Here is a 57,671-nt window from a genome sequence, read left to right as displayed (position 1 = left end):
ATTGAGAGTGTCTTGTTCATAGCTTTGTTTTTTAATTTTTTTGAGTGATTTGGTTTACTGAATTTGTTAATTCATTCCAGGTATTTTGAAGTTCATCTAAAAACAGCTTACCTTTTTCTGTGATTTGGTAGTACTTTCTTGGTGGTCCTCCTGTAGATTCTTCCCATCTGTAAGAAAGAAATTCACCATTTTTTAACCTTGTTAAAAGAGGGTAGAGTGTTCCTTCTACTACATCCAGTTTTCCTTTTTTTAGTTCATCTATAAGGTCGGAAACATACATTTCACGATGATTGATGAGACTTAAAATACAGAATTCCAGAATTCCTTTTCGCATTTGCGCTTTGGTATTTTCAGTATTCATCTTTAATAAGTTTTGTTAATTAGTTACGCTGTAAAATTGATTTTGCTTCCTAGCTAGTTGAACCTATTTCAATTTTACATTACAAAGATATGTAATTAAAATGGTATTATGCAATACAAAGTAGTGGATATTTTATAACTGTTTATTTAACTAATTGATAATCAGTTTAATTATTTTTTTATGTTTGTCTTGATAAAATGAAAATTAACAAGAGAAAAGTTTTTTAACCCCAGTTTTTTATCATTTGGGATAGAATAGGTTTGAAATCAAAGCCTTATTTTTGTAGTATTATTTAATTGAATTTTTAATTAAATATATTTTCACTTAAAAAATACATATCTGATGAATTCTAAGTTTTTACTACCATTCTTTCTTTTTGGAGGTTTTGTGTTGGGGCAAAATCACTTTGAATTGAATGAAGCTTCAAAAAATTATAATGTTAAAATTGATGTTCAGAACTGTGATAAAGAAGAATGTAGGGGGAAAGGAAAAATTGAACTTTTTGATAAACGCACCCATAAAAAATTTCAGACTTTGATTTCTGATGATTTGAATTTTTATTTAGATAAAAATCAAATGCCAACTGCCAATATCATACAATTGTATAATGAGCAAAGTCCGTTAATTTTTGAGGATTTCAATTTTGACGGAACAGAAGATGTCGCTGTGAGAAACGGTAATCAAAGCAGTTATGCTGGTCCTTCTTATGATGTGTATGTTTATAATATTACTAAGAAACAATTGGTTTTGAGTGAAGAGCTAACCAATCTTGCTTATGAAAATTTAGGAATGTTTCATACAGATGCCGAGCGTAAAAGATTGACGACTTTTTCAAAATCTGGTTGTTGCTGGCATCTTACGACAGAATATACTGTGATTCCGAATAAGGGATTGGTGAAGGTGTATGAAGAAGAAGAGGATGCGACAGGTGGAGAAAGGGTGAAAGTGACTACAAAAGAATTTATAGATGATAAATGGATAACAAGAATCAAAGATTATCCTATTAATGAATATTATAAGTAGTAAAATGAAGATACAAAAGGAAATTGATTTCATTTTGGCAGTTGATGCTCTGAAAAATGTACAAAGGAGAAATTATAATGCAGATGATTCACGAAGAGAAAATACTGCCGAACATTCTTGGCAGATTATTATTTTAGCACAGATACTTTTTCCATATGCAAAAAATAGAGATGAAATCGATTTGTTGAGAGTAATTAGAATGCTTTCTATACATGATTTGGTTGAAATTGAAGCAGGAGACACCTTCTTGTTTGATGAAAAGGCAATGGTAGGGAAGTTTGAAAGGGAAAAAATATCAGCTCAAAATATTTTTGGAATATTAGAAGAACCTTTACGTTCAGAATTTTTTAATCTTTGGATTGAATTTGAAGAGGAAAAAACGCCTGATGCAATTTTTGCCTGTGCAATAGATAGAATCATGCCTTTTATTTTGAACTCTCATACTTCTGCAAAGAGTTGGACGGAAGCAGGAGTTACTGAAAAGCAAATCAGAAATATGCTCGAAAATGCTATCGGTAGAGCATCTGATGAAATGGGAGAAGCTTTTGAATTGTTATTGAATAAAAGTTTGGAAACTGAAAAAGTTTTGAAATAAAAAGAGGTTTCGGCGGGCCAGGCCCGCCGAAACTTTTTGAGATTTATAATATTTGAATTGGTTTTTTAGATTCATCAATTGCTACAAAAGTGAAATCACCCACAATTGCTCTTTCTCGTTCATAAGAATACATTTGCTCGGTATAGATTTCTACATTCACTTTCATACTTGTCTTTCCTACATAAGTGACTTTTCCGATAAGTTCTACGATAGTTCCTGCAGCAATGGGTTTTTTAAAATCAATTTTGTCACTACTTACAGTTACGACTCTTTTTCTTGAAAATCGGGTTGCGGTAATGAATGCTACTTCATCCATTAATTGCATAGCTGTACCTCCGAAAAGGGTGTCGTAATGATTGGTTGTATTAGGAAAAACCGCTTTAAAAATTTTAGTTTGAGATGCTTCAATTCTTTCTTCTGTAGTCATATTTCATTATTAATTAAAGCGAAATGAAATAGTATCAAAACAGCAGAATAAAAGCAGAAAGTCTTGAAAATTTCTGAAAATATTCATGAGGTCAACCAACTTCAAATCGCGAAAGTTTTTTGTTTTAGAAAAAGGTAGGTCTCCTGACTTGTAACATCTTTTATCTCCTTCCCATGCCTTGCACAGTGGATTTATGATAAAGACTTTGGTTACTTACAGTTGCGCGACAGTTCGTGATTTTCACACGATTCCCTTTTAATCTGTAACTAAACAGAACCAATTTCAAAAAAAGCTATTTGCTTTTCTGGTGACAAAAATAAGAATAAAAAATTAACTATTGAGGATTGTTGTAAATAATTTGACTGATAACTTTTCCTTTGTTGATGCTCCAAAGTGTTGTATATCTATTTTCACCCGAACCATTAGTCATGTATAGGAAAATATGGTCTGCATCAAGAGAAGTAACACCAATGTTTTCAAAATCCATGGTTGGCTGGAACATATTTTTAATAGCATCTCTCACAAAAACAGAACCTCTTCCGGGTTGCTGAATTCTGATAGATTTAATCTCAGTTAAACCTTCAGGTAATTCTTTGCCAACACCCCAAGATTTTACTTTATCGATTTTTGTAATGTTCCCATTTTCATCTTTTTCCTGTTTTTTTAGATGAGCGTATGATGGATAGACATCAATGATAACTTTAGTTCTTTGGTTGGTAGGTGTTTTAGGATTGGTGTTGTCTGTAAAAATTAAAGATTTTCCGTTTTTAGATTTTGAAGGGGTAAATTGAGGTAATTGGTCTATAAAAGCAACACGTCCTTTGTTTACCATTCCTTCCTTATTCAGACTGTCATATCTTATGAAAGGTTTTTCGATTTCTGGTTTTTCAGGGTATTTAATCCAAATCCATTCTGTTTCTCCAGGAGCGGGTTTTACATAAACGAAAACATCCCCCGTTTTCATACGGATTTTATCAACGATTTTTCTATAATCATCTTTATGAACACGTACCATTGCATAGCCTTCCTCAGCTTTTACTACTCCAAAAGGAACTTTACTTTGCCCTTTTGCAAAAGCTAAAGAAAATACACTGAAAACTGAGATATAAAATGCCTTGTTTACGGAAATCATCATGAAATTATTTTGATAGCTCAAATATATAAATTAAATGCTTTTCGGAAGATAGTTAAATTGCTGCAATTCTTTTAAATCTTTAATTTTTCTGATATGGGTGTTGGAAAGAAGATAAATATCCGTTGAAATGTCCAAAATATCTTGATAATTATGGTCTGAAATGATAAATCCTTTTTCTTTTGATTTTTCTAAAATTATTGCCTTCGTTTTTTCAATCAATTTTGGAGAAAGGCTATGGAAAGGCTCATCTAATAAAACAAATTTAGAATCAGAATAACTCAAAAGCAACACTTCTAAAAAACGTTTCTCCCCTTCGGAAAGACTTCTCGATGTTTGATTTAAGAATGGTTTAATCAAATCTGAGTTAAAAAGTTCTTTACTATTTTCTTTGTTGCAAAACAGTTCGATTAAGTTTTTAATCTTAGTATTTTTGGGTAAAAAAGAATGTTGAGGTAAATAAGTGATGTTCCCTTTTCTGTCAAACTGATTTTTTAGAATTTTTTGGTCAATTTTAATGAATTGAAAATCTGCTTTTATTGTTCCGAAAATGATTTGCATTAAAGTTGACTTTCCTTCACCATTTCTTCCCAATATGCCTGTAATTTTTCCTGTTTCACATGATAAATAAATATCTTGCAAAACTTTCTTTGAACCGTAAGATTTTGTGATGCTATCAATATGTAATTTGCTCATAAAAATCTTGTGATGAAGTTTACAATTAGACTGATGGAAAAGGTTAAAATCCAAAGAAATAACCTCGAAAATCCAAAGTTTGCATAAAAAATATATTCATTTTTTAATCTCAATTCATAGATGAAATAATGGAGCAAAGGAAATAGTAAAAGAAAACACAAACCAAAACTTTTCAGTGTTAATCCTGACATTGCTGCTATGATTAAAGAAAATAAAACTGCCGGAATAAGCAGTTTTATATAGAAAATGAATAATATTTTAATGCTTTTAATCATTTTTAGATTCTTTCCAACTCATCAGCGTTAATGGTCGTTTTAAATGTTCCGTAGTTCACGATAACTTTGTTTTTGGAGATTTTTTCAATTGTTCCAACACTTGTACTTCCTGAAATACGAACCCGTTGCCCAACTTTCATCCAAAGAGAGCGTTCTTCTTTACGTTTTTCTTCCAGTTTTTCGTTGGTTTCTGTAATTTTTTCAATTACTTCTTCCTTTTTCAGCTGTTGAGTGATTTTTCTTTTGATAACCTGCAAACGTTTGCTTTCATCTTTATCTGCTCCAATTTTTCTGAACTTTTCCTGCTCCAAAATTTTCACAAAATCTCTTACCACATCTTTTCTGGATTTTCCTTTTACATAACTGTCAATAAAGGCTTCAATCTTATTCCCGAATTGCAATTTTCGGTGTTCTTCTTCATATAATTTTTGGAAATTGAATAATTTTTGCTGAAGTTGCTCATTTAGTTTCTGAAGGTTGTCGCGCTTGTCCTCAACCGATTCTTTTCTTTCAACAAGGTCGGATTTTAGCTTTTCAACTTCGTATTTTTCCTGTTGAAGTTTTACAATGGTTTTGTCAAGATTTACAATGTCATGCTCCACTTTTTTCTTTGCAGAATGAATGATAAATCTTGGGATTTTATTCTTTTCCGCAACCTCAAAAGTAAATGAACTTCCCGCTTGTCCGACTTCCAATTTATACATTGGTTCTAGCGTCTCTTCATTGAAAAGCATTGCTGCATTTTGCGCATTGGGAAGTTGTTCAACCACTAATTTGATGTTAGTATAATGCGTAGTAATAATGGCAAAACTCTTTTTATCGTAGAAAAACTCCAAAAAACTTTCAGCTAAAGCTCCTCCCAATTCAGGGTCAGAACCCGTTCCGAATTCATCAATAAGCAATAATGTTTCTGAATCTGCCTCACGAATGATTCCGGACATTTTCTTTAACCTTGATGAATAGGTTGAAAGGTGATTTTCGATGGATTGATTGTCGCCAATATCTGTCATGATTTTATCGAAGAAAAACATTTCAGATTTTGGATGAACTGGAACTAAGATTCCGCTTTGAATCATCAATTGAAGTAATCCGACAGTTTTCAGCGTGATAGATTTTCCTCCTGCATTCGGACCTGAAATACAGATAATTCTGTTGTGATCTGTTAAAGTCAGGGTTTGAGGAAAAATAGTTTTGTTTTCAGCTTTATTTCTTAAAAAAAGTAAAGGGTGAAAAGCATCTTTTAGTCTTAATGTTTTATGACGGTTGATTTTCGGTAAAACTCCATTTATTAATTCAGCAAATTTGGCTTTTGCTCTTGTTAAATCAAGGTCGAAAATGTACTTCTGATATCTCCAAAGCTGAGGTTGGAATTCTGCTAATTCAGCAGTTAGTTTTCTCAGGATTTTATCAATTTCCTTTTTCTCTTCTTCTTCGCTTTCTTTGAGTTTAAAATAATGTTTAATAACACTATCCGGCTGAATATAGGTGATAGAACCTGTTTTTGAAAGTCCTAAAACTCTTCCCGGAACTCTCTTTTTGAAACCTGATTTTACGGCTAAAACTCTTTGGTCATCAATTATCGTTTCACGGATATCATCTAAGAAATCACTTTGTCCGTAATTGAATAAAGCCCGGTTGAAATTTTCTTGAATTGCTTTTTTCGCAACCTGAATTTCAGCCCTCAAATCTTTTAAAATAGGGGAGGCTTCACTTTTTACTTCGCCAAAACGATTGAAAACCTTGTCTACTTTATCAATAATTTCTTTTTTGAATTCCAAAACAGAAGTATCTTCCAATAAAGTCGGGAAGGTTTCCGGCATGGTTGGGAAGAACTTTTGAAGTTTTCCTATTTGTTCTGTTAAGGTTTTTATTTTAATGAATGCTGTGTTTTCAAGGCGATAATTTTCAATCAGCATTAATTTTAATTCACTTTCAATATCTTCATATTCATCAAAAGGAATTGCATTTGAACTTTCAAAACTCGATAAATATTCTGAAGTTTTTTTCAAAGAAAGTTCTGCCTCGTCAATTTCCATAGGACGAAGTTGAAGGATTTTTTCTCTCGTTTTCGGAGAATAAGCAAAAGGAGAAATTTCCGCGAGCAATTGCGGAAATTCTAATTCGTTTAAATCTTCTTTATTTATATACACATTGCAAATTTAGTGAGAAAATGTGAATGTCATTTGAAAATGCATTTGTTTACATTTTATTTTACTACAAAAGCCTAAAAAGAAAATAAAACTATTGGAAATTTTGTAGTTCAGTTTTATTAGATTTGAAATATGAAATTGGAAACTGAACGATTAGTATTGAAGGAAATCAACGAAAGTCATGTTGATGATATTTTACGGATTAGAAGTAATGAAATCGTCAATCAATATGTAAAAAGAAATTCACCAAAAACCAATTACGATGCGCTTGAATTTATTTTAAATATAAAAAGACGGACGCAAAATAACGAAATTGTTTTCTGGGGAATTTCTCATAAAAATCAAACTAATATAATAGGGACAATCTGCCTTTGGAATTTTTCACAAGATAGAAAAACCGCAGAGGTAGGTTATGAATTATTACCTGATTATCATAGAAAGGGGATTATGTCTGAAGCTCTGAAAGCTGTTTTAAATTATGGGTTTAATATATTGTATCTACAGGAAGTTTTTGCCTTTACCAATAAGTTTAATGAAAATTCAAAAAGTCTTCTTCTAAAAAATCATTTTGTTTTGGAAGGGGGTAGAGCTGATGAAGTTTTTCCTGATAATCTTGTTTTTAGTTTGAAAAGAATAATTAAACAATAATAACAATATTTTTTTCCTGAATTTTACAAATTAGCAGAAAGTGCAAATTCTAGGTTGAGGTCATCTTTCACAACAATCATCCCGCCCATTTTCTTTGGGGTTTTGATGTTGAAATCACTGAATTTTACTGTTCTTTTTCCTATAAGTTTTCCGTTTTCCAGACAGAATGCAACGTTGTATGTTTTGCTTTTGTCTATCATTTTTACTTCTATTTTAGCATTGTAAACTGTGTCGTTTTTATCGATAGAAAGAAATTTTATATTCAGGTATGGATATTTTTCTGCTAATAATGTTTTTTGAAAGTCAGATGTCATTATTTTGTTTTTGCAGTCGAAATCTTCAACTTTCAATGCTAAACTTGGTAATTGTTTTTCGGCAATAATATGAGTTCCTATAGTAGATTTGAAGGTTTTGTTGACGCATTTAAAATTATTAACATTAGTACTTCCGTTTATTTGTATGTAATTTTCCTGAGCTGAAGCTAATATTCCTAAAAAAACTAGGATATAAGTTAAGAAAGGTTTCATGACCCTGAGGTCACGGGTTCAATTCCCGTCTTCGCTACGAATAACAAGCTGATAATCAGTATTTAACTCTCTTGAAAAAGAGAGTTTTTTTATGCTTAAATTTTGGGTACAACATAGGTACAACATTTTGTGGTTTAAAATGATAGAAAAAAGTCTATCCTGTTCTAATAATTAATTCTTTTAAGGGAGATAATATTGCTTTTTAAATGCAGACCTATTTTGCTTTATTAGAAAATTATGACATCCAAAAAATCAGATTACTAAATAGTTATGCGTTTACATAGTTTATTTTTTTTGTAAATTAGGAAAATTTTTATCCCCAATCACATTATAACATAAATATGAAAATAGGATATGGCTGTTTCCCAAACTGATTTTTCCGCAAAGGAGCCCTCTTTAGGTTACTTTTATCAAGTTAAATATGCATTATTACTGTTGCTGACAAATGCAAAAAATTTAGAAAATCCCAAAATACGCATTGAGCATCTTGATGATGTTGATATAGAAGATATAAACTCTGTAAATCTATATCAAACGAAACTTCATATTAAGAATAAAGCAAACCTAACAGATTCAAGTGTTGATTTTTGGAAAACAATAAGAATTTGGAGTGAACATATATCTAACGGAACAGTAAATGTCGACCACACTATTTTCAATTTAATTACAACAGAAGCGGTTCCGGACACAAGTATTTTATATAAGTTAAAAGACAATAATTTTAAAGATTCAGAAACTCAAGAGATTATCGATAAATTGGATATTATTGCGTTGAACTCAACAAATGATACTAACAGAAAGGCTTATGAAGCATATTCTCAATTAAGTGTTGACAACAAGAAAAAATTAGTTCAAAATATAAGAATTATAGACAACTCTATTGATATTTCAGAAATTGATTCCAAAATAAAAAAGCAGCTTATTTTTTCTACTTATCCAGATTATTTGGATGCTTTTTTGGAGATATTAGATGGTTGGTGGTTCAAAAAAGCCATTGAAAATTTAGTAGGGAGAATAGAATCTATTCCGTCTGAGGAATTACAACTGAAAATCGTCAATATCGGAGACTCTTTTAAAGCTGATAATCTGCCCAATCATTTTCCGGATCAAATGGAAATAACCGATGATGAGGTAGAAAACCTTAAAGAAAAAAACTTTTTAAAACAACTGGAATTAATCTCAATAAGCATAAATTCAAGAACTGTTAAAAGAGCTATTAGTGATTTCAGGAGAGCATTTGAACAAAGATCAAAATGGTTAAGATTACAATTGCTTAACCCTGATGAAGAAGAGGAGTACGACAAGAGACTAAAGGATTATTGGAAAAATATATTTGATATAATGAGTGATGAGGCCGATGGTAAAGGTAGTGACGAGTTAAAAGATCTTGGTAAAAATTTTTATATTGAGCAATTTGCCAAAACTTGCCCACAAATAAAAATCCGGGAAAAATTTAATGAAGACTTTTTAACCCGGGGAAGTTACCAGATTTTGGCAGACTCCAAAAAAATAGGCTGGCATCCAAATTTTAAAAATGAATTATGAACAATAATATACTTTGGGCAGAAAGAAATACAATTGTTGCAAACCTCTTTAACCCGGCATTTTGTGGGGAAATAATTAGAGCTGTAGCAAAGGAGTATAATAAACATACAAATACAAAATTTCCTTTTGCATTCGCATTTATCGTCTTGCCAATATTATTACATAAAAATACGCGAGAAAGGCTCCCTCGCTCAGTAAGAACTTATTTTTTTGTTTGGGTGGAGCAGAATGACGATTTATTTTTTGATTTTTCTGCCAGAGCTAAAAGTATGGTAAAATATACAAAAGAGGCAATAAGCTTTTCTATGGCACATCAAAAATTAACACTATTAGAAAATGGAGAAATAGAACCCAGCTTGGATCGAGTTAAATATTATCAAAATGATGATTATGATGAGTACAATCAAATTTTGAAAAAAGCGGAAATGTTGGGGAAATGGTTATCTTTTACCAATGATGTTAAATCCATATATTCTTTCCTTAGAATAACGCCATAAGCTATGCAAATAAATAAAATTATACTTTACAGTCGCACAGGCGAAAAAAGAATTCTTCCTTTTAATTTGGGGAGAGTAAATATAATTACCGGAGAATCAAAATCGGGAAAATCAGCATTAATTGAAATAATAAACTATTGTCTTGCTTCAACGGGATGTGATATCCCTGAAGGAATTATCCGTGATACAGTTTCTTATTTTTCGATTATTGTGTCTTTCGAGGATGGGGAAACAGTGTTCATTGCTCGGGAAAACCCTAACATAAAAGGAATCTTGGCAGCAACAACAGTTTGCTTAACACGAAATATCGGAGACAACATTCCAGATATGGAGGAAATAAATTCCAATATTAATATCGATACATTAAAAGAGTTTTTAACAAGAAAGATAGGAATATCTGAAAATCTACATATCCCGGATTCCTTAACCAGAGAACCTTTAAAAGCAAATTTTAAACATTCCAGATTTTATTGCTATCAACCTCAATATCTCGTTGCTGATCCATATCAGCTCTTTTACAATCAAAATAAAGAATTCGTTCCACAATCCATAAAAGATACTATGCCTTATTTTTTAGGGGCAATTAATGAGGATTCTTTACTAATAGAGAGTGAAATCACTCAATTAAAAAAACAACTTAATAGGCTTAATAGAGAAAAAAGAGAGTCTGAAAAAATAAAATCAGAAGGAGTAAGCCAGGCATATTCTCTCATCAATGAAGCAAAAGAAATCGGAATTTTAGATAAGAATATAAATCCCAATAGCGAAGATGATGCATATAAGTATTTAGAAATCATATCAAATTGGGAATATCAGCCTTTGGAAGTCAAAGCTGAAAATTCTGCTTTAAAAGAACTTATAGATAAAAGAAATGAGCTAAAAATAGAATTAGGGAAAATTTCTGATAACCAAAAAGCGGCTACAGATTACCTAAAGAACTCTTTTGGATACTCAACTGAAGCAAAGCAGCAAGAAATAAGACTTGAGTCAATTGGGCTTTATGATAATATAAATGCAGACTATACAAAATGTCCGTTATGTGATAACGTATTGGATATACCTATTCCTTCTGTAGAAAATATTAGTAAATCCTTACGGAACATACAAGATGATTTAAAATTTACAAAAGCAGAAAGTCCAAGAATACAATCTTATATTGATTCTGTCAACACTCAGTTCCATTCAATAGAGTCTGAATTAAAAAAAGTTGAAAAAAGTATAACCGCACTATACATTGAAAACGAAAAAGCAAGAACAATTCGGGATTTAAATATAAGAAGAGGGAAAATTATTGGAAGAGTCAGCTTATTTTTGGAAAGCCTTGAATTAGATAATGAAGTAGAAGATATTGATTCAAAAATTGAAAATCTAAAATCCAATATTTCTGAACTGGAAAATTCAATTGATAGTCAAAATGAAAAAGAAAAACTCCTTTCTATACTAAATAAAATCAATCTGCAAATGAGTAAATGGGTTGAAAGTTTAGATGTGGAATATGAGGATACTCCTATCCGTTTCGATCTTGGCCGGCTTACTATGTTTATAGATACCTATACAAAACCTATTGCTCTTCCACAAATTGGGAGTGGTGCAAATTGGGTTGCCTATCATTTACTGATTATATTTGCTTTACATCAGCATTTTATACAAAACAATAGACCTGTTCCACGTTTTATAGTTATTGATCAGCCTACTCAAGTATATTATCCACCTGAAAAAACAGATAATGTAGTAGAGATAAGTTCAGACGAAGTTGCTGTAAATAAAATGTTTGACTTTATTTTTGATGTTGTAGAATCGTTAACTCCAAATTTACAGGTAATAATTACCGACCACGCATATTTAAAAAACGACAGATTTCAAGGTGCTGTTACAGAAATATGGCGAGATGGGCTTAAACTAATTCCCGATGATTGGAAAAAATAAATTACCGTAGTAGTATATTAAGTCATTATTTTATCCATCTAAACATCATACAACAAAATATGAAAAGTAAAGAAAAGGATTACAATTCATTAATTACTTCAATCAATAACTATTTGGATTTACGATACTCAGATAATAAATCTGATAATTTTGAAGAGCAGTATCAAACAACTATAGATTGTGTTAATGCATTTTCTAAAATATTTGAAGAATGTTTATCCTATGGAAATTTTAAAGATCGGTGGGATTATGATAATTATTATCAGAATGTCTGTGGGCCGGAGTTGATAATCAAAGCTATCAAAACAAACTGTGATTATAAGTTAGGGCTTGATTATAATGGTCTATATCTGTCAACGGATTTGAGATTTAATGAGAACTTGCGGTATATGGACGATAACTATTGGAAACTGTTACTAAAATTATCAGATTTTGAAGGATTTGAATATAGTGAATATGAGTTTGTCCGTGATGAAAGAAGAAGGGAGTTTCCTGATCTCTTTAAAACAAATAAAAGTATGGTTTATAGAATTATGCGTAAATACATATTCGATCAAACAGAAACAAATTCAAGTTATACCTCTGATAGTGTGGGAGAATTTAAAGTAGTTGCGAAATTTGATGAGGATTTTACCTTGGTAGTCAAAAAATTTTGCGAGACATTCAAAATTATGTATAAACTAAATTATGAATTATGGAAAATAGCTGATCTTAAAAACAAAAAAGATCAACGTTAATATATTTTTGAAACAGTTATTTTTCCATTCAATTTCCTCAATCATTCAAATAAGTGAAAATGATTTTATTTTACGTTTAATTACATTTTATTTGCAATTTAAAAACAATTTATTATATTAGTTGTATAATAATTTAAATGCAAATTCCTAAAATGGTATTCAACCCTAATTTTCAAATTACGCCGACAATTGCCAGCAACTTACTGGAAATAGAAAGGCATAAGGAGGCAATCAACATTCTGCCTATCACAGGCAAAGTAATTGCCTCACTGAGAGAAACAGCAAGACTGATGACCACGCATTATTCCACACAGATTGAAGGAAATTCTTTAACTCCGGAAGAAGTGGAAAAAATCGCAAAAGGGCAGGAAGGTGGGTTTCCCGGAAGAGAACGTGACGAAAAAGAAGTCCGAAATTATTTCCTTGCTTTGGAATATGTAGAAGAACAACTCAGACAAGATGCACCTATATCAGAGAAGTTAATCAGAACTATTCATTCAATGGTATATAAAGGAGCAAGAAAGCAAAGCCCGTATCGCGAAGGTCAAAACGTCATAAAAGATGGAAGCTCAGGATCTATTGTGTATATGCCGCCTGAAGCAAAAGATGTTGCATCATTAATGAAGGATTTAACCGGGTGGATTGATGAGCAGATTGAAATGCAGGAACTTCCTGCACCTATTATTGCAGCACTGGCACATTATCAGTTTGCAACCATTCATCCTTATTACGACGGAAACGGAAGAACTGCACGTCTGTTAACGACTTTCATTCTTCACAAAACAGGTTACGGGATGAAAGGGATTTATTCGCTGGAAGAGTATTATGCCAAAAATTTGCAGGGATATTATAATGCTTTAACTATAGGGGAAAGTCACAATTATTATTTTGGAAGACCGGAAGCGGATGTGACTCCCTTTTTGGAATATTTTACGGAAGGGATGGCAATCGCATTTCAAAGAGTACGCGAAAAAGCGTTCAATTATAAAGAAGAACAAAAATCGACAGGTTCAGGACTGGAACAAGTGAATAGCACGCATTATCAAACAGAGAAACTCCGTGAACTTCGTCCGCAACAGCGTCAGGTACTATCTTTATTTCAAAAGAGCAGGGAGGTCAATTTGCAGGAAATCGCCGACCATTTGGGCATCAATGCAAGGAGTGCAAACGGACTCATCAAAAAATGGCTGGAACAAAATTTTATTCAGATTGAAAACCCGTCCAAAAAAGCAAGAACTTATATTCTTGAAAAAGATTGGGAACGGATAATTCTGGAAATGTAAAAAATTGCTGACAAGTTATCCGTAGAATTTTTTCCTTCAATATTCTGAATTTACCAACCACAATAAAGATAAAAATCCGAGATATGCTAATTTGTAAGCCAAAACTCCAACCAACCACAAGTATTATTGTGCACTCTAAATACTGATTGTCAATATGTTAAATTGAAATTATTCCTTTATGGATAATTGACATTCTGATTTTCTTTTCTGATTTTTATGATTGTCGCAAAGGTTAATATTTTTTATTGCTCTTGACAGCTTATCTATACAGTCATAATATTGTGCCAAATCATATCCTTTAATTTGTTCACAACTGTTGGTTGCAGATCATCCGGTAAACTGATATGTCATTTCTTCTAATTTATCATACATATTTTCATAATACCATACATTCGTTCAATCAGGGCAAATATAAGGTTCTTTACTTTTGTAGCATTCTGATTCTTCTTCCAAATCCTCTGAAGAGGGAATCACCCCCGATAATATTAGAGCGTTTTGTTTCTCTGATAATATGTCACTTATATAGCTGCTATTTGTATTATCAACAATGATTGAATCAGCTTCTGCACCTTTTAAAATAACATGATTAAAATAAAAAAAGTTGGCAAGATATGACAATCAGGCATTCATCAGCACTATTGTAATAATTCGGATTAGCGATAAACATATTGTTTTTTTGAAGTCGGGTTTTAGAATATTCCAAAACATAAATATTGTTATAAGCAACAAACCTATACAGCCTAATATGATATTTATCGATCAAAATAATAAGACAATAAAAAAACTCACAAACGAAATTCGCAGCAATTTAATGACGGACAACTTATGTTTTTTAAAGAAAAAATTGTTTATCAGCATAATAAGTGCAATAGACAAAATAGTACTTAAAAGGCTTTGAAGAATAAGAAAAGTAGTTGGAAGCATTGTATAAATCGTTTATTTCTAAATCAACAGCTTTAATTATAACTATAATAAAATAGAATGCAAAAAATAAAACAATCTGATTTTGAAAAACAATATCTGAAAATTTGAAGATTTTTTGATAATACTATGGATATCAATGTTATAATGTGTGATCGTACACTTTCAATGAGTGATTATATACATCTAATATGTTTACATGTTAGATTTAAACGATAAAATTGAGATTAAGAGGGAATTAAGACAATATTTAATTCCAAAAACACCCTACTCTGCTACATTTTTATTACTTTTATCCCGTCTTTATAAGACAAAAAATTTTTAACGATTTTAGAATATAACTAATTAGCGGTTGTTTCTATTTTCTTGCCGGTTGAAAGGTCGAAAATTCATAATGGCACACAAGAAAGTATGGATAACGCTCACCTCCTGCGTGGGCTTTACATACTTGTGTGCAAGGTATTCGACCACCTCAACGGCAAGCTATGGCAAATGTCCCACGCTTTTAGTTTTAAGAGTTTTTCGGGGCAGAGTTTTTAAAATTTATATATGAAAAAATATCTACTTACCTGCTTTTTGTTTGCATTTTCTAATGCTTTAATAGCTCAAAAAAGCGAAATTGAGAATATATACAGACCATACTTCAATAAATTCGATTCTCTGAACAATGCCGAAAACGGCAAAGCTGCGGATGTTTTAAAATCAATTGAAAAGAAAAATGATTTTAAAATAAACGATACTCTCAAAGCAATGGTATTCCACAGTTGGGGAAATTATTATCTTAAAAAAAGAGAGTATGATAAAGCATTGCAAAATCTGGATAAAAGCCTTGACCTCCGCATAAAACTAAAACTATATGCTTCGGCAAGTGTTACGATGCATAATAAATCCCTCGTTTATCAGAGTGCCAATAAAATAGATTCTTCTATGATATTCGAAGATAAGGCGATAGAGCTGGCAAAAAAGGGAAAATACGATAAACAGCTGTACATCAATCTGGTTTCAAAAGCGTCCAAACTTCAATTCAAAGGAGATTTTCTCGGCTCTAATAAAATATTGTTTTCCATTATCAACAAAATAAAGGATGTTGAAACAAAAGGAACAGTTCACGGAAATATCGCCATTAATTATGACCAGCTGGGAGTTAAAGAAAAAGCAGAATTTTATTACAAAAAAACCATTTATTATTTAAAACAAACGAAAAATCCGAGATTTATCTGGGCAACATACGGGAACATTTCAGATTTTTATTATTCAATTAACAAATACGAACTTGCAAAAAAATATTCCGATTCCATAAAGTTAACCGCCACTACCGATGATGCCTTATCTTATTATCATCTGACTCAATCTTCTGCATTGCTGGGAATGAAAAAATATGAGGAAGCCCTTCTCCATATTAATAAATCTATTGAACTTGATAAAAAATTAGGCGACAATTATTATCTGACTGACGATATAAAAAACAGAGGTCAACTGTATATGACCTTAAAAAACTACCCGAAAGCGTATGAAGATTTTAAAAAAGCAAGAGAAATGTCGGATTATATAGAAGGTGTACTCACAAAAAGAAACGTGTACCGCGATTATATCCACTCCTATCTTATGATGCATAATAAAGAACTTGGAGATGATTTTACAACATTTTTAAAATTAAACGATTCGATTAACAATCAGGCGAACAATAAAAATTTTACGGAACTTGATGTAAAATACCGCACTGCGGAAAAAGATATTAAACTCAAAACCCAGCAGCTCGAACTCGAAAAAGAAAGATCCAACCGGAACCTCGCTATCGGCGGAATCGGATTTTTGGTACTGCTTTCCGCAGGAGGATTTCTTTGGAACAGAAACCGCCAGAAGCGAAAAGAGGCCGAACAGAAAAATACCGTTCTGGAACTTCAGAACAATCTTCAGCAAATGGAACTTTCTAATCTCAACAAGCAATTAGACCCGCACGAATTTAAAAATCTGCTGCTGAGCCTTGCTCCGGAAATTCAGGAAACATCGCCTGAAACCTACCGCAAAATGGCGAAGCTTGCCAACCTGCTGAAATCCTCACTTTCCAACTCCTCTGTTACGGAAAGTCTGGAAAATCAGCTGGAGCAAATAGAAATCTACCTCAATCTCGAAAAAAACACGCTGCATTTCCCTTTGGAATACCATATTGACAATCAGGCAACAACCGAAAACATTCAGATTCCGAGACTGCTTTTGAAAAATCTGGTTGAAAATTCCATTAAGCACGGAATCAAGCCGAAAGAAAGCGGAGGGAAAATTGACATCAGAATTTTGGAAAAAGAAAATCAGCTATTCATTTCAGTGGAAGACAACGGAACCGGACGAAAAAATTCTCCGGAAAAGGATACCGGAATCGGAATCAGCACCTACGCTAACCTCTTCAAACTTCTGAATGAAAAAAATAAAAACAAAGCCCTTTTTGAGATTTCCGACAGACCGGACGGAACTACGGTCAATGTTTCCGTTCCGATCCATTATGACTATCAACTCAACAATACCACTTTATCCAAAAACTAAACACGAGATGAATTTTACTTACGTTATTATTGAAGACAACCCTTCCGCAAAGCAGACCCTGAAAAACGAACTTTCCAACTATCCGTTCCTTATCAATATTGGAGAAGCCGGAACATACAGCGAGGGTAAAAAACTGATTGCAGAGAAAAAACCCGCTTTAATTTTTCTTGACGTGGAACTTGGCGAAAAGAAAGGCTATGACCTTATTAATGACATCAGGCAATTTTTTCACAGGCTTCCGAAAATCATTATGACCACCGCTCATACCAAATACGGAAAAGAATCTACCAACAATGATTATCTCTATTTTCTGGAAAAGCCTGTTGATCCGGATGAACTCTTTTTAGCAATTGAAAAATTTAAAAATCAGCATATTACAGAAAATAGGATATTGGATATTAAGAAAATTGATGGGCATTATTTTTACGCTTTGGATGACATCTATTATTTGAAATCCGTTAGCAATAAAACCATCATTGTAAAAACAGATATGTCTGAGTCGGAAGTTTCTAAAAGTCTTAAAGAATTTGCAGAACTCTTGCCTCCGGATTTTTTGAGAGTCCACAAATGCTATATTGTAAATACTAAATTTGTCGAAAAACTTAATACTAATCAGCGAAACATCGTTCTAAACGTAAAAAGCGGTATCATAGAACTACATAAAAACAAACAGGAATTTATTAATCTTAATTCTGGAAATACATTTGGTTTTGATGAGTCCCTTTTAATGAAAAACACTAAAGTTGAACTTCCCATTAGTAACCTATATCTTGATAATATTAAAAGTACACTTTTGATATATCATAAAATTTGAAATAATTTTTGCAACTAACTCATCAGAACATTTATTTCACTCATTGAACAGTATGATTGTATAAGTTTGCCTGAGAAATACAATTTTCGGGTTGATTTAACTTTTAGATTTGAGGAAAAAAATGATATGAAAAATTTCAAATTTGTTTTTTTTCTGCTATGTATTGGGGTATCTCTTACCTCTTGCAGAAAAGAAGATCTGGGTTCAGAAGACGATAATGGTAATTCATCATCGAACCTTGTAAAAGTTAATGCTAATATAATCTTACCACAAGGAATAACACTTACCAATCCTGAAGTATATAAAATTTCATCTTCAGATGGAGATTTTAGCATCAATCCTGAATATAAGATTGCCTCCAAAGGTATTACACCGGGAAGCACTGTTTATTCTTGCACACCGGAAGTAAAAACAACGGGAGGCAATCAATTAATTTTTTTAACAAATGAAATAGGCGTTCCCATTCTATATGGATATAATACTCTTCCGACGATGGAATATCTGCAAACATTTGCTGGAATTTATTTGAGTGCAGAATCCACAGCAATTGCAACCCTATTAAGCTACCCACAGTTTGCAAGCCCCTATAAAGATGTGCAAGATGGTCTTTCTAAGGAGATTATTAAAATGCCTTCTTATAATGCCTATTTAAATGAGGTTATAGATAAAATTACAGAGGTTTCTAAAATTCCCGCCTGCCCTTCAGTAAATTATACAGAATTGCCATCTTACAGACTTGTTATAGGAGAGTTTTTAAACTCGGCTGTCATGGAAAATTATATGATAATGAAAAGCAATATGGAATACAGTCATATTTCTGAAATAAATGGTGTTTTTAAATTTAAAATGATAAACAAAGGAATGCGAACGGTGGATATTTATGCTAATAAAGTTTACTTGAATAATAATGTTCCATACAATAAGATATCAATAGAATTATCCGAACAAGGAGAAGATCCATCAACAGAAGCTGTTATGCTAAAATCTAAACCTGTCAGTTATAAAACATTGGTTTTTGGAGAAAGTCTTAAATCATATCTATTCGGGGGAAGCTACCCTGACTATATCACGATGAGTGAGACCAAAGAAATGACTGCAGATGTCAAAGATGCACAAAGGCTGGAAGTAGAAGTCTGGGGAATAGGACAACCTCACAAACCGTTTGCTGATTTTTCCGACACAGAAACTTTTCGTCTTTGTCAGGTTGCTATGGAAGCTGGTTACAATGATTTTATTAACCCTATTATCAGCTTGAACGAGGGTATTAAAATGAAAGTGACAGAAGTACAAAATATAGATGGCGTTTTTGATTTTAGATATGGAAGCAAAAAACAACCATTTAAAGAGCTGATTAAGAAACTAACACAAGCCTATTTGTCACAGCCAAATATAAAAGAAAAACTATATGGATATTATACAAATAAAGATTATTTGGAACTGATACAAGATATGGGAGTATTCATAGCTAGAGAATTTTACACTGATTTTAATACTGCCGGAAATAGCCCTAAATATCTAAACCTTGTTTACAATATGTATAAAAATGTTGCCGGAATTACAAAAACACGAGAACAATTTAGGTTAAGTTTTAAAAAATGTTTTGCCAGTCTTTGGCACTGGTATGATCTCGCAGAGAAAACAATTAAAATATCCGAAGCTTCTGTTACGCTTGCCGCAGCAATCAATGATGCATACAGTTCTAAAACAATGGTAACTTTTACGAAAAATATTTCTTCATTACCGGATAACCCAACAGTTACTGACATTGACGGTCATATTTATAATACTGTTGTAATTGGTAATCAGCAATGGTTCAAAGAAAATTTAAGAGTTACGAGAGATATTAATGGGCAGTCACTATATGGTTCTATTGGATATCTAAACTATTATGATAATAATCAGAACTACGCTCAACAATTAGGCGGATTATATTTTCTGGAACAAACTAATCCACCTCAAAATGTACTTAATGTAACTATTGCTCCTGATGGCTACAGAATACCAACAAAACAGGATTTTGAAGAATTAATAAATTATTACGGTTCAAATGCCTTTGAACAGATAAACAAAACCTCTGGCTTTTCGAATGTTTATGCCGGTAACGGTCATATCTATTATAGTTCTTATACAAACTCTGTTTCAAAAGTTTATAGTGGAAAAGACAACTATTCCATATATCTGTCTTCAACATTACATTCAATAGATCAGGAAAATAATGGATCTATAAGAAAAGGATATTTCTACGCTTTAAAAGTTGACAATTCTAATCAAACAGTAAGTATAGTAACTGTTCCAGTAAATTATAGATACTACCCCTATGATAATGAGTATTTTGGGTATAGTATTCGTCCTATTAAAAATTAATCAATATTAAATTATCACATTCTCTCAGGCTTTAATAATCCTGATAAAAAAAGATTTTTTTAGAAACAGATTTAATTTACTCATTAAAACATCCTTTTCACGAACTCAATAGTTAACTCGCTCAAAACTGCCTGAAAACACAGATTTTCAGGTGGTTTTTTGTTTTAAGTTTGACGAGAAATTTAAAAATAAAATTATGAAGACAAAATTATTTATAATAATGCTGATAACAGTTTCGGCATTTTCTTTCGGACAGGTAAAGAAAAAAGCACCTATGAAAAAGACTGTAACGACTACAGGTAAAAAAACTGCGGCTGCCAATACAAATACTGAAAACAATACCGCATTATTTGACGTACAAGACAGAAACACCGGAAAAACAGGATTTATCAACAGCAAGGGTATTCTTGTAATTCCAATGGTATTTAAAAAAACTGGAGCATTCAAAGAAGGAATGTGTCCGGTTCAGAATGATAACGGAAAATGGGGTGCAATCAATACTAAAGGAGATGTTGTCATTGATTTCTTGTATGATTATTTCTCTTTCTACAATGGTTTTGCCCGCGTAAAGGCAGCAGACGGAAAAACGTACACCATCAACAAAAAAGGGCAAAAAGTATTTGAAAATCTCCCATATCCTACTCAAGGTTCTTTCTCGGAAGGTTTGTGTAGAGTTCAGGATACTAATGGTAAATATGGGTTTATCGACACAAATGGCAAATTGGTCATACCTTGCAAATTTGATGAAGTTGGTGAATTTTCAAACGGAATGGCTCGTATAGAAAAAGATAGCAAGACAGGTTATATCGATAAAAAAGGCAATATTGTAATTCCTCCGAAATATTATCATCCGGGCGATATGTTTGATGTCAATTTTTCTGACGGAATGGTTATCGTGAGAGAAAGTCCCAATGGAAAAAAAGGAGCGATAGATAAAACCGGAAAAGTGGTTATTCCTTTTCAGTATGACTATCTTTATTCTTTTCATAACGGATTGGCAATGGTATATTCCGATGGAAAAGCTGGCTTTATTGACAAAACAGGAAAATTAGCAGTTCCCTGCATCTACGACCAGGCAGAAAATTTTACAGAAGGGCATGCTGCTGTTAAAAGAAATAAAAAATGGGGCTTCATCAATACCAAAGGAGAAGAAGTAATTCCTATAGATATGTTTGTAGCAAACCGTTTCATAAACGGACTTGCCCTCGTACAATTAGGAAATGAAAACGAGTTTTCCTACATCAATACGAAAGGAGAAAAAGTATCAAGTTGCTTACTCGGCGATAAGATTGAGAATGTAACCAATATGCGTTATAACAGCGACACCACTTACACGGGACAAACACTGAACGGACGAGCACACGGAAAAGGAAAATATACAAGAACAGACGGTTCTTGGTACGAAGGAGAATTTAAAAATGGGGCTCCTAATGGCAATGGCGAAATGCGGGATACCAAAGGTTTCCGCTATTACGGAAATTTCAAAGACGGGTTACCTCACGGAGCAATTACTGTAAAGAACTGGACTTTGGGTGGATTAGTAAGTAATGAATGGTATGCGGAATATGACAACGGAAAACTCATTAGGTCAGAAATAACAAAAGATGATTTCAACAGACTCTTGTCCGGAGGTTCGGGAAGTTCTTCGTCCGGTAGCAGTTCTTCATCAAGCAGCACGACCTCAATTCCTAAAGTCGTAAAATTTGAAACCGTAAAAGAAGGCGGGGCTATTTTAGGTACAACAACGTATAAATATTATGTGGAATATGGAGATGGCGTTTCAGGGAATTTATATAAATACTATGATAAAGATGGTGGGAAATGGGCTGTATCTTGGGGCGTAGGTGCTAATGAATATGCTGGTAAAGAAGAAGCAATTGAAGCATTGTATAAGTACAAAAAATATGGAGAAAGGTAGAAATTAAAAATATGAAAAAAATATTCCTTTTCAGCATACTGTTCTGTTTACAATTGGTTTTCGGGCAAAATATTCCTTTCAGCAAAACCAAAGAACAACATTTTTCCGTAGTAGATACCGCTAATGTTACCCTCACTGTGCTACAAAGAGAACCCGGTTACATTTATGGTTTTAAATATGAAAACAAACCCTATACGCATCAGCTAATGCTTAATCCGGCCGAAACCGACATCAACGAACAGGCAGAGCGGACAAAAAAAATGATGCAGGAACAGATAAGCAAAGACCTTAATCCAATGATTCTGGATACAGAGACAAGCAAGAATATGATGTTTTTTGATTCTGAAGGCGAGTTTATAATCGGATTCTGCCTTACCAAAACACCACATTACCTGTATCAGCAAATGCTCTATCATCCACTGGCGTTACATAAAATTCAACTGAAAAAGGAGAAACCAAAAGAAAATATCATTTTGGATTACAAAAAAATAAATTATGACATTATGCATAAGTTATTCAGCAATATAAAATTTGACAAATAAATAACTTAAAACCCTTATTAAATATTCAGATATGAAAACAAAACTATTTCTACTATCAGCACTCATACCCTCTTTTCTCGCAACAGCACAAAACGCTCCTGCCATTCAGTTTCAGAATTCACTTGGAGGCAACAGTTTTGATGTTGCATCCTCTGCACAGCAAACCACAGACGGAGGTTACATAGTGATTGGCTATTCCAATTCAACAGATGGAGATGTCAGCGGGAATCACGGAACAAATGATTATTGGATTGTAAAACTTAATAATAGCTGCACTATTGAGTGGCAGAAATCACTTGGCGGAAGTTCGACTGACATCGCGTATTCCGTTCAGCAGACCACAGATGGAGGTTACATTATTGCGGGCTACTCTTTTTCATCAAATGGAGATGTTACGGATAATCACGGAGGTAATGATTATTGGATTGTAAAGCTGGATAGTACCGGAAATATCGAATGGAAAAAATCGTACGGCGGTACTGCCGACGACAGAGCTAATGCCATTCGTCAAACTACAGATGGCGGATATATCGTTGCAGGATATTCCAAATCATCCAATGGCGATGTAACCGGAAATCAGGGAGGAACCGATTATTGGATTGTCAAACTCGACAACGCTGGCAACATATTATGGCAGAAATCAATGGGTGGAAGTGGTAATGATTATGCCCAATCCGTTCAGCAAACTACAGACGGCGGGTATATTGTTGCGGGATGGTCTTCATCCAATAATGGTGATGTGAGTGGAAATCACGGTGGTTATGATTATTGGGTTGTAAAACTTAACGGCAACGGCAATATAGAATGGCAGAAAGCATTGGGCGGAAGCATTGATGAATCTGCCTATTCCGTTCAGCAGACAACCGATGGAGGTTACATTGTGGCAGGATATTCTTTTTCAACAGACAGTGGTGATGTTACCGGACATCACGGAACTACGACTTATCCTGACTATTGGGTGGTAAAGCTCAACAGTACCGGAAATATCGAGTGGCAAAAATCACTTGGCGGAAGCTATGACGATCAAGCCAAATCAATTCAGCAGACAGCAGACGGTGGTTATATCGTAGCTGGAAGATCCAATTCTACTGACGGAGATATTACCGGCCATCACGGCTTTGAAAGCAATTGGGATTACTGGATAGTAAAACTCAACAATACTGGAAATATAGAATGGCAGAAATCGCTGGGTGGAAGTAAAAACGATTATGCGAACTCTATTCAGCAAACCGCAGACGGAGGCTATATCATTGCCGGAGAATCCAATTCCACCGATGGGGATATCGTGGGACATCACGGAAGTAGCGGTGCTGATGCTTGGATAGTGAAGCTTTTAAGTGATGAAACATTGGCTGTACAACAAATAAGTAATCACAAGATGGCTATTTATCCGAATCCTGTAAAAGATGTTTTAAATATCAATACGGATGAAAGAATAATCTCAGTCCATATATATAATATGTCCGGACAGGAATTAAAATTGGGCAAAGAAAAAAATATCAGGGTTTCAGATTTGGTAAAAGGAACGTATATCTTAAAAATTACCACAGATAAAGGAGCCAGAACTGAAAAATTTGTGAAAGAATAAATAATTGATGTTGTGAAATATTTAATAAAAAATGCCACAAAACGTGGCATTTCTTTTTGGGTAAAATCACACCGGAATTGGTGCTTAGAATGTTTTTAAGAAAACCCTGTGTTTTGAAAGTATATCCGAAAAATGGACTTGCCACAGAGGGTGTCAGGTTCAGAAAATTATATTTAGAACTCTTAACTTTGCTTAGTAAGAATTGCTGATGCAGGATTCTTCAAATAATCAACGCAGTATTTCCTTTGATTGATAAGAAATCTTTTGTGTTTTGAATAATACTGGTTTTGCCCCAAAATTTCAATGATAATCAGCTCTTTTTCCAGAATCCAATCCGAAGGCAGCTCTGAAATTTGAATTGAAGCGACAATTGACTCCCCTGCAAAATCAAATCCTGATTGATGAATAATATGAGTGAACTCATGCCACGCTCGGAATAGGTGATTCATTTGTGCCGATCCGAAGATCGTAAGCTCACTACCTCCCGTCCAAATCCGTATTCTACCTGTTTCATTATACAGTTTCACATACCTGTCGAGGGTTTCCTTTATATCTTTGGAATTGAAATCATCGTCATCCACGAATTCGAAAATTGACTTATGTTTCTCATACCATTCGCTTATCCAATCGTTAAGGCGAGAACTAAACGGGACAGATGGTTTATATCTCGAAAAATTAGATATCAGCTCTTCTCGTCTTATCTTGTTTTCAATATAAAAATTGTAACTTTCTACTAATGATAATGTTTGTATTATCGGGCTTTTTACTGTTTTTTTCATTTTATTAAATATTAAATAGTTTGTAAATTTTTTTTGGAAAAAGTTAAAATCTTAAAATCTGTCAAAAGTGTTTTCATTTAGGTATTCTTGGATAGATTCCGAATGATACAGAATCTTCTTACCAAACTGAGAATACGAGATTGCTCCTGTCTGCCGGAGCTTTGCCAGTGTGGTTTTGGATTTTATATTTAAAAAGCTCATGGCTTCTTTTGGGGTCAGCCATTCTTTTTTTTCTGATTTCTTATGGTTGAGAAGCTTTTCGTAAACCTGCTTCAACAATTCATAGAATGTGATAGAATCAACCTGAATAAGCTGAATGGGTTCTTCGGTTTTTTCAAAATTAAAATTTATCATTTTGTTGTTTTGTATGATTAAGAAATAGGGAGGTCGGATTTTTGCCTCCCCTAAAAAATTTTACTTATTATTCCACTCGACGGTGTCTCGAAATCCGAAGTTTTGGAATAATTTTTCCCAATAATGTGGAAGATTAACCATTTTAGAATCATTTCCAGAGGGTACTAATACGGTTATACGCTGTACTTTTTGGAAAGTTTTGTCTGGTAAAGAAAAATGTATCTGCAATTTTTTAGAATCTTCATTCGCAAAGTTTTCAGCTTGTTGCTTTCCTTCTGGCAGATTTTTACTAAAATTTCTCATAGAACTTTCCTGCATCATATCGCTTAGAAAGATAATCTCTACTGAATTATACGGCTTTGTCAGCCTTTCGAATTGCGTCAAAACTTCCAATATTGCAGTTTGGGAAGAAGGCTGGACTTTATCAGAAAACAGAATTTTGAAGAGTTTTTTTTCCATCTTTATTTTCTGTTGGAATTCTTCCTGTTGCTGAGCCGACTCCTGTAATAATTCTTCGCTTTCAGAATATGTTTCGCTATCTGTAATAGGGAGGTTATACGGGATTACTTCGTGATTTGTAGAAGCACCGGAGAATGAATTTACTTTCAGAATTAAAATATCGGTTTGTGCTTTAAAATGCTGATTCAGGTATTTTTTCAGAAATAATTTCTGTGTGGAAATTTGTGTGTCATCATTTTTTTGAACACTGCTGGATTCGTCTTGGAGAACTACCAATGCATTTCGGAGTTCACCGCCCTGCTCCTTTCCTTTGGAACAAGTAGATACAATCATCGCAACAATCATTGTTGTCATAAAATTTAAAATTGTTTTTTTCATAATATTTGAAATTTAAGGGGTTGTTATTATTTAATTTTTGGGATAAATTTTCTGTCGTATAGCGGTTTGAACCCACTCTCTTTAACTTGACTTTCGATCAAGATGGAGGTTAGAAATTCTTTTTTTGCTTTTAATTTATATATGCGATAAGCCTTTTGGCGAAGTCCTGACAAGCGGTTTTTATATGCTGAAAATCTGCTTTCGAGGTAGATGATATTTTGTTTGGCATCTTTAAGTTTTTTCCGAAGCGACCGTTCTTTGAGCATCAGTAAAAGAACATTGATTAATAATGCGTTAACTATCAAAAGGAATCCGGAGCTTATTGCCGTAGTCCCTGCTTTCAGTAAAATAATTACACGCGTGTCCTGAGTAAAAATTTCATTTTCAAGCTGCTCCATTTTTGAGGTTAGTTTTAGATTATCATTATTAGAATTTACAGGAGCTGTTTCTCCACTATATTCCTGCTCTGCTTCGGCTTCCTGTCGGGCATTGAACTGCTGTATTTGCAAAACTTGATACTGCTGTATTTTAGATTTTCGCTCATTCTGGAAGTGAAACAAGACTCCGAGACAAGAAGTGTAAATGAAAATGCCTGTGAGTATTGCATAAAAAAATCTTGATGTTTTAAATTCTTTCCAGCTTAGTCTGTTGCCGGATTGTATGAACTTTTTTACCGTTCCATACAAAATGACCGAAACCAGCTTTGACAATGACAGGACAAATAATGACGCAGTCCCCGCTCCCCAACTGTGAAGATGAAACAAACTCTGAAGAATGGATTTGTATATGAAATATTCCCCAAAACTTGAACCTGCAATGATAAACATCAGAAAAAATATTTTCATTTTCCCAGTTCCGGACAACATATTTTCATTTGTTGAAATCCTTTTGAACAGATTTTTTGTTAAGCAAGGAAGTGACAATTTTTTCTCAGAAGCATCTCTTGGAAAATAACAATTTGCCTGTCGAACTCCATAAGCTTCGGCATAATCCATCAATTCTGTTTCGTTTTTAAAATACTCTGGAAGATTTGAAGGTGTAGGCGGAATTTCTACAGGAGTTATTCTAATATTGTTAGGTTGGAAAATTTCTTCTCCTATTTCATTGTATTTATCAGAAGTTGCATCTGCTGGATTTTTATCTTCTTGATGTTCGATTTCCTCACAGGATTTACGTTTTTGAATTTCCAGAAAAACAGGGTCGTCCGAGCAACTAATAAGCTCAACGAGATTATCCTGAATCTGCAAATATTCTTGCATTCGTGCTGAAAACCGACTCGAAAACCGATAAAGTTGTTCCTCTACTTCAAACTGTTGAAACTGAAAGTATGTGGCGATATCCTTTGTCCCGAACCATTTTTTATCCTTGATAGGTAATCCCGATAATCTGGCATAATCTTCGGATTGATGTTTGATTTCAATTTCGATGTTTTCGATAAGTTTTTTTAGCTTTTCAGTGTTGAAAGGCGTAGTTTCTATGTTGTAATTAAGTGGTTTCATTTTCATTATTTATGTTTTAATAAGTTGTAAATTATGTTGAGAGATGGATTTAGAAAAGCTCTGCCAAAGCTGTTTCCAACAGATTTAATTCGTGTTTTACCGCTTGTAGTTTCTGCTCGTGAATCAGCTTTTCATCTTGGGATAAAGTATTTAATGGAGCGAATGGATCGTCTTGCACAGTTTCGGATTCAGTGTTGGAAACAGGGCTGCATAATTCAAGATATCTTCGTTTCACTTCCAAGATTTTTTGCTTCAACTCTTCACGCAATTCGTCATTTTCGAGCTCAAAAACATTAATATAATTTCGCACAAACATATAATTGACCAGTAAGGGAAGCTGGGATACAATAAATCCGGCACAGAAAGCTAAAACTGATATTGGAGAGAATATTTCGCCTATATCATAATGGAAATACCCATGCTGGAGCGAAACAAATAAAACGGGTAATAAAAAGCTTAACGAGGCATAAATCAGGACATATAATAATATCACCAACCAATTATTATGTGTGCTTCTGGTTGCGTATAAAAATGAGAATCGGTTAAACATAGGTATTATAAATACTGTGAAAAATCCTGAAATTACACTAACCAAGGGTATCTCAATTGTTAACTGAATGAATGCAGTTATAATTGTAGTGTGGAAAATGGTTGCGAAAAGACTCAAATAAGCGATGAGTGTAATTCGTCTCCTTTCGCTAATGCTGGTTGAAGTATTTTCCTTTCCGGCAAGGATAAATAAAAAGTTACCTTTTTTTTCGTGGGTTTGATTTTGAAAAGCTGTTTCCATTTTTGTGTGTTTTTAATATTAATTTTTTTTAGAAACCCACCCCAAAAAAGGGGCGGGTAAAAGCTGACAGGAAGTCTGGAATAGCTCATTATTAGGGGGCGACTTCCGAGAATTTATCAGCCAGAATAGATTTTTTTCAGAAATTTCATTTGTTTTTCCGTAGCAAAGGTACAAGGGGCTTTCAGGGGAATTGATACAAAATCTGAGCATTATCCGGACATTTTCTTTACAAAATGTGAACGTTCATAAAAGACATATAAAAAAATCCTGATAAACTATCAGGATTAAAATAATCAGGCAAACCGCCATCCTTTAAATGCAAGAGTGTCGTAAAAGACCTCGCAGACAGAACCATTGAAAGACGTGAATATGACACTGTCTTCTTTTTCTTCATACAATTCAAAATCGAAAACACCGGAATACAGATTACTTTTTTTACCGGTATGGATATCTAAAAAACAGAATCCAGAATAATTTTTTTTCATAATCAGGATACGTCCGGCAGACTTATAAGAATCAAAAGATTCTTCTTTTGAGAAGCAGACAATATCTTTTGCGGTTACCAATCCGCACCCTTTATGATTCGTTTCAATCCAATATACATCTTTCGCTATTTCAGTATGTTTTTCGATACAAACTCTCCAGTCATAAACAATATTATACAACAATGTATTTTCCTCATCATACAGCAGGTAAAAAGTCTCTGATAGTTTTTCATACCTGTCAAAAAGTAGAATCTCTTGATCGAAACCATCTAAAATATATTCCTTCTTTTTGTCAGTGTATTCTGTATGGTAAAGCGTAAATCTTCTTTTTCCTGAGTAGTCCATTTCCATTTGGCATAAATAGACATTAGGAGAGATTTCTTCATAGGATACAAAACTCCCAATGGTTATATTGCACATAATTCTTGTATCCATCAACAGGTCTCCACAGCTGTCAGTGATCAGATATAAGCCGTACTGAAGTTTTTTATACGACTCAATCTCGAAGGTGCGATCCCAAAGCAATACATTGCGTAACTCCTTTTTTCTTTTTCCTTTAGGGTAATAGAAGATAAAAAGATTCCAGTCAATTTGCTCTACATCATAGGCGTAAGTATCCTTTGCAAGTAGATCATTTTTCATCTCGGAAGTTAATTCATAATTGGTATTCATAATTTAATTTTGTTTATTTCATTGACTATAAGTATTTTATGACGTTATGTCAATGTTTTTTATGACACAATATTTCCACAAAAAATGATACATTTGTGTAAACCGAATGACGACATGAAACCTCCATTACAATACAAATCAAAGAGTGATCTTGCAAAAGAGTTAGAAGATAGATTTTCACAGAGAAATTCATTGCATCAAAGCATAAGTGATAGTTATGGGGATTTTATTGCAATTTTTAATGAAGAATGTGAGGATTTTTATCTAAAAGACTCCCCACTTTTATCATTAATAAAGAGTGATGGAGAGAATAACAACCCACTTGCTTTGGTACTGGATAAAAGAACAATTGAGGACTTCATTGCAAATCCCGATAAAAATGTACATCCAAAAACTTTGGATTTCCTCTGTGTAAGTTTGGGATATTATGGGTGGAGAAATTTTGAAAAGGGAGAGTCTTCTATAAATTTGAACGGACATCCAACAGTTGAAGAATTTACACAATCTGTAGAAGAAATAACGACTCCTTTGCCTCATACATCTTTAAATTCTGATATATCCGGAGCAACAATCATTGATGATAATTTTGTACTCATGTTGGAACCTGAGAAACCATTCTCCAAATTAGACTTCTACACAGCCCGTCAAAGTGGAAATTGCCAGTGGACAGGAGTTTTAAAAAAGTTAGATGTTGAACGGAATGTATATCAAGATTTAAAGGAAACAATAGAAGGCAGTTTTAAAAGCGAGCGGGATTTTAAAGTTTCTGCGGTAGTCTTGGGTAATGGTGGAAGTGGCAAGTCCACATTGCTGCGAAGACTGGCTCTGGATTTATATAAAGATAAGTCATTCAACGTCCTTTGGCTGAACAAGGGTGCATTAAAGGAATTTGTAGAAAAAGGCATTAAAACCATTCAGAATAATTCAGCTGAAAATTATCTTTTAATTATTGAGGACTGGTACAGGAATGTTGGTGATGATACTCAATTTGCTCGAACTCTTTTAGAAATTACTACTGACATTCCCAATATTAGAATCTGCATCGGCGACAGAAAGACCGCAGAACAAGTATATTTTGATTATATGAGTGATCAGGATGCTGTTTTTAATCTCACAGCAGAAGAGAACAAACATATAATTGAAAAAATTATTGAAAATTATCCTGAATGGAGAGCATCCGCCGATAGTTTGTTGGAAAATCAGACAGAGCATACATTTTCACTTTTCTTATTATTATTCATTATTGCTAATATTCAGAATTCGGAACACGAGTCCAAGCAGGATATGAAAGAACCTTTAACGGTTTTCAGAGCCATTATCAAAAGTGACATAAAAAAATTGGCTGAAAATGAGCATTATAAAGGGCTTGCCAAAGCACTATATTATGCTGCCTTTATTTACAATGAATACAGGCAACCCATTAACTATAAAACCCTTTTATATTTCGCAGATTATTTTCAGGGAGATAAAACCATAAGCGAAAATTTTTCAAACAGTACCCTTTCAGGAAATCAGGCACTTGATACAGTATGGAAATATATTTCTGTAAAGGATCATCGTGGTTCCGGACATATATATCTTCCGGATGAAGAATGGGTACACTTTAACCATGATATTTTTATAGAAGAAGGTCTGACAAAAATAAAATTCCCTCAATGGGAGAATTACGGCGAATTTATCAGACTTCAATTAGTAAAACTTATCATAAAGGAGAACTTGTGGTTGGATGAGATGGTGTTAATGGATAAGATTATTAATGATAGAAGTTTTGTGCAAAAATATAAAAATGAATTTCTCCCCTATCTGGAACCGTTATACGACATGAATATCTTTTTATGGGATGATATTATACGGGAACTTTTAAAGAATGCGGAATTATCAGGTGATGAGCTAAAAGAGCATACTCTGAAAATACTGAAATGCTACCACGAGGAATATATCCATTTTACGATAGATAAAGAAGAAGAGTGGCTACAATTTGTAGAATATTATAAAGAGAAATACAATCAAATAGGTAAAGAACTCATACATCATTATATAAGTGAATATCTCGAAAAACACGTGGAAAAATCCTCATTTCAGCATCAGGAGTTTGACCATTTCTGCTTTTTTCACTGTTTTATACCGAGTGAACAGCTGTTAGATCTTCTGTATGATAAAATCCTGTCCCACGAAAGAGTCATAGAGCTTAACAGTTCTATCGTCAAAACAGTGATGCGTGGATCAGCCAATCAGGAATTGGTAAACAAACTTGCAAATACCATTCTGATACAATCCGACGCACATTTGCTGAACCTCAATTTTGTAATTCCTGCTGTAGAATATGCAGACAATGAAATTGTAGAAAAATTTGCAGAAACTGTTTTTACCTCAAATCTTAAAGATGCAAAAGAGAGACTTCTTGCGGAGCTTATCAATAAAACAAAAAACGAAAAATATCTTCAGTTATTTATTGACAGGTTTTTGTTTAACAAAGATTATTCAGATGAAGACGGTCTTATAGATTATGATTTATCCGATTTTGATGATGAGATAAGAGAAAGTATCTTACAAACTATTATCTGTCACGACAGTTGGGATAAGCTGATTCCCGAAATTGTAATGTTCGCATTTGAGGAAAGTAAATCTGATGAAGATAAAAGATCTTTTTGTGACAAAGTCCTTACCAACAATAAATGGATGGATGAAAATCCCGAATGGCTTTTCCCTCTTTATCAGTTTTCAGGTCATCAGGATATTAAAAACTGTTTGTTGGTAAACTGGCAAAAAGTTCAGGTTCACGAAATATTTGAAATTCTCAAAAGCTACAGCGACAAACCTCTTCCGCCAAATATTAAAAAATACATACAGGAAGTTATCCAGGATTACCATCAGACAGGAAACTATCCTTTTCACTACGGAGATTTATTTCTTTTAGATTTCAGTGATTCCGTTGAATGCAAGAATGAACAGGAAAAAATTTGCAGTATATGGGAAAGAAAAAGAGAAAGTTTCGACACCTATAATCTTCACGTTATAACAAAGTTTTTGTGCTCAGACTATACATCATTTTTCTATAAGGCCAAAATAGCCAGAAGTATTTTTTCAGCATGGCAGGAAGAGATAAAAAGCCATAATATTTTAGACAGAAACATAAGGCTTTACAATTTCTCTCATATTCCTTATATTGATAAAAAAGAGGATAACAGCCGGGAAATTGGTTCTGAATGCTCATACTATACGGTATATTGTAAAAGATATCTGTTCGAGCTGTGCCTGCTGCATCCTGATATGAGAGAGGAAGCAAAAGAAATCTTGGATCTAATAGAAAAAGAAACTGAAGAAGAATTTCTGCCTCTTTCTTTACAATCTATAATCAAAAATTTCCACGAAAGTTCGTGGTGTGAAAACCTATGGAATGATATGAAAAGTAGAATCATAAATCACACAGGATATGATGATCGTGGACATGATTATCTGGAATTGTTATATTCCTGATGAATCAATCTCGATTTCTTATTTTTCTGGTTGGCTGCAGGCATTATAAATTAAGATTTTTGATAAGCAAAATTTTCTTCCTACATTTGTAAGACAACCAAAAAAACAGAAAACTATAAGGATAATAAATAAGGATACATTTTAAAAATATAATTGCGTTAAGCAGTTCATTTTCTTCGCTCAAATACTCGAAATATTTAAATTAAAAAGAATAATGACTGTAAGATGCACCAGCTCGGGTGTGTTTTGCTTCATTTCTTTTTAAGGTTATTCGAGTAACCTGAGCGAAGGGTGAATGTCAATTCACACCTTTTTTATTTTCCCTGAAAATTAATAACTTAGCAAGACCACACAAATGATATGAAATTAATGACCCTTACTTTTTTAACAGTTTCTGTTTGGGGATTCTCACAGATTCCGAACTTCCCGAATATGAAAACCCCCGAAGCATCCAGCTTGGGCAATTATTCCAATCAGACCTTTAGCAATCCGAGATCTAATGTTCCAGCTGTCCCTAATAATTATCTCAACGGTAATCTATCCAAAGTCGAAGAGCAAAACAGAAGAATGGTAATGGAAGATTTCAAACGGGTGGAAGCAGAGGAAAAAGAAAGAAAGCGTCAGCAGTCAGAATTGAACAAGGATGCAGAAGAAATGAAATTTCGTGGATGGGTAGAAAATGGTAGAAGTATGTCTTATGATTTGCCAACGTATGCAGGGAAAGCAGGAATCCAATCCTATTATGATGCTTTTGATAAACTTTCTTCAATGGACTCAGAAAACTATTCATTGGCTGATGTTAATTTTACTGTTGAGAATGCTTTTTATGATAATAAAAGAGATTTAAAAAGTTTCAAATCAGGAATACAAAAAACGGCAAAACAACTGCTACAGAAAATGAAAGAAAGGAAGCAGGACACCGAAAGTGATGTTTCCAAAAACCTGATGATTTTTGAGTATTTCTCTAAGGATATGAATTTGGGAGGAACAACTCACAAAGCATTTGAATATGACTTCAAAGATTATCTCGGAGAAAAGGACTGGAGCAAAATGTTTGTTTCCAAACTGCTGAAAACAGGATCAGGGCAATGCCATTCCCTGCCTCAATATTATTTGATGCTAGCAGAAGCAATGGGAACAGAAGCCTATTTATCTTTAGCACCCAATCATTCCTATATTCGTTTTATAGATGATGAGGGAAAATTAAGGAATATAGAATTAACCAACGGAATGTTTTCAACTGATACATCTCTTTTGGAATCTGGGTACATAAAATCCGAAGCCCTGCAAAATAAAATCTATATGAATAACCTTACCAAAAAAGAACTGTTGGGAATGGCTTATTTTGATTTGGCGAGAGGATATGTTCATAAATTCGGATATGATGAATTTGTAAATAAAGTCATAGACAAAGCATTGGAACTTTATCCTAACGGAATCTCTCCGAATATGGAAAAGGCAAATGTCAGTCGGGCGAGATTGCTGTCTGTATTACAACGATTAGGAATTAATCCTCAAGATAAAAATGATTTGCAGAGAACAGGATATTTTCCAAAAGCGGTTGAACAGTTTAAGCAACTCAACGAACAGTTTAATACTATTGATAATTTAGGATATGCCGAAATGCCTGCCTCTGCTTATGAATCTTGGTTGGCAAGTTTGAAAACTGAAACCAGCAAACAGGAAAGCGAAGCATTAGCACAAAGAATACGTTTATACCAACTTCAAAAACAGAAAGAAAAACAGGAACAGGATGCTGTGAAAAAAGCACAGGAAAAGAAAAAGCAGGAGCAGAAACCGAGATATATCCCGATTGATCCAAGTAAATTATAAATACAAATGATTGAGCATAAAGATTTTATAAATAACTTTAGCAGATAAAAACCAAATGACTATGAAAAAAATATTATTTATTGCTTTTGCAATAATATCAGGATTTACACAGGCACAGGTCAAAAAGAAGACACAAACTACACAGAAACCCAAAGTAGAAAAGAAATGGGTAAATCCTGTAAAACTAACTAAAGAAGAAAGAAGCCGTCCTTATATGGATGAGGTTCTGAAAACAAAAGATTCACTTACTCCTGCCGAAGCGGAGAGACGTAGAAAGAATATTGCTATAGGAAACCCATTTGCCAAATATGGAGTTTATCCTAAAATTGCGACCTTAAGCAAAGGAAAATATTTAGAGTTTCACGATACAGATAGTATCGTTGTTATTGGCTCTGTACGATATAATACAAAAAAAGGAAGCATTATTGAAGTAAGAGAAGTTGATTTATCCGATCCTGATGCACAACCGATTGGCGATACTCACGGGCGATGGATTTCTCCTGATCCTTTGAGTGAGGAACACCCTGATTGGACACCTTATAGATATGGATTTAACAACCCTCTTAGATATGCAGACCCAACTGGACTGTTAGAAGATGATTATGTTTTTGATGAGCAAGGTAAATTTGTAAGGGTTGATGAGAATGACAAACCTGACCAATTAGTAATTGAGAATTCAAAAACAAAGAATCAAACAGTTTATCAATTTAATGATCCAAAAACAGATGTGGCGGCAATTAAATATAATATGAAGAAGTTTGGTGATGATTTTAAAAACCATCAATTTGTATTTTCAATTACCAATGATTGGATGTCTATTTTTGGAGGGGAAGCCGGTATTTATAAAAGATCTTGGCTCGATAGAAATATTTTTGCTATAACCGAATCACTTTGGGGGAATATGGATCCTTCATTTAGTCTTTTAGGTCCATTTTTAAATCAACAGGGAGAAGGAGAAACCTGGGATCCAGAAAAAGAGGTTTTAAAAGATAAAGGACCAATGTTTATATTTCAAGGTGACGGTTATCAGGTATATAATCATTTAGATGCGGGCAATTTTATATGGGGTCATTTTATGAATCATATTGGTTTTGACTTGACTGATACAGTAAAAGGAGCAAAAACCTTTAATAGTAATGATACAAAAGCGGATTTAAGAGCTATTAAAAATGGCTTTATGTTAAATAAATACAAACCAATATTTAAAAATACACCTATAAAAAATGGAGGGGACTAAAAATAAAAAAATTGTAAAAAGTATAACTATATTTATATTAATTTTTGCAGGATTATATTTTATTTATAGAGGTTATATCTATTGGAAATATACTGTTAATGGGGACGAAACAAAAGTTGACTCTTGGTATAAGAATAAGGATAGATTTAAAAACAATAATCCTAAGTTAAATTCAAAAAAGAAAAAAGATACTTTTGAAATCAAAAAGGATAATTAAGTGGATTATAATAAGTATCTCACTTTTGCTAACAGCTTATGCTTTGTATTGGGCATTCATCTATTGGAATTTTTATTTATTCAAAGAAAGAAATCAAATAAATACTTGGAACAAGAGAGTTGAAGAGTATAATAAAAAGCAAGAGAAAGGAAAAACTAAATTTGAATCTTGGAAAGATAATAAAGATAAACTTGAAAATAATAATCCTAAATTAAATTCAAAAAAAGAGTCCTCAAAAACTGATACAATTATTACTAATAAAGAAAATTAGAAAGATGAAAAGATATTTTTTCTTGCTTTATTTGTTGGTTAGTTTGGGTGCAAATGCTCAACAACAAGAAAATCACTTCTATACCGATGCTTATCAAACAATAGATAATATGTTGAATGATAGGCAAAAATATAGCTTCAAAGAAGCAGTATTTAATGTGGAGAATGCATATTATCAAGGAAGTCTGGATACGTTAGCTTTAAACAGAAAAGTTAAATTTTTAGGAAAGTTCAGCAAACAAATCATTGATAGTAGGGATTTAAAATATCCTGATAGAGACAAAGAAAAAGTAAGTAAATATGCTGCTATTTTTACAGTATTATGTCAAACAACTCCAGTTATCGTAAAGAATGATACTGTAAAATACAAACCCTTTACTTACGATTTCGAAGATGTGTTTGGACATAAAGAATTATCCAATCTCTTTGTATCAAAATTATTGGATACTCAAAAAGGCAACTGTAATTCAATGCCATATCTGTATAAAATTTTAGCAGAAGAATTGGGTGTTGATGCAAACTTGGCACTTGCTCCGAACCATGTTTATATCAAGCATAATATCAAATCTGTCGGTTGGTACAATACAGAGCTTACAAGTGGGATTTTCCCGATTGATGCATGGTTAATGGCTTCGGGGTTTATTCATTTAGAAGCCATCCAAAATGGCGTATATATGAAAGCCCTTACCAACAAAGAAAGTCTTGCTCTTCTTTTGGTAGATTTAGCAAACGCTTACAACAGGAATTTTCCTGATAATGATGGAAGTTTTCCTTTAAAGTGTGCAGAAAGAGCCATTCAGGTACATCCTTATTTAGCCAATGCTTTATTATTACAGGCAGAAACTCACACCAAGCAGTTTCAAAAAATGATGAAGGAGCAGAATGCAAAAGATATTCAGGCTACGATATCCAACCCCAAAGCTAAAGAATTATTTGATCTGATGAACAAGGAGTACACTCATATTCATAAAATAGGTTACCGCAGTATGCCACAAGAAATGTATCTTGACTGGTTGGTTTCTTTGAAAACCGAAAGGACAAAATATGAGGATACAAGGCTGAGCAAATAAAAAAATTATTTATCGTTTACCAGATAAGAAAACCTATTAATAAAGAGTTTCTCGTCAAACATACTATTAGAAAACCTACTGCTAAAAGGAGCTAACTTTTTACTGATTTTATTGTTAAAGGTTTGATATACTTCTCTTTCGGTATTGCCATATCCTTTTGCAATCATATTCATTTTTTTAATATGATCTTCCAAAAGTTCTTTAAAATTTTTATCTTTTGTTTTCAAATATTCTGCAAAAAATATCAGAGTATCTATATCTATGATTACAAGATCATTAACAATCAAATTTTTATGTATTTCAGGAAGATTATTACGAAGCCATTTATTCATAATATAGTTTATTCCCGGAATTTCTAATAGCCTGTCAGATAGTAGAAGAATCGGATATATTCTATGTTTTTTATTAAGATCGATTTCAGCATCATAAACAAATTCATTTTCAGAAATAGCCTTAATATGATTAATTAACTGACCAATCCCTATTGGTTTTTCGTTTGCCGGATTGACTAAAAATTTCTTTTTTAAAGCGTCAGTAATCTGCTCAATGTCTCCTGAAGTTTTAACTTCCTTTGCAATTAAAACATCTTTATACTCAAAAACAAAAATGTCATTATTATATCTGTAGTAGTAATCCGGTTCTTTCTCTTTACCTGAAGAACCGTTTTGCTTTATGTAATACTTTTTATAAAAAATATCATCCAATAACTTTTTCATCAGATATTCTTCTGAAAATTCTTTATTGTAAAAACTAAAAAAGGTTCTGTCCTTTTCATTTAGATTATTCTTTTTATTAAAACTTTCCTTCAAAATAAATTTAACACTTTTTGTAAACTTATCAAGTACAAAGAAAGGATCTACAATCGAATATGTAAATTCATCTATCTGATATAAAGGATGATTCCGTAGTGGCAAAAAATCAGTTTCCGCAATAATTTCATTTGATGTAAGAGATTGTAAGAAATTATTTGAATCTTCATCCTCTACTCTTAATTTAAACGAATTATTATTTTTGAAATGCAGTACCTGCACCAATAAAAAATCTACGTGGGCAGATAACTTTTCTACAGTATCCTGATTAAAATATTTGCATAAGTCTTCAATCAAATATTCGTATTCTTCTTTTGACTTTAGGAAATTTATAAGCTGTTCAAATTTGTACGAGGTAACATATCCAAGTTTTAAAAGCTCTATATTTACATCTTCATATACTCCAATATCAGCTGTCGAGAACTTCAAAGCTACAGATATTTCTGCAATTTTTTCGACACTGTCTTTGGTTATATCAAGTGTCAGATTATCATTTCTGTTAATATCTTCATTGATTACCAAAAATGCTTTAAACAAATTTAATTCTTCATCATCAGGATTCTCCTCATTCGTATTATTGATAATTAGCATTTCCTTATTGGATAGAATTGCTTCACTTAAAAACAATGCGGCTTCTCTTGAAACAAGAGTTATATTTCCTAAAATCTTTTTATTATATATGTACCGGGCAACAAGTCTATTTATTACTTGTTGCGTTGTTGGATTTGAGAAAAAATTATAATAATCGGGAAGATTATCCGTAGTGAAAAAGCCAATTATATTTTCAATAGTCTTTTTTGACAATCGTTTTAGATAATCAATAAGCTCTTCCTTTTCGGATTCAGGATAAATATGATTAAATTCTAAACGTATATCTACTCTCATAATAATATTGCAAGGTAATAAATGTACATAATATCCGAGATATTTCAAAAACTCCCATTGGAAAAACCAGTGGGAGTTTACGTTTAATTAGTGGAACAAAACTTTTTCAGATAATACTCTACCGTAGACCAGGATATACCTTCATCACGGTTGTGATTTTTAATCATTTCGTAAAGTGCTTTTGTGAACAGGCTTCTGTCAAAGGTCTTGTCCGATGATTTTTCTAACTCTTTGGCTTTTTGCTCGAAATGCTCCTCTTTCCAGATAATAACAGTTTCCAGATGAGTGAGCCTTTCAATAATCTCCTGATGCTTCAGGTTAGGAAAAACAGGAGTGCCGAGTTTTTGAGAAACCATAATCAATACATCACTTTTTTTCGGTGCTAAAGGGTGGGCTGCCATATTCCCGGCTTCCTGTCCGTCTTTCGCTTCTACCGTTCCGTACTCATACTTTACAAAATGAAATTTCTTGTTGTCCATAATACTATTTTTTTGATTGAACTTCCATCTTATATTTCAGAACAGGGTTTACAAGTGGAAGATTTACTTTTTAGATATTTTTTTCCACAAAAAAAATCCCATTGCGGGATATTTAGCTTTATTATAAATGTTATCTACAATAGTAGAAATATGTATTGTATACATATTGGGGCTGATTATACAAGTGCTTTTGATTTTCTTTTTCACTTTGCTCTCATACTGTAGACAGAAGACGGTCATACGATTTTGCGTATTCATTCGACGGAACGATTATATTTTTCTGCTATCTCGGACAGTGTCAGTTTTTCTCCAAATCTTAATCTTTTTATTTCTGTCTTTTCTCATTCAGATAATTGAGGTTTTATCCCTTTTTTTCTTCTCCATCTTTTCTGGATTTCTGTTTTGTGCATTGGGTCGGCAGAGAGTAAATGTTTTATTCTATTTTAGAAAGCATTATCAATTTTAATATGCTTATATTTAATAGAGTGTAGAATTGCAAGCCCGTGTATTATCTTGATATTTTCTTCCAAATCAGCATTATTCATATAGTCTACCCGTATTTTATATTCTCATTATGAGCATTATTAATGAAAATGGAAGGACAGGCATTAAAAAAGATTCTTCGCGTGATTGGTAATGAAGAGAAGGACAGCATAAGAAAAGAAGTAGCGAAAGAAATTCTCAAGCAAACAAATTGCATCCAGTTTTTTGGAAACCTTCTCCAGTATGAAGGCAGAGGGCTAAAGGTCAACTGTATGATTAACTCCCACGCTTTCTTTGACAAATATTATAATGAAATTGAGGCATTAAGGCAATTGTATGAAGCAGAAAACGGAGAGCCTGTTCCCATAGAATGAGACCTGAAAAACTCCCTTGCACGGTTTGCTTTTTTGGAAACCGCCTCACAATTGTATGTAGAACTGGAATTAGATTTATTATAAAAGATAAGCACTTCTCTCTTCATTACTCCTACTCCGGAATAATATTCCAATAAACATGGGGAAATTCCCTACATTCAGTACGGATTGTTTTAATATCGGTCTGTATGGTTTTAAGATATTGCAAAAATCCTCCGATTTCTTCCAGATACAAACCCCAATCCTCCGTAGAAATACTTTCCCTGCTTGTAAAATGGTTATAGGGAATATATACATAATATCCTCATGCACTTTCTTTAAAATCTTTAAATACGGAACCTTTGGACATATCAAAGCATCGAAACGGATTGGCAGCATTTCTCTGCATTGTACAGAAAATACAGTTTTGATTTTTCAGCACGTTTTTTATTTAAAGATAAATATTTTCATTTCCAATAATTATTGGTCGTACAATTCAAGCAGTTTCTTATCGACAAATACCTGAAGGAATTTATTAATCTTTCCGTTCTCAAGGTCTTTTTTCATCAGGGTATAAAGAAAATTTTCCTGATACGATTCGAGAACTTGAAGGATAAGTTCCTCTGTCATATACTGATCTCTCAATTTTTGGAGTTTTTCTTCACGGAGCTGGGTTTCTTTCTGTTTTGCTGACTCCTCTGCTTCTTTGGTCTTTTCTCTTTCATCTTTTTTCTCATTTTTCAATTTTGAATTTTCTATCTCCTGCTGGTAGAATCACTTATCCAATGCTTTTATAAAAAATCCTGCCTTATTATCGATCTTATTCTTTTTGAAATAGGTTTTACAATGCTCCAATGTATTAAAAATGTAATCTTCATCGTACTTTTTCAGGATTTCATTATTTATAACATCTTCAGACAGCCCGAAAGCCAGCATTTCACCGTGCCGTATTTTCTCCGGAGCCTCATTGTAGTCCTCTTCTCCGGTATCTTTATCGTTTAGGGGTAGTTTTTTTCATTGAGGTGTATTGGGATGAATAAAGAACTGTATTTTCTCCACACGTCTCGAATTTTCAGAAATTTCTTTAAATGTAAAACGAATATCCGTGAACATTTCCAAATCCTTCTGGCTTTTCAGTAAAATTTTCGTTTTGAAGTTAGAATATTTGCTATAATTATTTTCAACTCCTAAAATTTCTTTGAGTTCCTGCAAAGAGAATGTCTTTTGCTTAACTCATTCAAAAGTTTTGAGAAGTTCAAAAATTCTTATGGATGTTGCAGAGCCAATTTGAAGAATATTGGAAATATTATACAACAGAAATTTTGATTTGAGCTGGAGAAGATAGGGTTTAAGAATGGGATTAAAAGTCGCTTCGATGACTCCTCTGCCGGAAACTTCATACTTAAAACTGGACATCAGCGTACTTTTGATTTCCTTGTGTATTCAGTCTTCCTGAACAGGAATTACAATAATTTTCTTGAGCATAGAGGTTGTAATCTGCTGAATTTCGGCATATATGGTCTTGGATTTAAGATTGAAAGTTGCCATAATATCCTTTACGGCAATCTTATATGTTTTAAAATCTTCATCACGGTCATCAATCATACTCACAATAAGTGAAAAAAGACGAAGCTCCAATAAACTGAAGGAAAACTTTCCCATTACCAGCTCATGACTTTTCTTGACAAGTTGATTCATTAGCAACGATTTTGTTTAGGAAATAAATTTTAGAGTAAACAAGCTATATTAACAATCAACCGTTTATCGGCTACTCGGTTGGGCTACTGGTATCTTTCGCAGGTAGCCGTATTTATACCCCATTTTGGTAGCAATTCCCCGATTTGGTAGCAAGTAAGGTCTGTTTTGGTTATAATACAGTATAGTTTGGTAGCCGATACAGCCCGTACAGGTTTCTTTTCGCCCTGTTTTGGTAGCCTTTCGTCCCGCCATAGTTGCCGAAATCCTCTATTTCCGGCTCTGTACCAATACTTTGCCGTACGGTAAGTACTATAATATTTTAAATAATAAGACAACATTTATTAATAGAGAGAATAAAGCTGTTGTTGTTTTTCCTGTTTAATAAGTATTAAAATACTAATGAACACACTGTTTTTCAGTAGATTTCGACTAAAGAATCTCTGTATAAATCATAATATAAGGCTACTTTTTCGGGACAGGTTCTTCCGAACTTCGTTTACCCTTCTTTCGAGGATATTACTCCCCTTTCTGCTGAACTAAAACTGCAATTTGCCAAACATAACCAATAATACAAATCCGATTAACAGCAGGAACAAAGTAATAGAAGCGATTCAAAAGGCGGTGGCACGAATTGATATTTTTACATATTTATCAGACAATTCCATATGTTTAGTCTGGACATTATCTCTCTGTAATCTCAATTCCTGATTTTGTTCTTTAAATACTGATATTACCCATTGGCTGGCTTTAAGCTCTGCCTCTTTTTCTTTAATTTTGATTTGCAAATCAAAATTTTTCTGTATCACTTCCTGATGGGGTTCTGACTCCTCTGCTTCAAACGCCTTATCATTTTGATATTGTGTCTGACCAAAATTGAGTCTGCCTTTTCACAAAGCATCTGCCATTTTCTGTATATCCTCTTCCCTGATATAGACACTTTTCCCCTTTTCATTGATTTTGCTGACCAACTGAATATCTAAATTTTTTACCCGTTTGTAAAAAGTGGTCTGGCTGATTTCCAGCATTCTTTCTGCGTCTGCTTTTGGATAATCCATACTATGATATAACGAATTAAATACCTGATAACCATTAGTTATCACTCTATATAAACAACAGTTTGCACCATCATATTTCCGTTTTGAGTAACCCTTTTCAAATGATATTACAAGGGCGTTGCGTGGTTGTTACGAGGGTATTGCGAACCCGTAAGGAGTATATTCCGTGTTCGCAACATCCTCCTTCAAGGCACGGAACAAGGTCGCAACAGATACATTGCTGTCTCCCTTATTATAAAGATAAAAAGCCATAAATCAAGAGATTTTTCGTTTTCGCACTTCGTAAACCTTCAACAAAGGGTACATCAACCCGCATCAACCTTTGTACAGGTGCGGAAGATGCACGGAATAAGGATATACAAAGGTTGTTATAGGGTATTTTGCAGTAAGACAGAGGAGTGCGAAGATTCATTATAGCTCCACGGTTTACCCCGCAATAAGGGTGTAATACCCCTTGAAGAAGGTAAAAAGACAGCAGAGGAGTAACGGTAAAATAATTTTTACAAAAGGAATCCAAATTGGGGAATGTAAATCTTTTTTAATCCGTTATTTCTCGAACCATTGCTTTTTTATTTCATTGGCAATTCCTGCGGTCATTAGGGGAGGCACACTCATTCAGCAAACATAACGTACAGAGATTCAGCAGAAGTTAAAATCCAAAGGAAAACTGCTCATACGAATGTATTCGGTATCATTTAGATTGCGGGCCTGCTCATAATACAGGGTAGCACCGCTGCTGGTCAATGTGGGAGCCACAACGTGGTCGTAAACAATGCTGGTACTGAAAAACGCATTGTAAGTATTCAGTTTTCTGTATTTGGCATCAGCAAATTTCAGGCATTGGTCTCCGTATTCTACATAAGGTCGTCTCACAACTACAGATGGCCGGAGTGGAGGATGTGTAGTGGAATTTTTATCTGCAATCGAATCAAAGTATATCGGCAGCTCATCGAAATCCAAAACGAGTTCATCAAACTGTAAGTCTCTTCTTCTTCCGATAAAGAAGATGCGTTCACGAGCCTGCGGAACTCCCATTGTTGCTGAATTGATTCTGAATATCTGAACATCATAGCCCATACGGTTTAATCTTTCATAAATTTCGATGGCGTATCCCGTAGCTCTCCCTGCAATCAGTCCCGGAACATTTTCCATAACAACTACTTTCGGGAGGAGCTTTTGCACCGTATCACAGAATACAAAAACCAGCTCATCAAGGATTTGTTTCTTCTGTCATTCCTTAAATGATTTTTCCTGTCATCGGTTTTTTTCACGGGCTCACGCCATTGAAAACGTGCTGCAGGGAGGGGAGCCGTCCAGAATATCCAGATCATATAGTTCGCAGGGCAGGTCATTTCTTTGGTTGAACTCCCTGATATCTTCGTGGTAGAAATAATCAGGGGAGTGATTGGGGAGGTACATTTTTACCATTTTCTTGTCAATCTCAACACCTCAAAGATGGCGAAAGCCGGCGAGCTTATATCCCATCGTGGAGCCTCCGCCGCCAACGAATGTTCCAAAAACTTTCAGTCCGTTATTTTTTGGATAGCCTTTTGCCAGACTTCGGCGGTAGTTTGTATTTTTCATAGCCTTTTCTGAGTTTAGCAATTGAAATGTGCTCATTCTTAAATGCTTTCTGCCTGATTCTTTGTCTGATTCTGCGGAGGGTTCTGTTTTTCATAAAGCGAGCGGTTTTTTCTTGAGTAATAGAATTCATTATTTTTTATTTAAGGATAAAAAGTTACAATTGGCACACTGGTAAATTGTTGCATTGGTACATTTATATCGGATAATTCGCCACCAAAACCTCAGTTTTTCTTCTGTTTCCTCTTTTGCTCTTATGAGCTGCGGAAAGTGATTTGTCAAAAGTTTTTACATATCGGTTGTGCTTTTTGGCGAAATCCATAAGAAGTTGTGAAGGGTAGTTGGACAACAAAAAATTTCCTTTAATCTGTGAAAGTACAGTAAGGTCACGCTCCAGATGCTGGTGTGTATAACCTTCGTAATGTCACTGATGCACTTTTACGCCCAAATCGCTTGTATATGGAGGATCACAATAAAAGAAGGAATTTTCAGAGTCCCTGCTTTGGATTATTTTATGAGCTTCGTTACATTCAATCTGCGTATTGCGGAGACGCTCGGAGAGTTCCTCTCCAAAACGTTCTACTTTATTTTTAAAAGAAATTGCCGATTTTTCTTTGTCAAAACCCCGGCTTCACGCCTGATGCAGATAGCCCATATTACAGCTTACATAAAATGCCCAGGCTCTGATTACAGGCTGGTCATCGAATAATCGTGGGGAATTATAGATAATCATCGCCTTTTTGTATTCCTCCCTTGAATGCAGGGTAAGTTCAATTTTCTTTTTGAGTTCGGGAAATCTTGTTTTCAGAGTTTTATAAAAATTAATTACGTTTCCGTTGATGTCGTTAATAATCTCACAGGGAGCCGTTTCCGGTTTCATCCAAAAAATAGCTCATCATCCGAAATAAGGCTCACAGTAGACTTTGATATTTTTAGGAATAAGTGGAATAATTTCCTTTGCCATAACCTGTTTTCATCAAAAATATGACACTGGCGGCTTAAATGTAATTCTGCTTTGTAACATTTATATTTTTGTTTTTAGGAAATAATGCGTTTATGATTTAACGAAAACAGCCCGGCAAAAATCCGAGCTGTTAAGGAATAAATAATTGACCGAAAATTTTCGGTTAAGAATAGAGTGTGCTGTATGGAAAAACCTTTAGCGATGCTTTCTATTCTTACTTTTGTTTTTTGAGCCTGAAAAAGAGGAGTATTCTTCAGAAGCGTGTTCTTCTTCAATCTCCGGTTCATGTTCCAATCCTTGTTCTTCCGGATCGGATTCAGAAGTTTGTTCCTGATTTTCTTCTTCATACAATGGTTCGGCTGGTTCGTTTTCTGAATTTTCTGTTTGCGGAATATCCTCTTCAGCAGCAGGTTCATCTATATTTCCCGAAGCTGCTTCCTGTTCGGAAATATTTTCAGAAAATTCCTGAGAAACGGTTTCATTCTCAGCATTACGTTCAATTTCAGACAGTACTTCATTTTCCGTTTGAGTTTCCGGTAATTTTTCGGAATGACTATCCTCAGCAGAGGAGTGGGTGTTTTCAGGAATTGGCTGAGGATTGAGTTTTTGTTCTCTCTCTTCTTTCAGCCATTTTTCACACATATAGGTGATAATCTGGTAATCGGATTCTATGAGGTTTAAAATTCCCTCGTTCTCCAGTTCCAGTAAGTTCTTGTTGTCAGGCAGTTCCTGACCATACGTCTGTGAAACCATTTCCACCAGCTCTTTTCTTGTAAAGTATTTAATTAATACAGGACTGATGGTTTTAGATTCCAATGGTTGCTTTTCTGATGCTTTCTTTTTAAGCAGCACCGAAAAGATTTTCAGTAGGGATTGTTTGTTGTTATCCATTTGATTTAATTTTTGCTTGTTTTTTAATTTATACTATTGGAGTGATTTTTTCAGGTCATTAAACCGGATTTCCTCAAAGTAGGTATCCCTTTCGATGGTTAATTCAAAAGGTAATACGATGGATTCCATCTCATCAATGGAAAAATAACCCCACTCATCATGCATCATCCCCGTAACATAACCGAAGCAGATACGGGTTTGAGAATTATATTCCGAAGCATACCAAGTTTGTCCTCCTATCGGATTGAAAAACTTGGCAATGATTAACGGATTAAGATCTTCACTCTGACTGCCGATTTCGGCAAACCGCTTTTGAAGATGTTCTGTAATTAACTTCATATTATTTCTTGGTTGGGTATATTTATTTTATATGTTCATCCAGTCCCAATCTGCGGTAGATTTCGAGGTTGTGCTCAAAAGCTCCTTTACAGCGGAATCTGGGCTCCCTGTTTTCTCCTTCTGTGCCGTGGCAGATTTGGTGGGCTTGGAACAATGTCCTGCTTACAACTGCATCAGCCAGTTTGGGATCCTGCCATCTTCCATCTTTATCCGGTTTGAATGGACAGGTCGCACAAAAGTTTTTCATAACCGGAACTTTTTCAGGATCGATTTCCATTTTGTACTGTATTAAGGTTGATGTGAAAGGTTACTTCATCGGAATCCTGTAAATGATGATAAATGCATTGCCATCATCAACAGGAATAATTTCTTCAACAGTATTATCGTTGTCGTACAATGTTCCAAGCATGAAGTTCACAAATTCTTCAAAGGTCAGCGGAGCTTCTTCATACACTTCGAGATACTCGTTGTGCAGTTTTTTGTTGAGAAACAAAATCTGTTTAATATCCGGTGCTGCCATACTGGGTTTATTTTTGTTCATCGTTTGGAGTTAAACCATATTTCTTCTGCTTTGTCAAAGCCCACCCATTGGTGGTTTTCATCATAACCCCGCGAGGCGAGTTCGTAGCGGATGAATTTCTTTAGCGGAACATCAAACTTTAAAATGAACCGTAATAGTTCGCCATTCATTACAGAAAATGCTCCCGTAAGTTCTTCCCAATGAGACAGAGGATCGTAATCCATCCGAATAGTTCTGATTTTGTTATAATCAATCCAGTCATAATCCTCAGGAAGCGGATACTGAAATTCCATTTCCAGATCCATAAGCATCGCCTGATTGACTACCGCATAATTTTCTTCCGGTGCGTCTAATACACCAAATTGTTCTTTTTTCATACGGTTCTCAAAATTCTTCCATACGGCGAAGTCCATTGCTTTGGTCAGGTCATCGAAATGTTCAATAAAGGGTTCTTGCTTTTTTGTATTCATACATCGGGTTTAAAGTTTCATGAGCTTATATTGATTATCAGATCTCAGAGATGCGAGGACAGCCTTTGCTTCCGGTTCACGGTCATACAAACCCGTAACCGGCATAGTAATATATTTTTCCTGTTCAGTGACTCCCACATCGTAAATTCCGTACATGGCTTGGGGAATTCCCGCCTTTCTGCACAGAGCTTTGTAATTGCTGTGGTCGTACTCATCCCATTCCGATAATTCTTTTTCCATCAGATAATGGGTCTGGGTTCCCAACTGGTATAACAGGTTGTAAACTTTTGTTACCGTGACCGGATAGTCGGTTTTTTCCTCCCATTGTTCAATGATATAAGACAGGATATAGACATCGCCTCCGATGGCATTGAGAACTTCCTCTCTGTCCATTCCCTCTATTTCTCCAAGAGAAGAGGGGATTTTATTCATATAGAGCCATTTGAGAATTTCTACCAGATCTGCTTTTATGAAGAGTTCCGGCAGGATCGGGCAATATTCGTCTGTTTTCTCTTTCTCCAAATTTTGACGAAGCATTGTAAGAAAGCATAAGACCTGCAAACGGTCTTTTGTAGGATTTGTTTTCATTTTTGATAAATTTTTATTGGTTGTTTTTTTATAGAAACATCAGGCGGTAAACAGCAAGTGTTTCCACCTGCTGTCTACGGTCTGCTGTTTTCTTTTCCGTTTCTATTTTTGTTCCCATTTAAGCCTGCACCTGATAATGAATTCATCACCATACGGCAGATTATTAAGTGGGAAAGACAGAAACAGGAGTACCGGATAATATTCCGGATTTTCCCGATCTTCCTTGCACAAATCAAAGAAGCGGTCTTCAGGAGTAATTCGTTTTTTGTTGAAACCTGTATAGACTTCAAAGGTGTTTTTATCGAAGTCTATCACATAAGCCCATTCACAGAAAAGGCTGTCCGATGCAAACTCATAAGAATTGGCAAGAACAATTTCCGGCTGATCCTTGAGTGTCAGGATTTTTTCAAGAATTTCTCCTCCCAAATCACGGACGAGTAAAGGATATTCATATGTAAACCTATTATATTGGTCATTATTCATCCAGCCGTCTTGGGCTCCGATTGAGTTGAGAAATTCCTGAACCTTCCTGATATCCTCTTCATTCTGAAATCGTACTTTGGGAAGCACCTGCTTCAGTTGCTCTACGTTCTCATCTTCCAAAAGGAAATTGAGAATGGTCAAACCCTGACCTTCAGGGTATCCGTCCCACTGACCGTACTGGGCAATTTTTATTTCGCCCCCGTACTTTACTATAGTTAAGTTTCTTGTTCCCATAGTTATTCCTGGTTTTCAATTTCAGAATATTCGGAGTCGTTCTCGTCCGAAGGTTCGCAGTATAAAAGAAGTGTAGCCAGAAGATGATCGTAGTCTCCTTTTTTGCATTCCTCCACGACGAGGTCGATTTCCTGATGTGTCCAGCCCTGCCTGCGGGCCTCCCGACCAAATTTGCCTAATAAAACAAAGGCGTTACCGTCAGTCCCGGACAAATCCAGATTGACGGTTTTGTTGACTAATTTTTTCATTGGGTTGATTGTTGTTAGTTGGTTGTTTTTTACTTTTTACATTGGTTAATTAATTTTTCGTTTTACTTTGAGTTGTAGTTTTTGAAGTCATGACTTCGTTTTTTTGTTTTGGATTTTGTTAATAAGAATTCTTAAAAGAGATATTGTGTCGACGTTCTGTCATATAAGGATGTGGGTTTTTTAATGCAAGGGGATTTGTGATTTTTGGCTTGACTACTTTAATAATCGATATTTTTCCTGCGAATTTTTTTAAGCAGGGAAAATATCGATATTATATCGGGGAAAAACTGGCGTAATTTTTGATGGATAAAAGGAAATCAGCATCCTTTAAGTCGTATCCATACGGACGTTCAATAGGGTAATAATAAGGGTATTCCAAAACCCCGATTTCCAACTGCTTGACTTTTTACATTTTTAATGCCGGACGAAACACCTTGTTGACAGGAATATCAAAAAAATAGTCTTTATCACGACATCAACTTGACTTCGCCTTTGCCAATCCATATGTGTCCCTGTGCTGTGAGCAGCAGTTCCGGCAGCAGATAATCAGACTCTTATTGTTTTTCTTTTTTATCAAAGGCTGTGAATTACTGCTTACAGCAACTATAATATCAACACCCAAAAAACCAAATTATGAATATTGAAGATGTACAACACTGGAACACCAATGCTTCCTTATGGAAGATTACTGATTATTCAACTATTGAAGTTGGAAACTATATTTTAGGAGAGTTTCCCGAAATAAGAGAAGGACTTTTGGTAAAACATATCATAAAAACAGATACAATGCTGGAGAAGCTCCCTATAGATTCTCCGCAGTATCTTATAAGGTTGAAAACCCGTTTTATTTCTTTTGCAGAATATCTTTCGCTTTTGGAATCCCATCTACCGACTTCAGGAACAAATTCAGGAAAAGCATATTCTAAAATATCCGTCCATGCAAAACAATACTTTGAGCTATTGAAAAAAAGCAAATATTCTTCTTTACTTTTTGATACTGCCGACCATGAAAAAAATTACCTTGAGCTTTTTAAACTATTTCTACCGCACGCCAAAGACTTTTTCTTTTCAGGGCGTCCGGTTCCGCTGAAACTTAAAGATTTAGAAAGACACGCTGTTATTACGGGAAAATCAGGTTCGGGAAAAACGGAACTGATGAAAGCCCTGTTTATGCAGATTCAAAAGCATACCCACGAGAAGCAGCAGGCATCACTCGTGTTTTTGGATGTTCATGGCGATGTGACTGAAAGTTTGCTAACCCTCCGTCTTAACCAACAAAAGCCGGAACGCCTTATCTATATAGAACCGAGCTTCAGCAGGGATAAAGTTCCCAGCATCAACCCCTTTTATCATAAAATTTCTGATCCTGTAACAGCGGATCTGATGTGTCAGCAATTCTGTAAAGCATTTATGGAACTAATGGGGGATGCTGGGCTGTCTTTACACATGGAAGTATTGCTAAAACCCTGTCTGTATGTATTGATGAGCAATGGTAATTTCGGACTTTCAAATTTGCTGGATTTTTTTGATGATAACAGAAATGAAGAATTAATCGAATTGGGTAAAAAATCTTCGCACCACACCTACCGCGTATTTTTTGAGTCAGCCTTTTCCAATAAAAAGTATGCACTGACTAAATTGAGCATCTATTCAAGATTGCAAAGCTTATTGAACCATTATGTTTTTTACCAGATGCTTAACGGTAAACCAACGATTGACTGGGAAAAAGCATTGAATGAAGGCAAGGTCATTCTTATCAATTTAAGCAAAGGGAAAATCGGAGAGCAGAGCAGTAAGGCACTCGGGAAACTGATTGCCGCAACTTTACTGAGCATTACATTAAAGAGAGCGTTCCAACCGGAAAGTAAGAGGAAAAAAACCTTCCTGTTTGTAGACGAGTTTCACAATTTTGCTTCGGAAACCTTTGAAACTATCTTCAGTGAAAGCAGAAAATATTGTCTTTTTTTAGTCTGTGCAAGTCAGGCGATGACGCAGTTTCCGGTTTCACTGAGGGATATGATTCTTAATTGTACTGCCGTAAAATTACTGGGTATCAATGGAATGCCTGCCCTGAAAGCACAGGCGGGGGATTTCGGGTTGTCATACAGTCAGCTGCAGGAACTCGAGCCGTATTACTTTTATCTGAAAGTAGATCATTACAAAACATTAAAAATAAAATCTCCGGACTTTTTGCTGAAGCATCCGAAACATTATTTCTTATTGCCAAAAGAAATTAAATCGTTAAAAGAATATTGCCTGAACCAAAGCGGAGCATATCGTCCGGCAGATACGACCGTTTCGGAATTATCAAAAAATAATCTTCCTGAAAAGCAGACTGCACCTGAAAAAAAAGAACCTGAACCTTCATCATCATCTTATGAAGGTACACCATCTCAAACAAAAAAAATCCCAACGAAAAATGAATCTTCTCCAAAAGAGGGGATTCCTGTGAAATACAAATTATAATTAAAGAGGCAGAGAATTCGGTTTCCCACTTCTAAAATCAAATCTCTATTTCATAAACAAAAACAAAAAATATGAAGACAAAAAACATTATAACTCCGTCAATGGAGAAAATTTTGGTGAATTTAGGGCAGTTCAAATATTTAACTGTATCACAGATGCTTCGTCTTGATATTATGAAGGGCAGGAGAAATTTGAACAGGAAGCTCGCGGAATTAAGGCAGTTATCAAAACCTTTGGTACAAAACCTGTCATTCAGCGTCCACCCTGTGGAAGGTAAGCTGGAACACATTCATTTTTTAACACCTTATGGAGCAGAGCAGCTCAGGGAATATTATGGAAACCGTTTTCCTGTAAGATATCCGAAGAGTAACTCTCCTGTATTTGGCTTTGATTATTTCCATCGTCTTGCGGTCATAGATTTTGAAATTTCACTCAGAATATTTGCTGAGAAGAATGATTTGGGTATTGTGTTTTTTACCACTTATTTTGACAAAGTTTCTACGGAGAAAGAAAAAGGATACCGTGCAGCGTCTGCCATTATGATAGACCGTACAAAGTATCTTATTGCTGATGCCGTATTTATGATGAATACGCCTTACAGAGAAGATCTATATGCTTGTGAGGTGTTTTTAGACAGCGATGTTGCAAGGGTTTTGTCAAGCATAAGACAGCATCTGAATGTGCTGGCAAGCGGAAAATTTTCCGAGCAGTATAAGATCGACTACGGAAGCCGTCTGCTTTGTATTTTTAAGCATAAAAATGTGATGCAGAAAGTTATGGGAAAACTTTATAAAGATATGGATTTCAAACAGGCACAAAAGCATATCTTATTTAAAGCAGCCGATGAGCTGGACGTTGAGATGTTTTTTGACTGGAAATACTGTGACGGAAGTGAAGCAAGTCTGTTTTAATTTCCTGATAAAACAGGTGTTGAAATAAAATTTAATTTGCTTACAATATCAATATTTATTCTGTACCAAAAGCAAATGGCTGCAAAAAATTATGAATTGAAAATTCGTAAAATGCAGGAAGGTAAAGAGATTTACTATCTGGGGTCTATAGATGGGCTAACCGGATTTTTGGTCGAAGGGGAAACAATTGAGAAGGTTAAGGAATTGGCTCCGTTTATACTAAAAGACTATTTGGAAGCAGTTGAGGAAATGAAAAAAGTGAATCAATTCAGAAAAAAATTACAATTTAGTCTTCAAACGGCATAGTATGGGAGTCCGAAATTCATTTTCCAGAAAAGAAGTAATAAAGTCATTAAAAATTTTAGGTTGTGTATTCGTAAGGCAAGGGAAAGGTTCACATGAACTGCGATATAATCCGGATACAGATGCTACTTTTGTTCTTGCTTTCCACGCAGGGAAGCCAATGAAAGAATGAACGTTGAGAGCGGTTCTGGCTGAAGCAGGAATTGATGAAAAAATATTTTTGAAAACATCCGGAAAAATAAATTAGATATTGCCAAACCTCATAGGTGTTATGACTTAGAATAATCAGAACCCAATCACATTATCAAGAGCTTCGTCCATATCTTTATGAATAAAGTTGGACTGGTAATTTACCGTTGTTGTAATAGAGGAGTGACGATATAATTTTTGCAGCATCTGGATTGAGATTTTATCCCCCGAAATATTTCCGAAAGTGTGGCGGGAAATGTGCATCGTTATTTTTTTGTCGATTTTTGCTTTTTCGGCAATTCGTTTTAAATATTTGTTTAACGTTTTATCGGCATTGCTTGTAGCACTGGTAATTGCTTTTTTGTTCTTTTCATCAATCCCTTTTAACTCCGGAAATATATAATCGTTCTTAGATGTTTTATTTTTTTCGTAGTGAGCGAGTATTATCAAAATTTTATCGGGAATTTTTAGCGAAACCAATTTTTGGTTTTTATTCATTCTGTACTCCAATCTTCCGTCCTGTATTTCAGACCATTTCGTTTTCAAAACATCAGCAACCCGAATTCCTGCCAAATAAAAACTGAACAACCACACATTTCGGGAGTGCCATTCTTGTGAACCAATCTCCAAATCCAACGCCTCGATTTTTTTCACTTCCTCTTCAGTTAAGCCCACTTTTTGAGTTTCAGGAAACTTGATTTGAATTTTATTTCTTCCGAAAGGATAATGCTTACCATCAACAATTCCGTCTCTGATAGCAGAATTGTAAATGGTTCGAATGATGATTAAATAATTAGTGATAGTTCTTTCGGAGAGCTTCTTTTCCAGAAGAAGATGGTTTTGAAAGGATTTGAGAAGCGGAACGGTGATTTGTTCCAAAGAAAACTTCTCGCAATTGAGAAAAGATTTGAAATAATTGATTCTCGGTTTGTCGGCATTCAGTTGATTGAATTTTCCGTGCTGTTCTAAATTATTCAGGTAATCTTTTGCAAGACTAAAGAAATCGCTATCGGCATTGGTGAGTTTTTTCCGAATGGCTTTTACATCTTTTGTCTGTCCTCCAATATCCATATCGATGAGCTTTGCTCCCGCTTCAGCAATTTTCTTGTCGATGAGATGATTGAGCCGCTTGGAATTAGGATGACTTTTCTTGACTCGCTTTGTTTTCTCGTCCCAATCTTTCTTATCAATATAATGTTCGAGATTGATGAACGTAGATTTTCGGTTGTTAGTAATGCGAAGGTAAATAGGATATTGTCCCTGTTTGTTCGCTTTCTTTCGTAATATGGCACAAATAGTAGGCATAAATAGAAATTATTTAGGTTGGACATCAATTCAAATACATTAATCATCATAAAATGATTAAACAGAATTTCATAAAAGTTTTATCTTTGAATAAAGAATACGGTTGGTATTATGAGTAAATACACAGGATTCCGTGGCTTTATTATAATGCTAAATTACGTAGGAAATTTGACACACGCAAGTATAATTATCTGAAAGTGAAGGAAAAACGTGTATGTTTTGGGTACAACATAGGTACAACATTTTGCGGTTTTCGTTGGTTTTTATTGGTTTCTTATGGAATTAAAAAATTACGTAAACTCCCCATTTTAGGGCAATATTGAGCATTTTGAACCACTCTTAAATGAATTCATAACTCTGAGTTTTATAATCGGGAAAATGTTCTATTAAAACATTTTCCCGATGAGTTGGCTAAATTTTAGAAAGAAATTGCGGCTTCTAAAACAAATCCGTTGAATTTTCCGTCATACAGAATGTTTGAAGTAGGATATCCGTCGTATTTTTGATTAACGTATTCTGCTTTGGCAAGAATGTTTTTTGTCATAAACCAGCCTCCGCCAATATTAAATCTTGAAATATCTACTTTGTTTCCTGTTGCCAATTCTCCTTTTACCATATTGTATCTTCCTCCGACATAAAGATTGTCGTTATTTCCGAATCTGTAAAGAAGCTCTGCTGCATACTGATTCCATGTTCTTCTGTCTGTTTCTGCAAAGTTTCTTCCTGAAGCAGTTTCAAAAGTTCCGAAAAATTCAAGACCTTTATATCTTACAAATGGGTTGATCATGAAAGATGTTACTTTGTTTTTAAAATCCGGAACAATTTGTCCTGATCTGAAGTTTGCAGAAGATGTTGCTGCTGCATTTTCCATTACATAATAATATCTAGAACCAGCTCTATCTCCATCATAGAAATCTAATCGTTGTGTATGAGCGGCATTGTAAACAGAACCTGTTAAACGAACTCTCAAATCATTGTTGACTTGTTTGTCATAGCCAACTTTAGCGTATACAGAAGGGCTTGTTCCTCCGGTTGCATTCTGATTAAGTCTTCCGTTTGTAACACCCGCCATTCCGATAAAGTCATTTTTTCTATAATAAAGCTCAGCAAAAATCATTGTAGCATAAGCATCCATCAAATAATTTCCAACAAATGGGTTTTGTGTTGTGTAGGCATTGTCACTTCTTCTAAAGTGCGCATCACCGTAGTTGATTTCGTCATGACCAAATTTAATGGTCGCATGTTTCATGAAATCACTTAAAAAGTCCTTTTGAATGAAATCTAATTTATCAATCTGGATATAACCTCCTTTTACATAAGTTTCATTGTGGTGACGAGAAGATAAGAAGGTTCTTAAATGTAAATTAATACCATCATATAATGCCACATCAATATCTAAATTAGCAGTAGGAAGGTTAAAATTGTTCCCGATATTGTATAGTTGGGTTGCAGGAACAGATTGATCTGCGCCACTTTCATGCTTGATTCCCTGGAATTGTAGAGCAAAAGCTCCTCCGACTCTTACTTTAAGTTTTTCAAAAGTAGTTACGGAATCTTTTGGGTTTTCAAATGTATTTATACCTCTTTGGTCTCTTGGTTTTAGATTGTCTAAAGGAAATTGTTGGGCATTTGCAAAATTAGCCAACATGATAGCTCCTAATATTCCTATTTTTAGATAGTTTGATTTCATAATGCTTAATTTTTATAGTTTTTATTCTGCTGTAATGTTTACTTTTACGGTTACTTCATCACCTGTTTTCACTCCCATGAACCCTGGTCTGCTCATTCCGAAATCTGAAAGTTTTAGGGTTTCTGTCCCATCAATCACGTAAGTTTTTTCTTTTTTAGTAACATTAACGGGAAATGTGATGTTTTTAGAAACTCCAGCTATTGTTAGCTTTCCTGCAACGTTGCTTTTTCCTAGGCTTATTGAAGAAGCTGTAAATGTGATATTTGGACTTTGTGTTGCTTTTAACGCATCATAAGCTTTATTGTCCATCATTTTACCTTTTTTGCTTTTCAGGTTTTTTGCGGGCATTGTAAAAGTTGCATTAGAAATGGTATTTCCGTTTACAGTTCCTGAAAAAGTAGCGGCAGAACCATTCATTTCCCAATCATGGAGACTTGAAGTTCCTGTCACTATGATTGTTGTTGTTTTTTGATTGATTTTTTGAGCATTTGTATATTGAGAAAAAAACAATGCTCCACATAATACAGTTGTGTTTAATAAAATTTTTAAATTTTTCATTTCCTTAGATATTTATCAGTTATATTATTTTTATATTGATTTTTTGTTTATATAAAGTTAAATATATTAATTTTTTTACACTAATATTAATGTATGATATAAATCTTTTTGTTTTTTATGATTATTATATTGTTATTTATTT

At 34.2% G+C, this 57,671-nt stretch carries 59 protein-coding genes, 2 pseudogenes and 1 riboswitch (1 of these 62 running past the window's edge); of the genes and pseudogenes, 25 read left to right on the top strand and 36 right to left on the bottom strand.

Annotation, left to right across the window (positions count from 1 at the left end; translation table 11 throughout):
• Both OH806_RS00290 and OH806_RS00285 read right to left on the bottom strand, forming a co-directional pair.
• Positions 1-20 carry the start of a PspC domain-containing protein gene (locus OH806_RS00290; RefSeq protein ID WP_264741691.1) on the bottom strand. It extends 1,702 nt beyond the left edge of the window, so the window shows 20 of its 1,722 coding nt (coding positions 1-20); its start codon is at positions 18-20; the stop codon falls past the left edge of the window.
• Positions 21-31: 11 nt separating this feature from the next.
• Positions 32-361 (bottom strand): PadR family transcriptional regulator, encoded by a 330-nt coding sequence (locus tag OH806_RS00285; RefSeq protein WP_072952756.1) that lies wholly within the window; start codon positions 359-361, stop codon positions 32-34.
• Positions 362-703: 342 nt separating this feature from the next.
• On the opposite strand from OH806_RS00285, the gene OH806_RS00280 reads away from it, so the two are divergent.
• Positions 704-1,384: an XAC2610-related protein gene (locus OH806_RS00280; RefSeq protein ID WP_264741690.1), complete on the top strand. Its 681-nt coding sequence runs from the start codon at positions 704-706 to the stop codon at positions 1,382-1,384.
• Positions 1,385-1,388: 4 nt separating this feature from the next.
• Complete coding sequence (locus OH806_RS00275) at positions 1,389-1,979, top strand: HD domain-containing protein (RefSeq protein ID WP_264741689.1); 591 nt, start codon at positions 1,389-1,391, stop codon at positions 1,977-1,979.
• Between the two features lie 43 nt (positions 1,980-2,022).
• Here the strand turns inward: OH806_RS00275 and OH806_RS00270 are convergent, their stop codons facing one another.
• The 4 genes from OH806_RS00270 to OH806_RS00255 all read right to left on the bottom strand — a co-directional run bounded on the left by OH806_RS00270 (position 2,023) and on the right by OH806_RS00255 (position 6,659).
• Positions 2,023-2,406: an acyl-CoA thioesterase gene (locus OH806_RS00270; RefSeq protein ID WP_264741688.1), complete on the bottom strand. Its 384-nt coding sequence runs from the start codon at positions 2,404-2,406 to the stop codon at positions 2,023-2,025.
• Positions 2,407-2,522: 116 nt separating this feature from the next.
• Positions 2,523-2,702: riboswitch (cobalamin riboswitch) on the bottom strand.
• Positions 2,703-2,740: 38 nt separating this feature from the next.
• Positions 2,741-3,541: a hypothetical protein gene (locus OH806_RS00265; protein ID WP_264741687.1), complete on the bottom strand. Its 801-nt coding sequence runs from the start codon at positions 3,539-3,541 to the stop codon at positions 2,741-2,743.
• 30 nt (positions 3,542-3,571) lie between these two features.
• Positions 3,572-4,234, bottom strand: coding sequence for an ATP-binding cassette domain-containing protein (locus OH806_RS00260; RefSeq protein WP_264741686.1), 663 nt, complete (start codon positions 4,232-4,234; stop codon positions 3,572-3,574).
• Between the two features lie 277 nt (positions 4,235-4,511).
• Positions 4,512-6,659 carry an endonuclease MutS2 gene (locus OH806_RS00255; RefSeq protein ID WP_264741685.1) on the bottom strand — a complete coding sequence of 716 codons (2,148 nt, stop codon included), beginning with the start codon at positions 6,657-6,659 and terminating at the stop codon, positions 4,512-4,514.
• A 132-nt stretch (positions 6,660-6,791) separates the two neighbouring features.
• On the opposite strand from OH806_RS00255, the gene OH806_RS00250 reads away from it, so the two are divergent.
• On the top strand, positions 6,792-7,307 hold the full coding sequence (locus tag OH806_RS00250) for a GNAT family N-acetyltransferase (protein WP_264741684.1): 516 nt from the start codon (positions 6,792-6,794) through the stop codon (positions 7,305-7,307).
• Between the two features lie 23 nt (positions 7,308-7,330).
• Here OH806_RS00250 and OH806_RS00245 read toward each other — a convergent pair whose 3' ends face one another.
• Positions 7,331-7,834: a YceI family protein gene (locus OH806_RS00245; RefSeq protein ID WP_264741683.1), complete on the bottom strand. Its 504-nt coding sequence runs from the start codon at positions 7,832-7,834 to the stop codon at positions 7,331-7,333.
• A gap of 354 nt (positions 7,835-8,188) precedes the next feature.
• Between OH806_RS00245 and OH806_RS00240 the strand changes: the two genes are divergently transcribed.
• The 11 genes from OH806_RS00240 (at position 8,189) to OH806_RS00190 (ending at position 24,507) form a co-directional block, all read left to right on the top strand.
• The gene (locus OH806_RS00240) at positions 8,189-9,379 is read left to right on the top strand and encodes an ABC-three component system protein (RefSeq protein WP_264741682.1); all 1,191 of its coding nucleotides are present in this window, start codon (positions 8,189-8,191) and stop codon (positions 9,377-9,379) included.
• Positions 9,376-9,876, top strand: a complete 501-nt coding sequence (locus OH806_RS00235) for a three component ABC system middle component (RefSeq protein WP_264741681.1) — start codon at positions 9,376-9,378, stop codon at positions 9,874-9,876. The genes OH806_RS00240 and OH806_RS00235 overlap by 4 nt, the downstream gene beginning before the upstream one ends.
• 3 nt (positions 9,877-9,879) lie before the next feature.
• Entirely contained in the window at positions 9,880-11,802 is a 1,923-nt protein-coding gene (locus OH806_RS00230; RefSeq protein ID WP_264741680.1) for a DUF3732 domain-containing protein, read from the top strand.
• 59 nt (positions 11,803-11,861) lie between these two features.
• Positions 11,862-12,539: a hypothetical protein gene (locus OH806_RS00225; RefSeq protein WP_264741679.1), complete on the top strand. Its 678-nt coding sequence runs from the start codon at positions 11,862-11,864 to the stop codon at positions 12,537-12,539.
• A gap of 137 nt (positions 12,540-12,676) precedes the next feature.
• A complete protein-coding gene (locus tag OH806_RS00220) occupies positions 12,677-13,822 on the top strand; it encodes a Fic family protein (protein WP_264741678.1) in 1,146 nt (381 codons plus the stop codon).
• A gap of 1,470 nt (positions 13,823-15,292) precedes the next feature.
• A complete protein-coding gene (locus OH806_RS00215) occupies positions 15,293-17,281 on the top strand; it encodes a histidine kinase (protein ID WP_264741677.1) in 1,989 nt (662 codons plus the stop codon).
• A gap of 7 nt (positions 17,282-17,288) precedes the next feature.
• Positions 17,289-18,095, top strand: coding sequence for a LytR/AlgR family response regulator transcription factor (locus OH806_RS00210; protein WP_264741676.1), 807 nt, complete (start codon positions 17,289-17,291; stop codon positions 18,093-18,095).
• A gap of 126 nt (positions 18,096-18,221) precedes the next feature.
• On the top strand, positions 18,222-20,459 hold the full coding sequence (locus tag OH806_RS00205; protein ID WP_264741675.1) for a fibrobacter succinogenes major paralogous domain-containing protein: 2,238 nt from the start codon (positions 18,222-18,224) through the stop codon (positions 20,457-20,459).
• A 196-nt stretch (positions 20,460-20,655) separates the two neighbouring features.
• A complete protein-coding gene (locus OH806_RS00200) occupies positions 20,656-22,377 on the top strand; it encodes a WG repeat-containing protein (protein ID WP_264741674.1) in 1,722 nt (573 codons plus the stop codon).
• Between the two features lie 11 nt (positions 22,378-22,388).
• Positions 22,389-22,919, top strand: coding sequence for a hypothetical protein (locus OH806_RS00195; protein ID WP_264741673.1), 531 nt, complete (start codon positions 22,389-22,391; stop codon positions 22,917-22,919).
• 31 nt (positions 22,920-22,950) lie between these two features.
• A complete protein-coding gene (locus OH806_RS00190) occupies positions 22,951-24,507 on the top strand; it encodes a T9SS type A sorting domain-containing protein (protein ID WP_264741672.1) in 1,557 nt (518 codons plus the stop codon).
• A 182-nt stretch (positions 24,508-24,689) separates the two neighbouring features.
• On the opposite strand, the gene OH806_RS00185 is transcribed toward OH806_RS00190, so the two are convergent.
• From OH806_RS00185 to OH806_RS00160, 6 genes are all read right to left on the bottom strand, one after another.
• On the bottom strand, positions 24,690-25,286 hold the full coding sequence (locus tag OH806_RS00185; protein WP_264741671.1) for a hypothetical protein: 597 nt from the start codon (positions 25,284-25,286) through the stop codon (positions 24,690-24,692).
• 51 nt (positions 25,287-25,337) lie between these two features.
• On the bottom strand, positions 25,338-25,640 hold the full coding sequence (locus OH806_RS00180) for a helix-turn-helix domain-containing protein (protein ID WP_264741670.1): 303 nt from the start codon (positions 25,638-25,640) through the stop codon (positions 25,338-25,340).
• Between the two features lie 60 nt (positions 25,641-25,700).
• A complete protein-coding gene (locus OH806_RS00175) occupies positions 25,701-26,477 on the bottom strand; it encodes a hypothetical protein (RefSeq protein ID WP_264741669.1) in 777 nt (258 codons plus the stop codon).
• Between the two features lie 26 nt (positions 26,478-26,503).
• Positions 26,504-27,976 carry a hypothetical protein gene (locus tag OH806_RS00170; RefSeq protein ID WP_264741668.1) on the bottom strand — a complete coding sequence of 491 codons (1,473 nt, stop codon included), beginning with the start codon at positions 27,974-27,976 and terminating at the stop codon, positions 26,504-26,506.
• 49 nt (positions 27,977-28,025) lie between these two features.
• Positions 28,026-28,766, bottom strand: coding sequence for a transforming acidic coiled-coil-containing protein (locus OH806_RS00165; RefSeq protein WP_264741667.1), 741 nt, complete (start codon positions 28,764-28,766; stop codon positions 28,026-28,028).
• A gap of 293 nt (positions 28,767-29,059) precedes the next feature.
• Positions 29,060-29,923 carry a hypothetical protein gene (locus tag OH806_RS00160; RefSeq protein WP_264741666.1) on the bottom strand — a complete coding sequence of 288 codons (864 nt, stop codon included), beginning with the start codon at positions 29,921-29,923 and terminating at the stop codon, positions 29,060-29,062.
• A gap of 114 nt (positions 29,924-30,037) precedes the next feature.
• Here OH806_RS00160 and OH806_RS00155 point away from each other — a divergent pair, with 114 nt between their 5' ends.
• From OH806_RS00155 to OH806_RS00130, 6 genes are all read left to right on the top strand, one after another.
• The gene (locus OH806_RS00155) at positions 30,038-33,400 is read left to right on the top strand and encodes a P-loop NTPase (protein ID WP_264741665.1); all 3,363 of its coding nucleotides are present in this window, start codon (positions 30,038-30,040) and stop codon (positions 33,398-33,400) included.
• 360 nt (positions 33,401-33,760) lie between these two features.
• On the top strand, positions 33,761-35,233 hold the full coding sequence (locus OH806_RS00150) for a hypothetical protein (RefSeq protein ID WP_264741664.1): 1,473 nt from the start codon (positions 33,761-33,763) through the stop codon (positions 35,231-35,233).
• 61 nt (positions 35,234-35,294) lie between these two features.
• Positions 35,295-36,470 (top strand): RHS repeat domain-containing protein, encoded by a 1,176-nt coding sequence (locus OH806_RS00145; protein ID WP_264741663.1) that lies wholly within the window; start codon positions 35,295-35,297, stop codon positions 36,468-36,470.
• The gene (locus tag OH806_RS00140) at positions 36,457-36,687 is read left to right on the top strand and encodes a hypothetical protein (RefSeq protein ID WP_264741662.1); all 231 of its coding nucleotides are present in this window, start codon (positions 36,457-36,459) and stop codon (positions 36,685-36,687) included. The genes OH806_RS00145 and OH806_RS00140 overlap by 14 nt, the downstream gene beginning before the upstream one ends.
• A 25-nt stretch (positions 36,688-36,712) precedes the next feature.
• Positions 36,713-36,958: a hypothetical protein gene (locus tag OH806_RS00135; RefSeq protein ID WP_264741661.1), complete on the top strand. Its 246-nt coding sequence runs from the start codon at positions 36,713-36,715 to the stop codon at positions 36,956-36,958.
• Positions 36,959-36,962: 4 nt separating this feature from the next.
• A complete protein-coding gene (locus OH806_RS00130) occupies positions 36,963-38,027 on the top strand; it encodes a hypothetical protein (RefSeq protein WP_264741660.1) in 1,065 nt (354 codons plus the stop codon).
• A 5-nt stretch (positions 38,028-38,032) separates the two neighbouring features.
• Here OH806_RS00130 and OH806_RS00125 read toward each other — a convergent pair whose 3' ends face one another.
• The 3 genes from OH806_RS00125 to OH806_RS16580 all read right to left on the bottom strand — a co-directional run bounded on the left by OH806_RS00125 (position 38,033) and on the right by OH806_RS16580 (position 40,529).
• A complete protein-coding gene (locus OH806_RS00125) occupies positions 38,033-39,721 on the bottom strand; it encodes a hypothetical protein (RefSeq protein WP_264741659.1) in 1,689 nt (562 codons plus the stop codon).
• Positions 39,722-39,804: 83 nt separating this feature from the next.
• Complete coding sequence (locus tag OH806_RS00120; RefSeq protein ID WP_264741658.1) at positions 39,805-40,200, bottom strand: hypothetical protein; 396 nt, start codon at positions 40,198-40,200, stop codon at positions 39,805-39,807.
• A gap of 254 nt (positions 40,201-40,454) precedes the next feature.
• Positions 40,455-40,529, bottom strand: a complete 75-nt coding sequence (locus tag OH806_RS16580) for a sigma factor-like helix-turn-helix DNA-binding protein (protein WP_406567585.1) — start codon at positions 40,527-40,529, stop codon at positions 40,455-40,457.
• 264 nt (positions 40,530-40,793) lie between these two features.
• Here OH806_RS16580 and OH806_RS00115 point away from each other — a divergent pair, with 264 nt between their 5' ends.
• On the top strand, positions 40,794-41,057 hold the full coding sequence (locus OH806_RS00115; protein ID WP_264741657.1) for a hypothetical protein: 264 nt from the start codon (positions 40,794-40,796) through the stop codon (positions 41,055-41,057).
• A gap of 459 nt (positions 41,058-41,516) precedes the next feature.
• On the opposite strand, the gene OH806_RS00110 is transcribed toward OH806_RS00115, so the two are convergent.
• The 17 genes and pseudogenes from OH806_RS00110 to OH806_RS00040 form a co-directional block, all read right to left on the bottom strand.
• Positions 41,517-41,780 (bottom strand): hypothetical protein, encoded by a 264-nt coding sequence (locus OH806_RS00110; RefSeq protein ID WP_264741656.1) that lies wholly within the window; start codon positions 41,778-41,780, stop codon positions 41,517-41,519.
• 270 nt (positions 41,781-42,050) lie between these two features.
• On the bottom strand, positions 42,051-42,248 hold the full coding sequence (locus OH806_RS16575; protein ID WP_406567567.1) for a hypothetical protein: 198 nt from the start codon (positions 42,246-42,248) through the stop codon (positions 42,051-42,053).
• Positions 42,249-42,269: 21 nt separating this feature from the next.
• A pseudogene (locus tag OH806_RS00105) lies at positions 42,270-42,734 on the bottom strand (replication initiation protein).
• A 611-nt stretch (positions 42,735-43,345) separates the two neighbouring features.
• Positions 43,346-43,519 carry a hypothetical protein gene (locus tag OH806_RS00100; protein WP_264741655.1) on the bottom strand — a complete coding sequence of 58 codons (174 nt, stop codon included), beginning with the start codon at positions 43,517-43,519 and terminating at the stop codon, positions 43,346-43,348.
• Positions 43,520-43,621: 102 nt separating this feature from the next.
• Complete coding sequence (locus OH806_RS00095; protein WP_264741654.1) at positions 43,622-43,789, bottom strand: hypothetical protein; 168 nt, start codon at positions 43,787-43,789, stop codon at positions 43,622-43,624.
• Between the two features lie 639 nt (positions 43,790-44,428).
• Positions 44,429-45,229 (bottom strand): annotated as a pseudogene (locus tag OH806_RS00090) (DNA cytosine methyltransferase).
• Between the two features lie 337 nt (positions 45,230-45,566).
• Positions 45,567-45,722: a hypothetical protein gene (locus tag OH806_RS00085; protein ID WP_264741653.1), complete on the bottom strand. Its 156-nt coding sequence runs from the start codon at positions 45,720-45,722 to the stop codon at positions 45,567-45,569.
• Positions 45,723-45,794: 72 nt separating this feature from the next.
• Complete coding sequence (locus OH806_RS16570; RefSeq protein WP_406567584.1) at positions 45,795-45,971, bottom strand: DNA adenine methylase; 177 nt, start codon at positions 45,969-45,971, stop codon at positions 45,795-45,797.
• Positions 45,972-46,001: 30 nt separating this feature from the next.
• The gene (locus tag OH806_RS00080; RefSeq protein ID WP_264741652.1) at positions 46,002-46,250 is read right to left on the bottom strand and encodes a DNA adenine methylase; all 249 of its coding nucleotides are present in this window, start codon (positions 46,248-46,250) and stop codon (positions 46,002-46,004) included.
• 279 nt (positions 46,251-46,529) lie between these two features.
• The gene (locus OH806_RS00075) at positions 46,530-47,225 is read right to left on the bottom strand and encodes a hypothetical protein (RefSeq protein WP_264741651.1); all 696 of its coding nucleotides are present in this window, start codon (positions 47,223-47,225) and stop codon (positions 46,530-46,532) included.
• Positions 47,226-47,258: 33 nt separating this feature from the next.
• A complete protein-coding gene (locus OH806_RS00070; protein ID WP_264741650.1) occupies positions 47,259-47,564 on the bottom strand; it encodes a DUF2958 domain-containing protein in 306 nt (101 codons plus the stop codon).
• Positions 47,565-47,586: 22 nt separating this feature from the next.
• Entirely contained in the window at positions 47,587-47,841 is a 255-nt protein-coding gene (locus OH806_RS00065; protein WP_264741649.1) for a hypothetical protein, read from the bottom strand.
• Between the two features lie 30 nt (positions 47,842-47,871).
• Entirely contained in the window at positions 47,872-48,084 is a 213-nt protein-coding gene (locus OH806_RS00060) for a hypothetical protein (RefSeq protein ID WP_264741648.1), read from the bottom strand.
• A gap of 17 nt (positions 48,085-48,101) precedes the next feature.
• Positions 48,102-48,554 (bottom strand): hypothetical protein, encoded by a 453-nt coding sequence (locus OH806_RS00055; RefSeq protein ID WP_264741647.1) that lies wholly within the window; start codon positions 48,552-48,554, stop codon positions 48,102-48,104.
• Between the two features lie 9 nt (positions 48,555-48,563).
• Entirely contained in the window at positions 48,564-49,142 is a 579-nt protein-coding gene (locus OH806_RS00050; protein WP_264741646.1) for a hypothetical protein, read from the bottom strand.
• A gap of 102 nt (positions 49,143-49,244) precedes the next feature.
• Complete coding sequence (locus OH806_RS00045) at positions 49,245-49,766, bottom strand: hypothetical protein (protein WP_264741645.1); 522 nt, start codon at positions 49,764-49,766, stop codon at positions 49,245-49,247.
• Between the two features lie 95 nt (positions 49,767-49,861).
• Entirely contained in the window at positions 49,862-50,107 is a 246-nt protein-coding gene (locus OH806_RS00040; RefSeq protein WP_264741644.1) for a hypothetical protein, read from the bottom strand.
• 633 nt (positions 50,108-50,740) lie between these two features.
• Between OH806_RS00040 and OH806_RS00035 the strand changes: the two genes are divergently transcribed.
• The 4 genes from OH806_RS00035 to OH806_RS00020 all read left to right on the top strand — a co-directional run bounded on the left by OH806_RS00035 (position 50,741) and on the right by OH806_RS00020 (position 53,959).
• Positions 50,741-52,573 (top strand): type IV secretory system conjugative DNA transfer family protein, encoded by a 1,833-nt coding sequence (locus OH806_RS00035; RefSeq protein WP_264741643.1) that lies wholly within the window; start codon positions 50,741-50,743, stop codon positions 52,571-52,573.
• A gap of 71 nt (positions 52,574-52,644) precedes the next feature.
• Complete coding sequence (locus OH806_RS00030) at positions 52,645-53,484, top strand: replication-relaxation family protein (protein ID WP_264741642.1); 840 nt, start codon at positions 52,645-52,647, stop codon at positions 53,482-53,484.
• 75 nt (positions 53,485-53,559) lie between these two features.
• Entirely contained in the window at positions 53,560-53,790 is a 231-nt protein-coding gene (locus OH806_RS00025; protein ID WP_264741641.1) for a hypothetical protein, read from the top strand.
• 1 nt (position 53,791) lies between these two features.
• A complete protein-coding gene (locus OH806_RS00020) occupies positions 53,792-53,959 on the top strand; it encodes a type II toxin-antitoxin system HicA family toxin (protein WP_264741640.1) in 168 nt (55 codons plus the stop codon).
• A gap of 113 nt (positions 53,960-54,072) precedes the next feature.
• On the opposite strand, the gene OH806_RS00015 is transcribed toward OH806_RS00020, so the two are convergent.
• From OH806_RS00015 to OH806_RS00005, 3 genes are all read right to left on the bottom strand, one after another.
• The gene (locus OH806_RS00015; protein WP_264741639.1) at positions 54,073-55,281 is read right to left on the bottom strand and encodes a site-specific integrase; all 1,209 of its coding nucleotides are present in this window, start codon (positions 55,279-55,281) and stop codon (positions 54,073-54,075) included.
• A gap of 418 nt (positions 55,282-55,699) precedes the next feature.
• On the bottom strand, positions 55,700-56,971 hold the full coding sequence (locus OH806_RS00010; RefSeq protein WP_264741638.1) for a hypothetical protein: 1,272 nt from the start codon (positions 56,969-56,971) through the stop codon (positions 55,700-55,702).
• 21 nt (positions 56,972-56,992) lie between these two features.
• Positions 56,993-57,529, bottom strand: coding sequence for a YceI family protein (locus tag OH806_RS00005; protein WP_264741637.1), 537 nt, complete (start codon positions 57,527-57,529; stop codon positions 56,993-56,995).
• Between the last annotated feature and the right edge of the window lie 142 nt (positions 57,530-57,671).

This window comes from Chryseobacterium oryctis (assembly GCF_025971925.1).
In the GTDB taxonomy this organism is placed as follows: Bacteria; Bacteroidota; Bacteroidia; order Flavobacteriales; family Weeksellaceae; genus Chryseobacterium; species Chryseobacterium oryctis.
Note: the sequence above shows the minus strand (reverse complement) of the source record. Positions and strands in the feature narration are given on the sequence as shown.

What these genes read in the sequence shown, in the direction of transcription:
- OH806_RS00285 (WP_072952756.1), bottom strand. Translation starts at nt 361, where the DNA reads ATGAATACTGAAAATACCAAAGCGCAAATGCGAAAAGGAATTCTGGAA.
- OH806_RS00280 (WP_264741690.1), top strand. Translation starts at nt 704, where the DNA reads ATGAATTCTAAGTTTTTACTACCATTCTTTCTTTTTGGAGGTTTTGTG.
- OH806_RS00275 (WP_264741689.1), top strand. Translation starts at nt 1,389, where the DNA reads ATGAAGATACAAAAGGAAATTGATTTCATTTTGGCAGTTGATGCTCTG.
- OH806_RS00270 (WP_264741688.1), bottom strand. Translation starts at nt 2,406, where the DNA reads ATGACTACAGAAGAAAGAATTGAAGCATCTCAAACTAAAATTTTTAAA.
- OH806_RS00265 (WP_264741687.1), bottom strand. Translation starts at nt 3,541, where the DNA reads ATGATGATTTCCGTAAACAAGGCATTTTATATCTCAGTTTTCAGTGTA.
- OH806_RS00260 (WP_264741686.1), bottom strand. Translation starts at nt 4,234, where the DNA reads ATGAGCAAATTACATATTGATAGCATCACAAAATCTTACGGTTCAAAG.
- OH806_RS00250 (WP_264741684.1), top strand. Translation starts at nt 6,792, where the DNA reads ATGAAATTGGAAACTGAACGATTAGTATTGAAGGAAATCAACGAAAGT.
- OH806_RS00245 (WP_264741683.1), bottom strand. Translation starts at nt 7,834, where the DNA reads ATGAAACCTTTCTTAACTTATATCCTAGTTTTTTTAGGAATATTAGCT.
- OH806_RS00240 (WP_264741682.1), top strand. Translation starts at nt 8,189, where the DNA reads ATGGCTGTTTCCCAAACTGATTTTTCCGCAAAGGAGCCCTCTTTAGGT.
- OH806_RS00235 (WP_264741681.1), top strand. Translation starts at nt 9,376, where the DNA reads ATGAACAATAATATACTTTGGGCAGAAAGAAATACAATTGTTGCAAAC.
- OH806_RS00230 (WP_264741680.1), top strand. Translation starts at nt 9,880, where the DNA reads ATGCAAATAAATAAAATTATACTTTACAGTCGCACAGGCGAAAAAAGA.
- OH806_RS00225 (WP_264741679.1), top strand. Translation starts at nt 11,862, where the DNA reads ATGAAAAGTAAAGAAAAGGATTACAATTCATTAATTACTTCAATCAAT.
- OH806_RS00220 (WP_264741678.1), top strand. Translation starts at nt 12,677, where the DNA reads ATGCAAATTCCTAAAATGGTATTCAACCCTAATTTTCAAATTACGCCG.
- OH806_RS00215 (WP_264741677.1), top strand. Translation starts at nt 15,293, where the DNA reads ATGAAAAAATATCTACTTACCTGCTTTTTGTTTGCATTTTCTAATGCT.
- OH806_RS00210 (WP_264741676.1), top strand. Translation starts at nt 17,289, where the DNA reads ATGAATTTTACTTACGTTATTATTGAAGACAACCCTTCCGCAAAGCAG.
- OH806_RS00205 (WP_264741675.1), top strand. Translation starts at nt 18,222, where the DNA reads ATGAAAAATTTCAAATTTGTTTTTTTTCTGCTATGTATTGGGGTATCT.
- OH806_RS00200 (WP_264741674.1), top strand. Translation starts at nt 20,656, where the DNA reads ATGAAGACAAAATTATTTATAATAATGCTGATAACAGTTTCGGCATTT.
- OH806_RS00195 (WP_264741673.1), top strand. Translation starts at nt 22,389, where the DNA reads ATGAAAAAAATATTCCTTTTCAGCATACTGTTCTGTTTACAATTGGTT.
- OH806_RS00190 (WP_264741672.1), top strand. Translation starts at nt 22,951, where the DNA reads ATGAAAACAAAACTATTTCTACTATCAGCACTCATACCCTCTTTTCTC.
- OH806_RS00185 (WP_264741671.1), bottom strand. Translation starts at nt 25,286, where the DNA reads ATGAAAAAAACAGTAAAAAGCCCGATAATACAAACATTATCATTAGTA.
- OH806_RS00180 (WP_264741670.1), bottom strand. Translation starts at nt 25,640, where the DNA reads ATGATAAATTTTAATTTTGAAAAAACCGAAGAACCCATTCAGCTTATT.
- OH806_RS00175 (WP_264741669.1), bottom strand. Translation starts at nt 26,477, where the DNA reads ATGAAAAAAACAATTTTAAATTTTATGACAACAATGATTGTTGCGATG.
- OH806_RS00170 (WP_264741668.1), bottom strand. Translation starts at nt 27,976, where the DNA reads ATGAAACCACTTAATTACAACATAGAAACTACGCCTTTCAACACTGAA.
- OH806_RS00165 (WP_264741667.1), bottom strand. Translation starts at nt 28,766, where the DNA reads ATGGAAACAGCTTTTCAAAATCAAACCCACGAAAAAAAAGGTAACTTT.
- OH806_RS00160 (WP_264741666.1), bottom strand. Translation starts at nt 29,923, where the DNA reads ATGAATACCAATTATGAATTAACTTCCGAGATGAAAAATGATCTACTT.
- OH806_RS00155 (WP_264741665.1), top strand. Translation starts at nt 30,038, where the DNA reads ATGAAACCTCCATTACAATACAAATCAAAGAGTGATCTTGCAAAAGAG.
- OH806_RS00150 (WP_264741664.1), top strand. Translation starts at nt 33,761, where the DNA reads ATGAAATTAATGACCCTTACTTTTTTAACAGTTTCTGTTTGGGGATTC.
- OH806_RS00145 (WP_264741663.1), top strand. Translation starts at nt 35,295, where the DNA reads ATGAAAAAAATATTATTTATTGCTTTTGCAATAATATCAGGATTTACA.
- OH806_RS00140 (WP_264741662.1), top strand. Translation starts at nt 36,457, where the DNA reads ATGGAGGGGACTAAAAATAAAAAAATTGTAAAAAGTATAACTATATTT.
- OH806_RS00130 (WP_264741660.1), top strand. Translation starts at nt 36,963, where the DNA reads ATGAAAAGATATTTTTTCTTGCTTTATTTGTTGGTTAGTTTGGGTGCA.
- OH806_RS00125 (WP_264741659.1), bottom strand. Translation starts at nt 39,721, where the DNA reads ATGAGAGTAGATATACGTTTAGAATTTAATCATATTTATCCTGAATCC.
- OH806_RS00120 (WP_264741658.1), bottom strand. Translation starts at nt 40,200, where the DNA reads ATGGACAACAAGAAATTTCATTTTGTAAAGTATGAGTACGGAACGGTA.
- OH806_RS00115 (WP_264741657.1), top strand. Translation starts at nt 40,794, where the DNA reads ATGGAAGGACAGGCATTAAAAAAGATTCTTCGCGTGATTGGTAATGAA.
- OH806_RS00095 (WP_264741654.1), bottom strand. Translation starts at nt 43,789, where the DNA reads ATGGATTATCCAAAAGCAGACGCAGAAAGAATGCTGGAAATCAGCCAG.
- OH806_RS00080 (WP_264741652.1), bottom strand. Translation starts at nt 46,250, where the DNA reads ATGAAACCGGAAACGGCTCCCTGTGAGATTATTAACGACATCAACGGA.
- OH806_RS00075 (WP_264741651.1), bottom strand. Translation starts at nt 47,225, where the DNA reads ATGGATAACAACAAACAATCCCTACTGAAAATCTTTTCGGTGCTGCTT.
- OH806_RS00070 (WP_264741650.1), bottom strand. Translation starts at nt 47,564, where the DNA reads ATGAAGTTAATTACAGAACATCTTCAAAAGCGGTTTGCCGAAATCGGC.
- OH806_RS00065 (WP_264741649.1), bottom strand. Translation starts at nt 47,841, where the DNA reads ATGGAAATCGATCCTGAAAAAGTTCCGGTTATGAAAAACTTTTGTGCG.
- OH806_RS00060 (WP_264741648.1), bottom strand. Translation starts at nt 48,084, where the DNA reads ATGGCAGCACCGGATATTAAACAGATTTTGTTTCTCAACAAAAAACTG.
- OH806_RS00055 (WP_264741647.1), bottom strand. Translation starts at nt 48,554, where the DNA reads ATGAATACAAAAAAGCAAGAACCCTTTATTGAACATTTCGATGACCTG.
- OH806_RS00050 (WP_264741646.1), bottom strand. Translation starts at nt 49,142, where the DNA reads ATGAAAACAAATCCTACAAAAGACCGTTTGCAGGTCTTATGCTTTCTT.
- OH806_RS00040 (WP_264741644.1), bottom strand. Translation starts at nt 50,107, where the DNA reads ATGAAAAAATTAGTCAACAAAACCGTCAATCTGGATTTGTCCGGGACT.
- OH806_RS00035 (WP_264741643.1), top strand. Translation starts at nt 50,741, where the DNA reads ATGAATATTGAAGATGTACAACACTGGAACACCAATGCTTCCTTATGG.
- OH806_RS00030 (WP_264741642.1), top strand. Translation starts at nt 52,645, where the DNA reads ATGAAGACAAAAAACATTATAACTCCGTCAATGGAGAAAATTTTGGTG.
- OH806_RS00025 (WP_264741641.1), top strand. Translation starts at nt 53,560, where the DNA reads ATGGCTGCAAAAAATTATGAATTGAAAATTCGTAAAATGCAGGAAGGT.
- OH806_RS00020 (WP_264741640.1), top strand. Translation starts at nt 53,792, where the DNA reads ATGGGAGTCCGAAATTCATTTTCCAGAAAAGAAGTAATAAAGTCATTA.
- OH806_RS00015 (WP_264741639.1), bottom strand. Translation starts at nt 55,281, where the DNA reads ATGCCTACTATTTGTGCCATATTACGAAAGAAAGCGAACAAACAGGGA.
- OH806_RS00010 (WP_264741638.1), bottom strand. Translation starts at nt 56,971, where the DNA reads ATGAAATCAAACTATCTAAAAATAGGAATATTAGGAGCTATCATGTTG.
- OH806_RS00005 (WP_264741637.1), bottom strand. Translation starts at nt 57,529, where the DNA reads ATGAAAAATTTAAAAATTTTATTAAACACAACTGTATTATGTGGAGCA.